The 46,615-nt window shown below is 67.7% G+C and carries 37 protein-coding genes and 1 pseudogene; 15 read left to right on the top strand and 23 right to left on the bottom strand.

Translation table 11 applies throughout. From position 1 onward, the window contains the following. Positions 1 to 294: 294 nt before the first annotated feature. Together nrdR and glyA are read right to left on the bottom strand one after the other, a co-directional pair. Positions 295 to 765: a transcriptional regulator NrdR gene (nrdR, locus tag CCS01_RS21085; protein ID WP_104520737.1), complete on the bottom strand. Its 471-nt coding sequence runs from the start codon at positions 763 to 765 to the stop codon at positions 295 to 297. 6 nt (positions 766 to 771) lie between these two features. Then, positions 772 to 2,076: a serine hydroxymethyltransferase gene (gene glyA / locus CCS01_RS21080; protein ID WP_104520736.1), complete on the bottom strand. Its 1,305-nt coding sequence runs from the start codon at positions 2,074 to 2,076 to the stop codon at positions 772 to 774. A gap of 112 nt (positions 2,077 to 2,188) precedes the next feature. On the opposite strand from glyA, the pseudogene tsaE reads away from it, so the two are divergent. The 6 genes and pseudogenes from tsaE to trxA form a co-directional block, all read left to right on the top strand. Beyond that, positions 2,189 to 2,632: pseudogene (gene tsaE / locus CCS01_RS35400) on the top strand (tRNA (adenosine(37)-N6)-threonylcarbamoyltransferase complex ATPase subunit type 1 TsaE); the annotation flags it as partial. Positions 2,633 to 2,913: 281 nt separating this feature from the next. Next, the gene (locus CCS01_RS21070; RefSeq protein ID WP_104520734.1) at positions 2,914 to 3,936 is read left to right on the top strand and encodes an aminoglycoside phosphotransferase family protein; all 1,023 of its coding nucleotides are present in this window, start codon (positions 2,914 to 2,916) and stop codon (positions 3,934 to 3,936) included. 2 nt (positions 3,937 to 3,938) lie between these two features. Then, the gene (locus CCS01_RS21065; RefSeq protein WP_104520733.1) at positions 3,939 to 4,682 is read left to right on the top strand and encodes a nucleotidyltransferase family protein; all 744 of its coding nucleotides are present in this window, start codon (positions 3,939 to 3,941) and stop codon (positions 4,680 to 4,682) included. Continuing rightward, positions 4,673 to 7,897 carry a double-strand break repair protein AddB gene (addB, locus tag CCS01_RS21060; RefSeq protein ID WP_146101877.1) on the top strand — a complete coding sequence of 1,075 codons (3,225 nt, stop codon included), beginning with the start codon at positions 4,673 to 4,675 and terminating at the stop codon, positions 7,895 to 7,897. Before CCS01_RS21065 ends, addB begins: the two co-directional genes overlap by 10 nt. Further along, entirely contained in the window at positions 7,890 to 11,360 is a 3,471-nt protein-coding gene (addA, locus tag CCS01_RS21055) for a double-strand break repair helicase AddA (RefSeq protein ID WP_104520731.1), read from the top strand. The genes addB and addA overlap by 8 nt, the downstream gene beginning before the upstream one ends. A gap of 55 nt (positions 11,361 to 11,415) precedes the next feature. Further along, complete coding sequence (gene trxA / locus CCS01_RS21050) at positions 11,416 to 11,748, top strand: thioredoxin TrxA (RefSeq protein ID WP_104520730.1); 333 nt, start codon at positions 11,416 to 11,418, stop codon at positions 11,746 to 11,748. 60 nt (positions 11,749 to 11,808) lie between these two features. Here trxA and CCS01_RS21045 read toward each other — a convergent pair whose 3' ends face one another. The 4 genes from CCS01_RS21045 to accD form a co-directional block, all read right to left on the bottom strand. Beyond that, positions 11,809 to 12,075 carry a GlsB/YeaQ/YmgE family stress response membrane protein gene (locus tag CCS01_RS21045; protein ID WP_104520729.1) on the bottom strand — a complete coding sequence of 89 codons (267 nt, stop codon included), beginning with the start codon at positions 12,073 to 12,075 and terminating at the stop codon, positions 11,809 to 11,811. 40 nt (positions 12,076 to 12,115) lie between these two features. Beyond that, positions 12,116 to 12,346 carry a hypothetical protein gene (locus CCS01_RS21040; protein ID WP_104520728.1) on the bottom strand — a complete coding sequence of 77 codons (231 nt, stop codon included), beginning with the start codon at positions 12,344 to 12,346 and terminating at the stop codon, positions 12,116 to 12,118. Between the two features lie 463 nt (positions 12,347 to 12,809). Further along, positions 12,810 to 14,066, bottom strand: a complete 1,257-nt coding sequence (locus CCS01_RS21035; RefSeq protein WP_104520727.1) for a bifunctional folylpolyglutamate synthase/dihydrofolate synthase — start codon at positions 14,064 to 14,066, stop codon at positions 12,810 to 12,812. Next, complete coding sequence (accD, locus tag CCS01_RS21030) at positions 14,063 to 14,929, bottom strand: acetyl-CoA carboxylase, carboxyltransferase subunit beta (protein ID WP_104520726.1); 867 nt, start codon at positions 14,927 to 14,929, stop codon at positions 14,063 to 14,065. Before accD ends, CCS01_RS21035 begins: the two co-directional genes overlap by 4 nt. A gap of 282 nt (positions 14,930 to 15,211) precedes the next feature. Between accD and CCS01_RS21025 the strand changes: the two genes are divergently transcribed. Next, positions 15,212 to 18,430: a bifunctional diguanylate cyclase/phosphodiesterase gene (locus CCS01_RS21025; protein ID WP_104520725.1), complete on the top strand. Its 3,219-nt coding sequence runs from the start codon at positions 15,212 to 15,214 to the stop codon at positions 18,428 to 18,430. Positions 18,431 to 18,769: 339 nt separating this feature from the next. Here CCS01_RS21025 and trpA read toward each other — a convergent pair whose 3' ends face one another. Together trpA and trpB are read right to left on the bottom strand one after the other, a co-directional pair. Further along, complete coding sequence (trpA, locus tag CCS01_RS21020) at positions 18,770 to 19,585, bottom strand: tryptophan synthase subunit alpha (protein ID WP_104520724.1); 816 nt, start codon at positions 19,583 to 19,585, stop codon at positions 18,770 to 18,772. Beyond that, complete coding sequence (gene trpB / locus CCS01_RS21015) at positions 19,582 to 20,802, bottom strand: tryptophan synthase subunit beta (protein WP_104520723.1); 1,221 nt, start codon at positions 20,800 to 20,802, stop codon at positions 19,582 to 19,584. Before trpB ends, trpA begins: the two co-directional genes overlap by 4 nt. Positions 20,803 to 21,352: 550 nt before the next feature. Here trpB and CCS01_RS21010 point away from each other — a divergent pair. Further along, the gene (locus CCS01_RS21010; RefSeq protein ID WP_239992339.1) at positions 21,353 to 21,544 is read left to right on the top strand and encodes a YgaP family membrane protein; all 192 of its coding nucleotides are present in this window, start codon (positions 21,353 to 21,355) and stop codon (positions 21,542 to 21,544) included. Positions 21,545 to 21,771: 227 nt separating this feature from the next. Beyond that, positions 21,772 to 22,653 (top strand): sulfurtransferase, encoded by an 882-nt coding sequence (locus tag CCS01_RS21005; protein ID WP_104520722.1) that lies wholly within the window; start codon positions 21,772 to 21,774, stop codon positions 22,651 to 22,653. Positions 22,654 to 22,725: 72 nt separating this feature from the next. Here CCS01_RS21005 and CCS01_RS21000 read toward each other — a convergent pair whose 3' ends face one another. The 3 genes from CCS01_RS21000 to CCS01_RS20985 all read right to left on the bottom strand — a co-directional run bounded on the left by CCS01_RS21000 (position 22,726) and on the right by CCS01_RS20985 (position 25,628). Further along, entirely contained in the window at positions 22,726 to 23,196 is a 471-nt protein-coding gene (locus CCS01_RS21000; protein ID WP_104520721.1) for a Spy/CpxP family protein refolding chaperone, read from the bottom strand. Positions 23,197 to 23,659: 463 nt separating this feature from the next. Beyond that, positions 23,660 to 24,547 (bottom strand): LysR family transcriptional regulator, encoded by an 888-nt coding sequence (locus CCS01_RS20990; RefSeq protein WP_104520719.1) that lies wholly within the window; start codon positions 24,545 to 24,547, stop codon positions 23,660 to 23,662. 7 nt (positions 24,548 to 24,554) lie between these two features. Then, positions 24,555 to 25,628, bottom strand: a complete 1,074-nt coding sequence (locus CCS01_RS20985; protein ID WP_104520718.1) for a YeiH family protein — start codon at positions 25,626 to 25,628, stop codon at positions 24,555 to 24,557. A gap of 175 nt (positions 25,629 to 25,803) precedes the next feature. On the opposite strand from CCS01_RS20985, the gene CCS01_RS20980 reads away from it, so the two are divergent. The 3 genes from CCS01_RS20980 to CCS01_RS20970 all read left to right on the top strand — a co-directional run bounded on the left by CCS01_RS20980 (position 25,804) and on the right by CCS01_RS20970 (position 28,621). After that, the gene (locus tag CCS01_RS20980; RefSeq protein ID WP_104520717.1) at positions 25,804 to 26,403 is read left to right on the top strand and encodes a phosphatase PAP2 family protein; all 600 of its coding nucleotides are present in this window, start codon (positions 25,804 to 25,806) and stop codon (positions 26,401 to 26,403) included. Between the two features lie 820 nt (positions 26,404 to 27,223). Beyond that, the gene (locus CCS01_RS34755; protein ID WP_239992338.1) at positions 27,224 to 27,763 is read left to right on the top strand and encodes an SH3 domain-containing protein; all 540 of its coding nucleotides are present in this window, start codon (positions 27,224 to 27,226) and stop codon (positions 27,761 to 27,763) included. A 387-nt stretch (positions 27,764 to 28,150) separates the two neighbouring features. Continuing rightward, positions 28,151 to 28,621 carry a DNA-binding transcriptional response regulator gene (locus CCS01_RS20970; RefSeq protein WP_104520716.1) on the top strand — a complete coding sequence of 157 codons (471 nt, stop codon included), beginning with the start codon at positions 28,151 to 28,153 and terminating at the stop codon, positions 28,619 to 28,621. A gap of 44 nt (positions 28,622 to 28,665) precedes the next feature. Here the strand turns inward: CCS01_RS20970 and nadC are convergent, their stop codons facing one another. The 4 genes from nadC to CCS01_RS20950 form a co-directional block, all read right to left on the bottom strand. After that, the gene (nadC, locus tag CCS01_RS20965) at positions 28,666 to 29,520 is read right to left on the bottom strand and encodes a carboxylating nicotinate-nucleotide diphosphorylase (RefSeq protein WP_204848380.1); all 855 of its coding nucleotides are present in this window, start codon (positions 29,518 to 29,520) and stop codon (positions 28,666 to 28,668) included. Further along, positions 29,520 to 30,503: a quinolinate synthase NadA gene (gene nadA, locus CCS01_RS20960; protein ID WP_104520714.1), complete on the bottom strand. Its 984-nt coding sequence runs from the start codon at positions 30,501 to 30,503 to the stop codon at positions 29,520 to 29,522. The genes nadC and nadA overlap by 1 nt, the downstream gene beginning before the upstream one ends. A 147-nt stretch (positions 30,504 to 30,650) precedes the next feature. Continuing rightward, the gene (locus CCS01_RS20955; protein ID WP_104520713.1) at positions 30,651 to 32,270 is read right to left on the bottom strand and encodes a DHA2 family efflux MFS transporter permease subunit; all 1,620 of its coding nucleotides are present in this window, start codon (positions 32,268 to 32,270) and stop codon (positions 30,651 to 30,653) included. Continuing rightward, entirely contained in the window at positions 32,267 to 33,676 is a 1,410-nt protein-coding gene (locus CCS01_RS20950) for an HlyD family secretion protein (RefSeq protein ID WP_204848379.1), read from the bottom strand. Before CCS01_RS20950 ends, CCS01_RS20955 begins: the two co-directional genes overlap by 4 nt. A 658-nt stretch (positions 33,677 to 34,334) precedes the next feature. Here CCS01_RS20950 and CCS01_RS20945 point away from each other — a divergent pair. Next, entirely contained in the window at positions 34,335 to 35,276 is a 942-nt protein-coding gene (locus tag CCS01_RS20945) for an aldo/keto reductase (RefSeq protein ID WP_104520740.1), read from the top strand. Between the two features lie 129 nt (positions 35,277 to 35,405). Here CCS01_RS20945 and CCS01_RS20940 read toward each other — a convergent pair whose 3' ends face one another. The 5 genes from CCS01_RS20940 to soxC form a co-directional block, all read right to left on the bottom strand. Then, positions 35,406 to 35,873 carry an acetyl-coenzyme A synthetase N-terminal domain-containing protein gene (locus CCS01_RS20940; RefSeq protein ID WP_104520711.1) on the bottom strand — a complete coding sequence of 156 codons (468 nt, stop codon included), beginning with the start codon at positions 35,871 to 35,873 and terminating at the stop codon, positions 35,406 to 35,408. Between the two features lie 365 nt (positions 35,874 to 36,238). Then, on the bottom strand, positions 36,239 to 37,879 hold the full coding sequence (locus CCS01_RS20935) for a flavin-containing monooxygenase (protein ID WP_204848378.1): 1,641 nt from the start codon (positions 37,877 to 37,879) through the stop codon (positions 36,239 to 36,241). A 134-nt stretch (positions 37,880 to 38,013) separates the two neighbouring features. Beyond that, entirely contained in the window at positions 38,014 to 39,291 is a 1,278-nt protein-coding gene (locus tag CCS01_RS20930; protein ID WP_104520710.1) for a CmcJ/NvfI family oxidoreductase, read from the bottom strand. Between the two features lie 120 nt (positions 39,292 to 39,411). Beyond that, entirely contained in the window at positions 39,412 to 39,969 is a 558-nt protein-coding gene (locus CCS01_RS20925; protein WP_104520709.1) for a c-type cytochrome, read from the bottom strand. Next, positions 39,956 to 41,200, bottom strand: a complete 1,245-nt coding sequence (gene soxC, locus CCS01_RS20920) for a sulfite dehydrogenase (RefSeq protein ID WP_104520708.1) — start codon at positions 41,198 to 41,200, stop codon at positions 39,956 to 39,958. Before soxC ends, CCS01_RS20925 begins: the two co-directional genes overlap by 14 nt. A gap of 236 nt (positions 41,201 to 41,436) precedes the next feature. Here soxC and CCS01_RS20915 point away from each other — a divergent pair, with 236 nt between their 5' ends. Both CCS01_RS20915 and CCS01_RS20910 read left to right on the top strand, forming a co-directional pair. Continuing rightward, positions 41,437 to 42,111, top strand: a complete 675-nt coding sequence (locus CCS01_RS20915; protein WP_104520738.1) for a cupin domain-containing protein — start codon at positions 41,437 to 41,439, stop codon at positions 42,109 to 42,111. Between the two features lie 52 nt (positions 42,112 to 42,163). After that, the gene (locus CCS01_RS20910) at positions 42,164 to 43,444 is read left to right on the top strand and encodes a tetratricopeptide repeat protein (RefSeq protein ID WP_104520707.1); all 1,281 of its coding nucleotides are present in this window, start codon (positions 42,164 to 42,166) and stop codon (positions 43,442 to 43,444) included. Here CCS01_RS20910 and CCS01_RS20905 read toward each other — a convergent pair. The 3 genes from CCS01_RS20905 to CCS01_RS20895 all read right to left on the bottom strand — a co-directional run bounded on the left by CCS01_RS20905 (position 43,425) and on the right by CCS01_RS20895 (position 46,419). After that, complete coding sequence (locus tag CCS01_RS20905) at positions 43,425 to 44,687, bottom strand: putative bifunctional diguanylate cyclase/phosphodiesterase (RefSeq protein WP_104520706.1); 1,263 nt, start codon at positions 44,685 to 44,687, stop codon at positions 43,425 to 43,427. The two genes, CCS01_RS20910 and CCS01_RS20905, sit on opposite strands and share 20 nt — an antisense overlap. A 111-nt stretch (positions 44,688 to 44,798) precedes the next feature. Continuing rightward, complete coding sequence (locus CCS01_RS20900; protein WP_104520705.1) at positions 44,799 to 45,230, bottom strand: PAS-domain containing protein; 432 nt, start codon at positions 45,228 to 45,230, stop codon at positions 44,799 to 44,801. A gap of 31 nt (positions 45,231 to 45,261) precedes the next feature. After that, a complete protein-coding gene (locus CCS01_RS20895) occupies positions 45,262 to 46,419 on the bottom strand; it encodes an IS4 family transposase (RefSeq protein ID WP_104520704.1) in 1,158 nt (385 codons plus the stop codon). Positions 46,420 to 46,615: the final 196 nt, after the last annotated feature.

The raw sequence follows: 46,615 nt of genomic DNA, 5'->3' as shown, positions 1-46,615 counted from the left end.
TGTGGGGCGGTTGGGCGGGTGGGGTCACCACGTTTCGTCATGGCCGGGCGTGTCCCGGCCATCCACCCCCCACCGTCGCAGCGCGGATGGCCGGGACAAGCCCGGCCATGACGGAGAAAGAACGGGCGTGCCGCTCACCGCACGGCTCCGGTATAGGACGGGCGGCGACAGGTGGTCGCCCTCTCATGCCAGGTCGTCGCCCCATCATCATGGCCATCCGCCCCCCGTCGTCGAAGCGCGGATGGCCGGGGCACGCCCGGCCATGACGGTGAGAGAACGGCCGCGGCGGCCACCCTACTGTTCCTCTGGCGCCTGGCCCTGGCCCAGCCCCCCGACAAATTCCTCAAAGTCCTTCGCCTCACGGAAATTCCGGTACACGCTGGCGAACCGGACATAGGCCACCTTATCCAGTTCCTTCAGCGTGTCCATCACCAGCTCCCCGATTTGCTTGCTGGGGATGTCGCTGTCGCCCGACGCCTCGAGCTGCCGCACCACCGAATTGACGATCCGCTCGATCCGCTCCTCCTGGATCGGCCGCTTGCGCAGCGAGATGCGGATCGACCGAGCCAGCTTGTCGCGGTCGAACGGCACCCGCCGGCCGTCCGACTTCACCACCGTCAGCTCGCGCAGCTGCACCCGCTCGATGGTGGTGAAGCGCTGTCCGCAATTGCCGCAGAACCGACGACGGCGGATGGCGCCGTTGTCCTCGGTGGGACGGCTGTCCTTCACCTGGGTGTCGTCGAAGCCGCAGAACGGGCAGCGCATGGAGCCTCAGAGCCCGGGATACAGCGGGAAGCGGGCGCAGAGTTCCTTCACCTTGGCGCCGACGGTTTCCTCCACTGTGGAGTTCGACCCGTCATTGGATCGGCTCAACCCCTCGATGACGTCGTCGATCATCATACCAATCTGCTTGAACTCCTCGGCGCCGAAGCCGCGCGTGGTGCCGGCCGGGGTGCCCAGGCGGATGCCGGAGGTGACCGCCGGCTTCTCGGGATCGAACGGGATGGCGTTCTTGTTGGCGGTCATGTGGGCACGCTCCAGGCTGGCCTCGGCCGCCTTGCCGGTGACGCGCTTCGGCCGCAGGTCGACCAGCATCAGGTGGCTGTCGGTGCCGCCGCTGACAATGTCCAGGCCGCGCTGCTTCAGGGTTTCCGCCAGCACGCGGGCGTTGTCCTGCACCGCCTTCTGGTAGTCGCGGAACTCCGGCTGCAGCGCCTCGCCGAACGCCGCCGCCTTGCCGGCGATGACGTGCATCAGCGGGCCGCCCTGCAGGCCGGGGAACACGGCGGAGTTGATCTTCTTGCCGATTTCCAGGTCGTTGCACAGCACCATGCCGCCGCGCGGGCCGCGCAGGGTCTTGTGCGTGGTGGTGGTGACGACATGCGCATGCGGCAGCGGGCTGGGGAACAGCTCGGCTGCGACCAGGCCGGCGAAGTGCGCCATGTCCACCATGAAGTACGCGCCGACTTCATCCGCCACCTTGCGGATGCGCGCGAAGTCGATGAAGCGCGGATAGGCCGAGCCGCCGGCGATGATCAGCTTCGGCTTCTCGGCGCGGGCGAGGCTTTCCAGTTCGTCGTAGTCCAGCAGGCCGTCTTCCCGGCGCACGCCATACTGGACGGCGTGGAACCACTTGCCGGACTGGTTCGGCGCGGCGCCGTGCGTCAGGTGGCCGCCGGCGGCGAGGCTCATGCCCAGGATGGTGTCGCCGGGCTGCAGCAGGGCGAAGAACACCGCCTGGTTGGCCTGCGAGCCGGAATTCGGCTGGACGTTGGCAAAGGCGCAGTTGAACAGCTGCTTCGCCCGCTCGATCGCCAGGGTTTCGGCGACATCGACATACATGCAGCCGCCGTAGTAGCGGCGGCCGGGGTAGCCTTCCGCGTACTTGTTGGTCAGCACCGAGCCCTGCGCCTCCAGCACGGCGGCGGAGGTGATGTTCTCGGACGCGATCAGCTCGATGCCGTCCTGCTGGCGGCGAAGCTCATGCCGGATGGCGGCATCCAGTTCCGGATCGGTTTCCGCCAGCGGGGCGGAAAAGAAACGTTGGATGCTGGCGGCGGTGCTGTGCTGGTTCATCGGTCTTCCAAAGTAGCGATGTGTGGCGTTCCTGTAGCATGGGCAAGGTGGTCAACAAACCCGAAGTCATCGCCCATTGTGCGCGACTCCGGCAGTGAGGCAAATAAGCACGATGTCCGCGCCGTCATCCCGCACCGTCGCCCTGGCCGATCTGTCGGCAACCGAGGCGCTGGCCGCGCGCCTGGCGGGATTGGCGAAGCCGGGAGACAGCATCCTGCTGGAGGGCGACCTGGGCGCGGGCAAGACGGCGTTCGCCCGGGCGTTCCTGCGCGCCGCGTCCGGTGATCCGGTGTTGGAGGTGCCGAGCCCGACCTTCACGCTGGTGCAGACCTACGAGACGAAGATTGGTCCGGTCTTTCACTATGATTTGTGGCGGCTGGATGGGTCCGATTCCCTGGCGGAACTGGACTGGGACGACGCCCGCGACGGGATCGTGCTGGTGGAATGGCCGGATCGACTCGGCCCGCTGCGGCCGGCGGATGCGCTGGTGATTGCATTCCGGCTGGGGGAAGGGGAGGCGCGGGAGGCGACGCTGACCGGGTGGGCGGAGCGGGTTGGTCCAGTCGTTGCCATGTCGCCTGGCCCATCGGGGCGGCCATCCCCGTCCTCACCATCGTGGCAGCCACCCGCGCTCTCACCGTCGGGGCAGTCGGCGCCGTCCTCACCGTTGGGGCGGTCAGCCCCGCCCTCACCGTTGGGGCGGTCAGCCCCGCCCTCACCGTCATGGCCGGGCGTGTCCCGGCCATCCACCCCCCGCCGTCGAAGCGCGGATGGCCGGGACACGCCCGGCCATGACGATAAAGACGAGGCCGGCCACGCCGATGGGCACCCGAACACATGACGCGCGACGAGCACATCGCCGTCTTCCTCACCCGCGCCGGCTACGCCCCGAGCGACGCCGGACCGCTCGCCCAGGATGCCAGCTTCCGCCGCTACCTGCGGATGCGCGGCAACCCGCCCGCTGTGCTGATGGACGCGCCGCCGCCCGAGGACGTCCGGCCGTTCCTGCGCATCGCCGCCCATCTGTGCGGCATCGGCCTGTCCGTCCCCCGCATCATCGCCGCCGACGAAACCGCCGGCCTGGTGCTGGAGGAGGATTTCGGCGACGACCTGCTGTCCACCCTGCTCGACGCCGGCCACCCGCCGGAGCCGCTGTTCGACGCCGCGGTCGATGCCCTGGTCGTGCTGCAGCGCGCCGCCCCGCCCGCCGGCCTGCCCGCCGGCCTGCCCGCCGGCCTGCCCCCTTGGGACGCCGCCGCCATGGCCACCACCGCGCTCGGCACGCTGTTCGACTGGTGGTGGCCGGCACGCTTTGGCATCCAACCGCCCGCGGCAGCCCGCGACGCGGTGGCGGCGGCGCTGGCGGCGATGCTGGAACCGCTGGGCGCCGAGTCGCCCTGCCTGGTGCATCGCGACTACTTCGCCGGCAACCTGCTCTGGCTGCCGCGGCGCAGCGGCGCCAACCGCGTCGGCATCATCGACTTCCAGGGCGCCGCCCTCGGCCATCCCGCCTATGACCTCGTCTCGCTGCTGCAGGACGCCCGCCGCGACATTCCCGCCGCCGTCCAGCAGCGCGCCATCGGCCGCTACCTGGCGGCGCGGCCCGAGCTGGATCCGGACCGGTTCCGCATCGCCTATGGCGTCTGTGCCGCACAACGGCATCTTCGTGTCGCCTGCCAGTGGGTGAGGCTTGCCCTGCGCGACAACCGGCCGCAATACCTCGCCTACGGGCCGAGGACATGGCGCCTGCTGGACGACGCGCTGCGCCAGCCGGCGGCGGAACCGCTGGCTCGCGCCCTGAACCATTGGATACCGGCCGCCGAGCGCGGCAACCCACCCGCCTTGAAGCCAGGACTTTGAGCATGACTATTTTCCCGCGCTCCGCCATGGTTCTGGCCGCCGGCCTCGGCACCCGGATGCGGCCGCTGACCGAAACCACCGCGAAACCGTTGCTGACGCTTGGCGGCCGCGCCCTGCTTGACCACGCGCTGGATCACCTGGTTGCCGCCGGGGTCGAGACCGCCGCGGTCAACGCCTACTGGCAGGCCGACCGGGTGGCCGCGCACCTGGCGCAGCGGCCGTTGCCGCCGCGCACCGTGCTGCTGCGCGAGGAAAACCTGCTGGAAACCGGCGGCGGGGTGCGCGCGGCGCTGAAAGTGCTGGGCCCGGACCCGTTCTTCGTCATCAACGGCGACGCGTTCTGGCTGAACGGGCCGATCATGGCGCTGCGTCGCCTGGCCGGGTCGTTCGACGAGTCGGTGGATGCCGTGCTGCTGCTGCATCGCACCTCGCATGTCCATGCGGATGTCGGCTACGGCGACTTCGCCCTGGACAAATGGGGCAGGCCGCGGCGGCGGCGGGAGCGCGAGGTCGTGCCCTACATCTTCGCCGGCGTGCAGGTGCTGCATCCGCGGCTGCTGGCCGGCATGCCCGAGGGTCCGTTCAGCATGAACCGCGCCTGGGACGTCGCGCTGGAGACCGGGCGGATCCGCGCCGTGGTGCATGACGGCATCTGGTTCCACCTGTCCACGCCCGCGGACCTGGCGGAAGCCGAGCAGATCCTGGAGGCGGGCGTCACCGGCGACGCCCGTTGGCCGTGGCGCTGAACCTCTTCACGGTTTCGCCGCACCTCCCTTTTCTCGAAGCCATCGCGCGCGGCTGGCTGGCGCGCGGTGATGATCCTTTAACCGTCAGCCGCGGGCTGATCCTGCTGCCGACGCGGCGCTCGGCCCGGGCGCTGGCGGACGCGTTCCTGCGCGTCGGCGACGGGCGGCCGATGCTGCTGCCGCGCATCGCCGCCCTGGGGGCGCTGGACGAGGCGCCGCTGGCGCTGGCCGGGACGCTCGATTTGCCGCCGCCGGTCGAGCCGATGCAGCGGCTGGCGGCGCTGACCCGGCTGATCCTGGCGCTGAACGGCCAGAGCGGCGCGCCGCGGTCCGCCGACAGGGCCTGGCTGCTGGCGCGCGAACTGGCGCTGCTGATGGACGAGGCCGAGCGTGTCGGCTGCCGCCTGCCGCAATGCCTGCCCGACGCGGCGGACCCGGAATATGCCGGGCACTGGTCGCAGATCCTGAAATTCCTGCACATCGTCACCGGCCTGTGGCCCGACTGGCTGGGCGACAACGGCGTGATGAACCCGGCCGCCCGGCAGGTGGCGCTGCTGGAGGCGCAGGCGCGGGCCTGGGAGGACAATCCGCCCGATTATCCGATCCTGATCGCCGGCACCACCGCGGGCATCCCGGCGGTGGCGCGGCTGCTGCGCGTGGTGGCGCGGCTGCCGATGGGGCAGGTGGTGCTGCCGCAGCTCGACATGGTGATGGACGACGAAGCCTGGGCGACGTTGGAACCGTGCCATGCCCAGGCCGGGCTGTCGCGGCTGCTGGCGGAGCTGGATGCCACCCGCGGCGACGTGCAACTCTGGCCTGGGGACGCGCCGCAGACCGTGCCGCGCTCGCGCTTCCCGCTGCTGTCGCGCGTGCTGCTGCCGTCGGATGCGCTGCATGACTGGCTCGACCCGGAGACGGTGTCGCTGGAGGGCCTGTCGCGGCTGGACGCGGCGGACCAGCAGCAGGAGGCGCAGGCGATCGCGCTGGTGCTGCGGGAGGCGCTGGAGACTCCCGGCGCGCAGGCGGCGCTGGTGACGCCGGACCGGGAGCTGGCGGCGCGGGTCTCGGCCGCGCTGCTGCGCTTCGGCATCGTCGCCGACGACAGCGCCGGAGAGAAGCTGGCCGACACGCCGCCCGCCGTGTTCCTGCGCCTGCTGGTGCATGCGGTGGCCACGGAGCTGGCGCCGGTGCCGCTGCTGGCGCTGCTGAAGCATCCGTTGGCGGCGGCGGGGATGTCCACGCTGGCCTGCCGCGAGGCGGCGCGCACGCTGGAGCGGCTGTGCCTGCGCGGACCCAAGCCGATGGGCGGCACGAAGGGGCTGCGCAAGGTGGTCGATCGCGAGGCGGGCGCAGGGTCGCAGACGGCTGCGTTCCTGGCGCGGCTGGAGCACAGCCTGGAACCGCTGCTGCGCTTCGAGACGGCGATGGAAATCCCGGCCGCAGAAGCGCTGGCCGCGATGATCGAGTCGGCGGAGCGCCTGGCGAAGACCCCGGATGCCGAGGGCCCCGCCCGGCTGTGGGCCAACGAGGAAGGCGAGGCGCTGGCGGCGCACCTGGCGGAGGTGCAGGCGGCGGTAGGGCTGCTGCCGGACCTGAAGCGCGGCGTGTTGCCCGGGCTGCTGGACGCGGTGCTGGAGGGCGAGGTGGTGCGCAGCCGCCGGGCGCTGCGCGGGCGCGGCGGGTTCGAGCATCCGCGCATCTTCATCTGGGGCCTGCTGGAGGCACGGCTGCAATCGGTCGATCTGGTGGTGCTGGGCGGCCTGACGGAATCGGTCTGGCCGCCGATGCCCGATCCCGGCCCCTGGCTGTCGCGCCCGATGCGCACCCGCATCGGCCTGCCGGCGCCGGAGGAGAGCGTGGGCCAGGCGGCGCATGATTTCCTGGCGGCGTGCTGCTCGGCGCGGCGGGTGGTGCTGTCCTGCCCGGTGCGCCGCGATAACGCTCCGGCGGTGCCGGCGCGCTGGCTGACGCGGCTGGATATGTTCCTGGCGGGGCGGAACAGCGTGGCGGGAGGTGTCCGTGCGGCTGTCTCGCCCGCCGCGGCATCGCGGCCGGAGGGTTCATTGTCGTGGCCGGATGGTACATCGTCATGGCCCGGCTTGTCCGGGCCATCGCCGCCGGCACGTGCCGCGACAGGTGGCCCGGACAAGCCGGGCCATGACGGGAAGGGGGCGACGCGGCGCGCCTCGTCCATCAGCCGGACGGCGGTGTTCAGCCACACGTCTGGATTAGCCGGCAACCCCAGCGTCGAACCCCCAACCACCCAACTGCCGATCCACCCGGCCGTCGCCTGGGCGCGCGCCCTCGATCTGCCCCCGGGGCCGCCGAACCCGGTCCGGCCGCCGCGGCCGTGCCCCCCGGTCCACCTTCGGCCGCGCACCCTCAGCGTCACCGCGATCGAGACCTGGCTGCGCGACCCGTACGCTATCTACGCCCGCCATATCCTCAAGTTGGAAGCCCTCCGCCCGCTGGAGGAAGCGACCGACGCCTTCGACTACGGAACGCTGGTGCATGACGGCCTGCACCGCTTCCTCAAGACGCATGGCACTGCCTGGCCGGCCGATGCCGCGCAGGAACTCCGCGCCGCCATGGAAAAGGCGCTGGCGGCGGCCGAACTGCGCCAGGCGTTGCAGGCCTGGTGGACGCCGCGGCTGGAGCGCATCGCCGGCTGGGTCGTGGAAACCGAGACCACGCGCCGCGCCACCCGCCAGCCGGCCGCCATCGCCACCGAAGTCTCCGGCGCCATCGACCTTGCGCGTCCCGGCGGCGTGTTCCGCCTGACCTGCCGCGCCGACAGGATCGAGCGCCATGCCGACGGCACGCTGTCGATCCTCGACTACAAGACCGGCACGCCGCCGTCGCAGAAAGAGGTGGAGCTGGGCCTGGCGCCGCAGCTGCTGCTGGAGGCGGTGATCGCCGCCGAGCACGGCTTCGGCGCCGATCTGGGTGGCGAGACGGGGGAATTGATCTACTGGCACCTGACCGGCGGCCTCGATCCCGGGGACGAGACGGCGCTGTTCAAGAAAACCCCCGCCAACCTCGCCCTCGCCGTGCGCGACGCCAGGGATCGGCTGTGCGACCTGATCGACGCGTTCGACCAGCCGGACCGCGCCTACCTGTCCTGCCCGAACCCCGGCCTGGCGCCGCGCTTCTCGGACTACGCGCAACTGGCCCGGGTGGCGGAATGGTCCGCCGCGGGGGACGCCGATGACTGACGCCCTGCCGGAAACCGCGCGCGAGCGGGCCAACCGGGCGCAGATCCTGGCCTCGGACCCGGCGGTGTCGGCGTTCGTCGCCGCTTCGGCCGGGTCGGGCAAGACCAAGCTGCTGACCGACCGCCTGCTGCGGCTGATGCTGGCCGGGACGGAACCGTCGCGCATCCAGTGCCTGACCTTCACCAAGGCGGCGGCAGCGGAAATGGCGCTGCGCCTGCAGCGGACGCTCGGCCGCTGGGTGACGATGACGCCGGCGGACCTGTCCGAGGCGCTGCGCCGCCTGCATGTCGAGCCGACGGAGGACGCCTGCCGGGCGGCGCGGGCGCTGTTCACCAAGGTGCTGGACCTGCCGGGCGGCATGCGCATCGGCACCATCCACGCCTTCAGCCAGTCGCTGCTGCGCCGCTTCCCGCTGGAGGCGGCGATTTCTCCGCATTTCCAACTGGTGGACGACCGCGACGCCGACGACGCGCTGACCGCCGCGCGCGAGGACATGCTGGGGGCCGCAACTACCCCGGCGATGCTGCTGGCCCTGCGGACCCTGGCCGGGCTGTCGTCGGCGGACCAGTTCGGCCGGCACGTGCGGACGTTACAGACCGACCGCCTGCGGCTGCAACAGGCGCTGCTGCTGGGCGAGGACCTGCAGCGGGCGCAGTGCCGGGTGCTGGGCGTCTCGGTCACCGATGAGGAGGCGCTGATCGCGGACTCCGTCACGTGGCTGGGCGAGGCGGCGCTGCGGGATGCGGCCCGGCAGGTGCTGGGGAACTGCCCGAAAACGGTGAGGGAACGCGCCGAGGGCATCCTGGATTGGCTCGGCCAGACGGCCGACAGGCGCTGTCAGAGCTGGACCAATTGGTCTGGGTTTTTCCTGAAGAAGGATGGCGAATGCTGTGCCGCCTCGACGCTCGTCGGCAAGGCGTTCTCCACTGTCCCCGACGTGCTGGACCGCTATCTGGAGGAAGCCGAGCGCATTATCCGGATCGACGACTCCCGCCGCGCGCTGCGCCTCGCCGCGGTGTCGAGCGCGCTGGCGACGCTGGCCGGCCCGGTCGCCGGCGGTTATGCCCAGCGGAAGGAAGAGGCGGGGCTGCTGGACTACGACGACCTGATCGACCGCACCCGCACGCTGCTGTATGACCCTGGCGCCGCCTGGGTACTTTATAAACTGGACGGCGGCCTGGACCACCTGCTGCTGGACGAGGTGCAGGACACCGCGCCGCAGCAATGGCGCATCGCCCACGCCCTGACCGACGAATTCTTCGCCGGCTTCGGCACCCGCGACTGCGTCCGCACGGTGTTCGCGGTGGGCGACCGCAAGCAGTCGATCTACTCCTTCCAGGGCGCCGACGCGGCGGAGTTCGACCGCTCCCACCAGCAGCTGGCCGATCGGGTGACGCTGTCGGGCCATGTGTTCCGCGATGTCGGGCTGGACGTGTCGTTCCGCTCCACCGCGCCGGTGCTGGCGCTGGTGGATGCGGTGTTCACCCATGATCTGGCCCGCCCGGGCGTGGTGGGGAAGGACGAAACCCTGGCGCACTTCGCCGATCGCGCCGGGCACGCCGGCCTGGTGGAGTTCTGGCCACTGGCGCCGTGCCCCGAGCCGGCATCGCACACGCCGTGGACGGTGCCGGCGCAGAACCAGGGGCAGACCTCTGCCCGGCAGCTTCTGGCGGATGCGCTGGCAACCTGGATCGCGCAGCAGACCGACGGCTCGGTGCCGCTGGAGAGCAAGGGGCGTCCGCTGACTGCCGGCGACGTGCTGATCCTGGTGCGCCGCCGCGACGCGTTTGCCCGCGCGCTGGTGCGGGCGCTGAAGGCGCGCGGCGTGGCAGTGGCGGGGCTGGACCGGATGGTGCTGACCGACCAGCCGGCGGTGCAGGACCTGATGGCGCTGGGCGACGCGCTGCTGCTGCCCTCGGACGATTTGAGCTTCGCCTGCCTGCTGACCAGCCCGCTGGGCGGCCTGACGGACGACGAACTTGGCGAACTGGCCATCGGCCGGCGCGGCCCCTTGTGGGACGCGCTGCGCGAGCGGGCGGGGGAAAGCCCGGTTTTCGGCCGGGCGGCGCGATTCTTTGCCCAGTTGCTCGGCCGCGCCGACTATGTGTCCCCGTATGCGCTGTTCTCCGAGGCGCTGGGGCCGCTGGGCGGCCGGGCACGGCTGTTCGCCCGGCTGGGGGCGGAGGCGGCGGAACCGGTGGACGAATTCCTCAACGCCGCGCTGACCTATGCCGGGCGGCACCCGCCGTCGTTGCAGGGCTTCCTGCACTGGCTGCGCCAGTCCGGCGCCGAGGTGAAGCGGGAGCCGGAAACCGCCGGCAACCAGGTGCGGATCATGACCGTGCATGGCGCCAAGGGCTTGCAGGCGCCGCTGGTCGTGTTGCCGGACACCGCGGCGCTGCCGGTGGACGATGCCGCGATCGTCTGGGCCGACGACACGGCGACCGGCCGCAGCGTGCCGCTGTGGGCGCCGCGGCGGGAGTTCCGCTGTAAGGAACTGGAAAAGCTTCGCCTCGCCGGGCGGCGGCGGCAGATGGAGGAGCACAACCGACTGCTGTATGTCGCCCTGACCCGCGCCGAGGACCGCCTGCTGGTCTGCGGCTGGCAGGGCCGCAACGCGCCGAAGGATGAGTGCTGGCACAGCCTGGTGCGGCACGGCTTCGAGACGCTGAACGCCGAGCGCGCGCCGTTCGGCCCGTGGGAGGGCGAGCGGATGTGGCTGCGCTCGCCGCAAACTCTTCCCCCCGAAACGCTGTCCGCCGCGGTGCGCGCCGATGCGGCCGTGGCGCTGCCGCACTGGGTTGGCGCCGCGCCCGCCTGGTTGCCGTCACCGCCGCCGCCCGAGCCGCCGCGCCCGCTGCCGCTGGCGCCCAGCCGCCCGGAGGGGGCGGAGCTGGGCTCGATCCCGGCGGCGGAGTCGCCGTTCCCGAAGCGCGATCCCGGCGGCAACCGGTTCCGCCGCGGGCAGCTGATCCATACGCTGCTGCAGCACCTGCCGGCGCTGCCGGCCGAGGACTGGCACGCGGCGGCGCTGCGCTTCCTCGACAAGCCCGCCCACAGCCTGCCGGAGGGCGAGGCGGCGCGGATCGCCGATGAGATCGTCGCGGTGATGACGCACCCCGGCCTGTCGCCGCTGTTCGGGCCGGAAGGGCGGGCGGAGGTGCCGCTGACCGGCGTCGTGGCGGACGTCGTCGTCTCCGGCGTGGTCGATCGCCTGGTGGTGCTGGACGACCAGGTGCTGGTGGCGGATTTCAAGACCAACCGCCGCCCGCCCGCGCGGGTGGAGGACACGCCGGTGATGTACCTGCGGCAGATGGCCTCCTACCGGGCGCTGCTGCGGCCGATTTTCCCTGGCCAGACAGTGCGCTGCGCACTGGTCTGGACGCACGGCGTCACGGTGGCCGTGCTACCGGACGGCCTGCTCGATCGGCATGACCCCGGCCATGCGCGCGATGATGCTTGACCGCCGTGGCCGGCAATCCCAACTTTCCCGTAACTGAAACCTGGAAGGCCTGAGAATGAGCGAGAACACGGTTGCTGTGACGGACCAGAGCTTCGACACCGATGTGGTCGAGGCGAGCAAGACCGGCCCGGTGCTGGTGGATTTCTGGGCCGAGTGGTGCGGCCCGTGCAAGATGATCGCTCCGGCGATCGAGGAACTCGCGGGTGAATTCGCCGGCAAGCTGACCGTGGCGAAGGTCGATATCGACAACAACCCGGCCTCGCCGAACCAGTTCGCGGTGCGGGGCATCCCGACGCTGATCCTGTTCAAGGACGGCAAGCCGGCGGCGACCCAGGTGGGCGCGCTGCCGAAGGGCAAGCTGAAGGAATGGATCGCCGGCAACCTGTAACGGTTGGCCGCAGGCATGAAAAACCCCGGCGCCGGGCGACCGGTGCCGGGGTTCGTCTGTTCAGTAGGTCGTCGTGCCGGAGCGGCCGGCGATCGCGTGGTAGATCACCAGCACCACGATGGAGCCGATGACTGCAACAATGATGCTGTAGATGTTGAATCCCGTGACCGGCGCGGCACCGAAGAACGAGAACAGGAAGCCGCCCACGAAGGCGCCGACGATGCCGAGCACGATGTCGAGGATAATGCCTTCCCCGGTCTTGTTGACGATCTTGCTGGCGATGAAGCCGGCGATCAGGCCGAGAATGAGCCAGGCGATGATGGACATGCCGTTTGTTCCCTCTGTTTAATGTGACGTTGCGTCTGGTCTAGCCGCGCGCCGGGATCACCGACGCCAGGGCATAGGCGATGCCGCCGGCCACCAGCATCGAGATCAACGGCTGCTGCTCGACCTGCTGGACCAGGGTTTTCCTGGCTTCCCGCGCCTGCGCGGCAACCTCGCCATAGGCTTCATGCGCATCGCCCGCCACTTGGCGGGCTTTCTCTTCAAGCATCAATGCGGTCAACGCCAGCGTGACCAGAGTGAGGAGAGACTTCATGCGTGGCTCCTTGTCTCGGCTGCCACCGGACTTGCACCGGCCGGCATCGACCTGTGCGCATAACGCGCGTGGGAGGCTTCGGATGCAGGGCGGCAGATCGGAACTGGATCAAAAATTTATCATGGGGTGTGGCAATAATTTCCCGGGCCGGTGTCTGCCGGGTCGAGGCGGGGGCGTGGCGGCGCGTACGGGGATAGCGGACCGGCGGATCAGGGTCGTCTCCCCATCGCCATGGGTGGGAGCGTTCCCTCACCATCATGACCGTTCCCGCACCGGCATGGCCCGGCGTGTCCCGGCCATCCGCCCCCCGTCGTTGAAGCGCAGATGGCCGGGACACGCCCGGCCATGACGATAGGGAGAAGCCCTTGCTCCACTGGTTCGCTTATCCTGTAAGCATAGGGACTCGGCCAGGACGAGAGAGCACGACCATGGCGGACAGCGCACGGCCGCGGTCGCCTTGCCCCTACCGGTCCAGCTTCAGGACCTCGCCCGCCAGGTACAGGCTGCCGCAGATCAGCACCCGTGCGGCGCCGCCGGTGCGTGGACTGTTCGCCAGCGCATCCGCCACGCGCGGCCCGGGGCGGGCGATGCCATTCGAGGCGGCGACGATCGCCTCCACCGGCAGCGCGGCGTGCTGGTCCGGCTCCCGCACCGCCCAAACGGACGCCACCAGCGGCAGCAGCGGCCGCAGGAACTCCGCCGAATCCTTCGCCTGCTTCATCCCCACCACCAGATGCACCGGCCGATCGGCCCAGGCGCGGAGATGCTCGGCGAGGACGAGGCCGGCGCCGGGATTGTGGCCGCCGTCGAGCCAGAGTTCCCAGTCCGGCGGCAGCAGATGCGCCAGCCGGCCGTGCAGGCGCTGCAGCCGGGCCGGCCATTCGGCGTGCGCCAGGCCCTCCGGCCGGTGCGGCAGCCGCGCCGCCCGCAGCGCGGCGATGGCGATGCCGGCGTTGTCGTGCTGGAACAGCCCGGGCAGCGACGGCGCCGGAGTCTCGAAGTTTCCCGCCGGGTCGCTGTAGGCCAGGCCAGAGCGCGTGGCGGCGATGTCCCAATCGCGGCCGCGCATCCGCACCGGCGCCCCCAGCGCGACCGCGTGGTCCAGCAGGACGCGCCGGACCTCGGGCGGCTGCGCGCCGACGATCACCGGCACGCCCGGCTTGATGATGCCGGCCTTCTCGCCGGCGATGATCTCGACCGTCGGGCCCAGCAACTCGCGGTGATCCAGCGAGATCGAGGTGATCGCGCAGGCGGCCGGCGCCTCGATGACGTTGGTGGCGTCGCCGCGGCCGCCCAGGCCGACCTCCAGGACGCAGATGTCGGCGGGCGTGGCGGCGAACAGGTCGAAGGCGGTGGCGGTGATGACCTCGAAGACGGTTATCGGCGCGCCGGCGTTGACCTGCTCGATCCGTTCCATCGCGGCGACCAGGCGGTCGTCCTCGACCAGCCTCCCGGCGATGCGGATGCGTTCGCTGAAGCTGACGAGATGCGGCGAGGTGTAGACATGCGCGCGCTGCCCCGCGGCCTCGGCCATGGCGCGGAGGAAGGCGCAGGTGCTGCCCTTGCCGTTGGTGCCGGCGACGTGGACCACCGGCGGCAGGCGCTGTTCCGGATGGCCGAGCTTCGCCAGCAGGTCGCGCAGGCGGTCCAGGCTGAGGTCGATCAGCCGCGGATGCAGTTTCTCGAGGCGGGCGGCGATCCGGTCGATGGCGTCGGTCACGCGGCCGCCGCCACCTCCGGCGGGCGCAGCAGGCCGATGACGCGGGCGAGGGTGGCTTTCATCTCGGACCGCTTGACCACCATATCGATGATGCCGTGCTGCAGCAGGTATTCGGCGCGCTGGAAGCCTTCCGGCAGGATCTCGCGCACCGTCTGCTCGATGACGCGGGCGCCGGCGAAGCCGATCATGGCGCCGGGCTCGGCGATCTGGATGTCGCCGAGCATGGCGAAGCTGGCGGTGACGCCGCCGGTGGTGGGGTCGGTCAGCACGACGATGAACGGCAGGCCGGCGTCCTTGACCAGACGGGTGGCGATGACGGTGCGCGGCATCTGCATCAGCGAGATCGCACCCTCCTGCATGCGCGCGCCGCCCGAGGCAGTGAAGACGATCAGCGGCGCCTGCTGCAGCACCGCGAGCCGGGCGGCGGCGACGATGGCATCGCCGACGGCGGCGCCCATGGAGCCGCCGATGAAGCCGAACTCCATGACCGCGACGACGGCCTTCTCGCCGCCGATGGTGCCGTGGGCGACGACGATGGCGTCATCGAGGTGGGTCTTCTCCCGCGCTTCCTTCAGGCGATCCTGGTAGCGTTTGGAATCGCGGAAGCGCAGCGGATCGGCCACCGGCTTGGGCAGTTCGATGCGGGTGTAGGAGTCCTCGTCGAAGGTCCACAGCAGGCGCTCCTCGGAGTCGGCCCGCATGTGGTGGCCGCACTGGCTGCACACCTTCAGGCTGGCTTCCAGGTCGCGGTGGAAGATCATCTGCTGACAGGCCGGGCACTGGTGCCACAGGTTGTCGGGCACCGACGACCGGGTGAACAGGGTGCGGATCTTCGGACGGACGTATTCGGTGAGCCAGCTCATGCGCGGGGAGATAGCCGGGTCGGGGCAGGGGGGCAAGGAGGGTTTGTTTCCAGCAACGAACGGCAGATATGTTTCAGGTTGCGGGGCAGATGGGCGCTGCCCGACCGGGAGTGAGCCTGACAGCAAACCGCAGGCAGGGTGGGACAGGCCGACGGCCGCGAGTCCCAACCTGTCTGCGGTCTGCTGTACCCTGGTCGGCAGCGCCGGGCCGCGGTTCTGGTTTTAATTGTCTATTAATACCTTAATGGCATTAAATAAGGTGATGTTCGTGGGGTGTGGGCGATGCCAGGGATCAACACCACAGGCGCTGACATGAGCGACCAGGCATGGCGAACCGTCCCGTCCGTCACGGCGGCCGCGGGGCCGCCATCTACGTCTTGCGGTGCCGATACAGGCGAGTGCGCGGATTGCCGGCCTGCGCCGGCCAAGCCACGGGAGGAACGAGAGTGCTGCCAGCCCATTGTGTCAGTGCTCATGGGACTCAGCCCCAGGGCACCAGCCCGGCTTCAGCCAGGGCCTCGGCGCTTCTGTTCCTTCATCGACGCCGTCGAGGAGGGGGTCCTGGTGCGGTCACCCGTCACGGGGGCTATCATCGATGCGAACCGCATTCTGTGCCGGATGTTCGGTTATACGCTGGCGGAGTTCCAGGCTCTCGACCTGGCGGACCTGATGGTGGCAGGCGTGCGGGCGGCGGAAATCCCGCTCGCGGATGCGGCGGACCCGCAAGGCGGCCCGCCTGCCCACGTCGAGTGGCTGTGCCGGGCGAAGGACGGCCGGACCTTCTTCTGCGACGTCTCGCCCTGCGTCATTACGGTGTGCGGCAAGCACGTCGAGGTCCTGACGATGCGGGACCTGACAGAGCGCAAACAACTGGACGAGGCGCTGCTACAAAGCCGGGAGCGTCTTGAACTCGCCACCGCCTCGGCCCGCATCGGCATCTGGGACTGGGATATTCCGGCAGACAGGCTGGTCTGGGACGACCGCATGTACGAGCTGTATGGGATCCGCGCGAAGGATTTCGGCGGCGCCTACGCTGACTGGCTGGCCGGCCTGCACCCGAACGACCGGGCGCAAGGCGATGCGGCGATCAAGGCGGCGATCGATGGTCCCGGGGGGTTCAACACCGAGTTCTGGGTGGTATGGCCCAACGGCGAGGTGCATGGGATCGAGGCGCATGCCCTGGTGCAGCGCGACGCCGCTGGCCGCGCCGTGCGCATGATCGGCGTCAACTGGGACATCACCGAGCGCAGCCGGGCCACCGAAACGATCCGGCTTCAGGCCGAGCAGTATGCGGCCATGGTGGCCACCACCGCCGACGGCTTCTGGCTGCACGACCAGGAGGGAAGGTTCCATACCATCAATGATGCGCTTTGCCGCATGCTCGGCTACACGCGCGGCGAACTCCTGGCACGTGGCATCCAGGATATCGAAGCCGAGGAGACGCCCGAGATGGCAAGGCGCCACATGGCGCTGATCGCTGACCTTGGCTTCGAGCGCTTCGAAAGCCGGCACCGGTGCAAGGACGGCAGCATCATCGATGTCGAGATCAGCGCGTCGTTTTGGCCGGCGCAGGGCCTGTTCCTGAGCTTCGCCCGCGACATCACCGATCGCAAGCGGGCGGAACAGGCGCTGGCGGACTCCGAGGCCCGGCTGAAGACGGTGCTGCAGGCCAATGTCGACGGCATCAGCGTCGTGGAGACGGCAACGAAGACGGTTACGTTCACCAACCAGGCGTTCTGCGACATGTTGGGCTATGGCGCGGATGAGGTGATCGGCATCTTCGTCCCGAACCTGCATCCGGCCGAGACGCTGCCTCTGCTTGAGAGCAACTTCACACGCCTGGTGCGGGGCGAGACGGTGGTGTCCGCCAACGTGCCGGCCAGGCGCAAGGACGGCTCGATCCTGTTCGCCGACATCAGCGCCGCGCCGATGACAGTGCGGGAGAAGACCTACATCGTCGCCTGCTTCCACGACGTCACCGCCCGCAAGGTGGCGGAGGAGCAGGTCGCGCGCATGGCGTGCTACGACATGCTGACGGACCTGGCGAACCGCCGCGGCTTCGTCGACGTGCTCGAGCATACGATCGTCCGGGCGCGGCGGAGCGGTTCGAGCTTTGCCGTGCTGTACCTGGATCTCGATCATTTCAAGGATGTGAACGATTCGCTTGGCCACCCGGTCGGCGATATCCTGCTGAAGGCGGTGGCCGAACGGCTGCGCGCCAGCGTACGCGCGGTGGACACGGTGGCCCGGTTCGGCGGCGACGAATTCGCCATCATCCTGAACGACATCGGCGAGCCGGCCAACGCCGCGCTGGTTTCGGATCGCATCCTTGCTGCGATCGGCGAATCGCCGCCGATGCCGAACGGCCTGGCGGCGGTCGCCGCCGGTGTCGCGGAAAAGATCGTCCAGGCGGTGACCGAGCCGATTATCATCGGCGGCAACCGGGTCTATTCGGGGGCATCGATCGGCATTGCGGTCTATGGCCGGGATGCGCCGGATGCCGAAACCATATTGTCGCAGGCGGACGTCGCGCTGTACCGCGCCAAAGCCGAGCAGCGGGGAACGTACCGGTTCTTCACCGACGGCATGGACGCCGAGGTCCATTCCCGGGTCTGCATGGGCACCGAACTGCGCGAGGCCATCGCCTCGAACCAGCTTTTCCTGGAATACCAGCCGCAGGTCGATATCGACAGCGGCCGGATCGTCGGGCTGGAGGCGCTGGTGCGCTGGCATCATCCCGTGCTGGGCCGGATTGGCCCCGACAGGTTCATCCAGGAGTCTGAGCGGAACGGCCTGATCGTGCCGCTGGGACGCTGGGTGATCCGGGAAGCCTGCCGCCAGGGCCAGGAATGGCAGGATGCCGGCATCGCGCCGCCGCTGGTCGCGGTGAACCTGTCGGGCATCCAGTTCAAGATGCCGCTGCAACTTGAGCGGGACATCGCCACGGTGGTGGCGGAGCACGGCCTGCCGCCACGGTTCCTGGAGCTGGAACTGACCGAAAGCGTACTGATGGAGGCGTCGCGGGACTACAACGACGTCCTGCTCCGCCTGCGCCAGAGCGGCCACCGCATCGCGATCGACGACTTCGGCAGCGGCTTCTCGTCGCTGGATTACCTGCGGCGCTACCCGGTGGACCGGATCAAGATCGCCCAGACGTTCATTGCGGATATCGGCATCGAGCCAGGCAACGACGCGATCGTCCGGGCGGCCCTGGGGCTGGCGCGCGAGCTTGGCATCGAGGTGGTGGTCGAGGGGGTGGAAACCGCTGCGCAGATTGCGCTGCTGAAGTCCTGGGGCGGGCGGATCGTGCAGGGGTACTATTTCGCCCGGCCGATGGGAGGGGTTGACATCGCGATCCTGTTGCGCGCCGGGAAGATTGTCCCGGGACGCATCGACCCGGTCGGAGAAGGGCTTCTGGCGACCGGCGGATTGCGGGGTGGCCGGATCGCTTCGGGCGCAAGGGGCGGCGCGGCAGGCTTGTTGTTCGGCCAGGAACCATAAGCCCGATGCGGAGCCGCTGGCTGTGCGCGGCTCTCTCGCCACCATGGGCGGGCGTGTCCTCATGCGTATCGGGATAAGCGAATTGGCGGAGGAAGGGCCTCTCCCTCACCGTCATGGCCGGGCGTGTCCCGGCCATCTGCCCTCCCACCATTGAAGCGCAGATGGCCGGGACACGCCCGGCCATGACAGTGAGAGAAAGGCCGCGGCGACAAATCCTTCTCCGCCCGCCCGCTTATCCTGATAGCGATGGGGACTGCCGCCCGGCCATGACGATCAATACATGAACCGTTCCATCTGTCCGTTCAGACGATGGCACGGTCCTCGTCTGAATCCCCCCCGCTACTTCCGTACCGCCGCCGCCAGCGCCCGGATCTGGTCCAGCACCACCTCGACCGCCCCTGGCCGCGCCTTGCCGTCCGCGTCCAGCTGCGTCGCCAGCGTCTCGATCAACGCCGAGGCTACCACCGCTGCATCGGCGATCTTCGCCGCCGTCGCCGCCTGGTCCGGAGTCCGCACGCCGAAGCCGATGGCAATCGGCAGGTCGGTCACCCGCCGGATGCGCGGGATTGCCACCTCCAGCTGCTCGGCCGTGGCCGTGCGCGTACCGGTGATGCCGGCGATGCTGACGTAATAGACGAAGCCGGAACTGCCGTTCAGCACGTGCGGCAGCCGTTCGTTGTCCGTCGTCGGCGCGATCAGGCGGATGAAGTCCAGGCCGTTCGCGCTGCTGTAGGGCAGCAGCAGATCGGCCTCCTCGGTCGGCAGATCGACGATGATCAGCCCGTCCACGCCGGCTTCGGCGGCGTCCTTGCAGAACCGCTCGGTGCCATAGGACAGGATCGGGTTCAGGTAGCCCATCAGCACAACCGGCGTCGCCGCGTCAGTGGTGCGGAAGTCCCGCACCATCTCCAGCACCTTGGCCACCTTCACCCCGGCCGCCAGCCCGCGCTTGCCGGCCGCCTGGATGATCGGCCCGTCCGCCATCGGGTCGGTGAACGGCATGCCGATCTCGATCAGGTCGGCGCCGGCTTCCGGCATGCCGCGCAGCAGCGCCATGGAGGTCGCCTCGTCGGGGTCCCACGCTTCCAGGAACGGGATCAGCGCCCCGCGCGCCTGGCGTTTCAGCTCGGCGAACCGAGCGGCGATACGGCTCACAGCTTGACCCCCAGGTGTTGGGCGACGGCGAAGATGTCCTTGTCACCCCGGCCGCAGAGGTTCATCAGAATGATCTGGTCCGGCTTCATCGTCGGCGCCAGCCTTGTGACGTAGGCTAGGGCATGCGCCGGCTCCAGCGCCGGGATGATGCCTTCGGTGCGAGTACACAGCTGGAACGCCGCCAGCGCCTCCTGGTCGGTGGCGGAGACGTATTCCACGCGCTTGATGTCGTGCAGCCAGGCGTGCTCCGGGCCGATGCCGGGGTAGTCCAGGCCGGCGCTGATGCTGTGCGCCTCCAGGATCTGGCCGTCGTCGTCCTGCAGCAGGTAGGTGCGGTTGCCGTGCAGCACGCCTGGGCGGCCGCCGGTCAGGCTGGCGGCGTGCTCGCCGGTTTCGATGCCGTGCCCGCCGGCCTCGACGCCAATCAGGCGGACCGAGGCGTCGTCCAGGAACGGATGGAACAGGCCCATGGCGTTCGAGCCGCCGCCGATGCAGGCGACCGCGGCGTCGGGCAGGCGGCCCTCGGCTTCCTGCATCTGCACCTTGGCTTCCTCGCCGATGACCGACTGGAAGTCGCGCACCATCATCGGGTACGGGTGCGGGCCGGCGACGGTGCCGATAAGATAATAAGTGTCCGCGACGTTGGCGACCCAGTCGCGCATCGCCTCGTTCATCGCGTCCTTCAGCGTGCCGGCGCCGGAGGTCACGGGCTTCACCTCGGCGCCCAGCAGCTTCATGCGGAACACGTTGGGCGCCTGCCGCTCGACGTCGACGGCGCCCATGTAGACGGTGCAGGGCAGGCCGAACAGCGCGCACATGGTGGCGGTGGCGACGCCGTGCTGGCCGGCGCCGGTCTCGGCGATGATGCGGGTCTTGCCCATGCGGCGGGCCAGCAGGATCTGGCCCATGCAGTTGTTCGCCTTGTGGCTGCCGGTGTGGTTCAACTCGTCGCGCTTGAAGTAGATCTTCGCGCCGCCGAGGTGGCGGGTCAGGCGCTCGGCGTGCCACAGCGGGCTGGGGCGGCCGACATAATGCGTCATGTAGTGCCGCAGCTCGGCGTCGAACGCCGCATCGGCCTTGGCGGCGGTGTAGGCGCGCTCGACCTCCAGGATCAGCGGCATCAGCGTTTCCGCGACGAAGCGGCCGCCGTAGTCGCCGAAGCGTCCCCGGTCGTTCGGGCCGGTGCGCAGGCTGTTGACTCCGATGGGCGTGTTCAAAACTGGCTCTCCTTGCGGATTGCGCTTCTAGAGCATGCCGGGGTTTGGTCAAGCGAGCGTGACGCGGCGCGCCGGCTTTGCCGCTGGGGTATGCCCCTGGGACGTGCCGCCGGGACGTGCCCGTTGGGACGTGCCCGTTGGGACGTGCCCGCTTGGGGGCGGCTGGCGGGCCAGCGGCAGGATCGGGAAAACGGCTGTGGAACGCGGACGGGAGCCGCGTCCGGTGCCGTTCTCTCTCCGTCGTGGCCGGGCGTGTCCCGGCCATCCACCCCCCTCCGTCGAAGCGCAGATGGCCGGGACACGCCCCGCCATGACGGGAAGGAAACGGCCATGCCTTCGGCCAGGCGAACCGGTGCCCGCGGCACCAACGCCATCGCCGGCTACACGCGGCCGCACCCGACCGAAAAGTCTGTTTGACAACAGAAATAATTGACCTCCGACAATGCGACGATACGTTTCGCAGGTACGGTCATCCTGGTCGGGCTGATGCCCGGCTGCGCCTTCAACTGATCCGGCCTACGCGCCGCGCAGGTCAAACAGGAGAACTGCGATGAATATCATGGACATCAAGGAAAAGAACATCGGCCAGACCGACCGCATGATCCGTGCCGTCGTCGGCGCCCTGCTGATCCTCTGGGCACTGGCCGGCGGCCCGCACTGGGCCTGGATCGGCATCCTGCCGCTGGTCACCGCGGGTATCTCGTTCTGCCCGGCCTACAAGCTGCTCGGCATGCACACCTGACCGGTGTCCGCCTCCGGGCGGACATCAATCAACTCTGTCCTGCGACCAATTCCAGGCAGGCCGCCGCTGTTTCAGGAGCGACTTATGCTGCATGACCGGAGCGCGATGACGCGCGAGGCGACTCTCGGGACCGGTGGTCTCGCCATCTGTACGGGCGCCGGGCCGGGCGTGATGCCTGCGGCCAAGGCGCCGGAAACCCGCCATCCGTTCGTGCCGAGGGCAGCGTGATGCGCGGCTGGCGTGACTGCGCCCGGGGCCTCCTCGCCCCGGCCGCCTTCCTGCTGGGCGCCAGCGCCGCGCATGCCGCGGAGCCGCTGGTGGAGCCGGCCTGGCTGGCGGCCCACCTGAACGATCCGCATGTCGTGGTGCTGGACCTGCGCCCGGTCGAGGCGTATCGCGCCGGGCACATCCCCGGGGCGGTATCGGCCGCCTTCGGCACGACCGCGTGGGCGGTTTCCGAGCCCAACGGCGCCGCCCGCGCCCTGCCGCCGGTGCCGCGGATTGCCGCGACCGTCGGCGCGCTCGGCGTGGGCGATGCCGACAACGTGGTGATCGTCGCCGACGGCCTCCCCGGCGCGGCCCGGGCGTACTGGACGTTCAAGGTGCTTGGCCACAACGCGGTGTCGATCCTCGACGGTGGCGAGCGGGCCTGGCACGGCGCGCCGGACACGAGGCCGGCCGCGCGGCCGGCGGCGGTGTTCACCCCACACTATACGCCGGCGGTGCGGGCGGACACGGCCGAGGTCAGCCGCGCGTCCCGCGATGGCAGTGCGGTGCTGGTGGACGCGCGGCCGTTGTCGCAATGGAACGGCAGCGTCACGCCGCCGACGCCGTTCGCGCATGGCGAGGCCGGGCATATCCCGGGGGCGGTGTCGGTGGACCAGAGCCAGGCGGTGATGCCGGACGGGCGGCTGAAGCCGCGCGAGGCATTGGCGCAGATGTTCGCCCCCGTCGGCGACAAGCCGGCGATCGCCTACTGCAACGCCGGCATCCTGAGTGCCGCCGACTGGTTCGTGATGTCGGAGATCCTGCACAAGCCCGGCACGAAGCTGTACGACGGGTCGATGTCCGCATGGTCGGCTGATCCGAGCCGGCCGGTGGTGCGGTAACACCAGTGGCCGGAAGGGCCGGCCGATAGGTGCGCGGCCCGGTCGTCCGGACCGCGCCCCGTCGTGATGACGTTACTGCGTCGATCCCTGGCCGATGGCCGGCGCCGCGCCAGGCCCCATTCCGGCACCTGGCCCCATTCCCTGGCCCATCCCCGATCCCATGCCGCGGCCCATCCCCGGGCCACGTCCCATTCCCTGGCCACGGCCCATGCCGCGTCCCGGGCCACCGAACGGCATCAGCCCGGGCAGGCTGGTGGCGGCGAGCGTCTGCTGCTCGGAGGTCAGTTGCGGCTTCAGCTTCTGGGCGGCCTCCTGCACCATGCGATGGGCCTCGTCGCGGGACTGGAACATGCTGTTCATCATCTCCTGGCGTTCCTGCCAGGTGGCGGCCTGCATCGACTCGAACATGTTGGCGTGCATGGCGCGCATCTGGTTGCCGACGGTCTCCACCACGTCGGCATAGTCCTTCCAGGCGGGCTCCTGGGCCGGCGTGATCTGCAGCCGGGTCTTCAGGGCCGCGAGGTAGCTGGCCGGATCGTTCATGCCGCGGCCAAAGCCAGGCCCACCGCCCGGACCACCGCCCAGACCACCGCCCGGACCACCGCCCGGACCACCGCCCGGACCACCGCCCGGACCACCGCCCGGACCACCGCCGGGGCCGCCCCCGGGACCACCCCGCATGCCCATCGGCTGGGCCAGGGCCGTGCCGGCCGCTATCGCACCTGTCCATCCCAGAACCAGGCGCCGATTGATCTGACGCATCATCCGTCTCCTTCGTTACGCGCTTCCATACAGGCGTGGTGACCGGCGTCCATCGGGACGGGCGCCGAAGCGCGATGCGCCATCCCTGGTTCCTGCACCTCGTTACTGGCTCGTCCGTTCCGCTGTCGATGATTGGCCCGTTGGAGGCAGCCGGGCACGCCTGATACGATCTATCAAGATATATCGCACATATAGAACAGTTCGCGGCGCCCCGTCATGCAGTGTTTGCGCGGCAGGCCTACCGTCAGCCGGGCGGCTGGCGGGCCAGGTCCAGCAGGGCGGCCGCGGCGCGCGAGCGATGCCGGTCGCCATGGCGCAGCGCGGTGAAGTGCCGTTGCGGGAAAGTAAACGGCAGTTGCACCAGGGAGCCGGACTCAAGATTCGTGCGTGCGACCAGCGCCGAAATGACGGTGGCGCCCGCCCCGGCCTCGACCGCCGCGCGCACCGCCTCGTTCGACGGCAGTTCCATCCGCACGTCCAGCGCGGCGGGATCGATGCCCTGGGCGCGCAGCGTGTCCTCGAACACCTGCCGCGTGCCAGAGCCACGCTCCCGCAGGACCCACGGCATGGCGGCCAGGTCAGCCGCGTCCAGCGCGGTGCGTCGGGCCAGGTCGTGCCCCCGTCCTGTCACCAACACCAGCGCGTCGCTGGCGACCGGAATGGGAACCAGCAGGAGGTCGCTGACGTCGCCCTCGACGAAGCCGATGTCGGCCTCGCCGTCCAGCACCGCGCGCGCCACCTGCGCGGTGTTGCCGATGACCAGCGACAGCGTCACCAGCGGCCAGGCTTCACGGAAACGGTGCATCAGCGGCGGCAGCCAGTAGCCGGCGATGGTCTGGCTGGCATGCAGCGCCAAGTGGCCGCGCCGCAGCCCCTGCAGGTCGTCCAGCACCTGCGCCGCCTGAACCAGCCGCGCCATCACCGCCCGGGCCTCCGGCAGCAGCGCCTCACCGGCCTCGGTCAGGGCGATGCCGCGGCCGACGCGGTCGAACAGCCGGGTGCCCAGGCTGGCCTCCAGCGCCGCGATCGCCGCGCTGGCCGCCGATTGCGTGACGTTCAGCGCCGCCGCGGCGCGAGTGACGTGCAGGCGCTCGGCCACGGCGACGAAGATGCGGAGTTGGTCCAGGGTCATGCCCCCGTCAATACACCAGTTTCACCAGTCCCAGGCTGAAGCCGGCGATGAAAATCCACGACGCCGCGCCCAGCGCCAACGGCCGCAGCCCGCGGGCGCGCAGCTTGCGGATGTCGGTCTCCAGCCCCATCGCCGCCAGCGCCATGGTCAACATGAAAGTGGTCGCCGGCACCAGCACGTGCTTCGCCTCCAGCGGCACCACGTGCAGGCTGTTGACGCCGATCAGGGCGATGAAGCCGAACACGAACCAGGGCAGCGGCGCCTTGGCCTGCACGCGGTCCTCGCCGCGCCGCGCCGCGCGGGCGGTGACGATCAGGCCCAGCGTCAGCACCAGCGGCGCCAGCAGCATCACCCGCGACAGCTTGGCGATGGTGCCGAACTCGCCGGCCTGCTGCCCGTCCTGGAACGCGGCGGCCACCACCTGGGCGATCTCGTGGATCGAGGCGCCGCTCCACAGCCCGAAATGCTGCGGATCGAGGTGCAGCAGCCCGGGCAGCGCCGGATAGATGAACATGGACAGCGAGCCGAACACGGTGACGCAGGCGACGGCGTAAGCGACGTCCTCGTCATGCGCGCGGGTGACGGTGTTGGTGGCGATCACCGCCGAGGCGCCGCAGATCGAGGTGCCGGCGGCGATCAACTCCGCCAGGCCGCGGTCGACGCCAATCAGCCGCCCGAGCGCCTTGGTGGCGACGAAGGTGGTCAGCAGGGTGGCGATGATGATGCCCATGCCGGTGGCGCCCACCTCCCCCACCTGCTGCGCGGTCAGTTGCAGCCCGAGCAGGATGATGGCCAGCCGCAGCACCCGCCGCATGCTGAACACCACGCCGGCATAGGCGCGCCGCGGCGTGCCGATGGTGTTGTGCAGCGTGATGCCGAGCAGGATGGCGATGATCATCGGGCTGAAATTGTTCATCCCCGGGATTCGCCGGACGCCATAGGCCGTGATGCCGACGGCGGAGGTCAACAGCAGGCCGGGCAGCAGGCCGATCAGCAGGCTCCAGAAGCGTGCCGCCCAGTGGGGATGGTGGGTGGCGTGATGCGTGGGATGGGTGGTGACGACGATCGAGGGCTGCGACATGCGGGGACTCCGGATGAGAAGGGCGCACCATCGGCCGCTCGCTTCCATTCATCCAACGCATGTATTGAGTGAATTCAATCGATATCGCTTATGATTCACGGCGGACCGGAAATCGCGGCCACGGATAAGCTCGATTTCAATTGCATTGAAGACGCGAAGTGCCTGTGATCGCACCGTGCACTTCCTGACCAATCTGGCTGATCTGGCGGTGGTTCTCCCGGCCGCCTGCGTCATTGCCGTGATGCTGGCCTTGACCGGATGGACGCGTGGCGCGTTGATCTGGCTGGTGGTGGTGATCGGCACGCTCGCCACCGTCGCCGCCCTCAAGATCGGCTTCGCTGCCTGCGGGCCGATACGAATTGGCGATGCGGTGAACAGCCCGAGCGGGCACGTCGCCGGCGGGACCGTTGTCTATGGCGGTCTGGCGGCGCTGCTGATCCGGTATGCCGGCGCCGGCCGCGGTTGGGCGTTGCTGCCGGCGCCTCTGGTCGCGGCGCTCATCGGCCTCACCCGGATCGCACTGGGCGCGCACACCGTGCCGGAGGTGGTGATCGGCGGCGTTGTCGGCTGTGCCGGCGTATTTGCCATGCTGGCGTTGGCTGACCTGCGGCCAGGCCGGTTGCGGCCGCCGCGGCTGCTCGGACCGGCTGTGCTGGTCGTCGCGGTGATGCATGGCCACCACGTGAACGGCGAGGCGCTGGTCAGGCAGGCAAGCCAACACTGGACATGGCTGACTGCTGCCTGCGGCGACCACCGCCCCGTCGCCCGGGACTGACCTGCGCCGCACCATGGTCGCGCCCCCGGTTGCTCCCGAGGTCGCGGAACCGATGGTGGAAGCGTCGGACGGTTGCCGGGCCTGTCCGATGGCTGCGTGACACGGGCATGCGATGGCCCGAAGCTCTGCCCTGGCACGGGTGGCCTGAACCGGGACAGCGTCGCGCCCCCCGGTTCTGCCGCATAAGCGCTAACTTAGGCGGCCGGGCGCGGTCACCGCCCCGTCGTCATGGCGGCCGCAGGGTCACCATCCACGCCTTGCGGTGCCGATGCCAGCAGAAGGCGTGGATGGTGGATCTTCTCGCCCACCATGACGTGGTGGAACGACCGTGCCACACGCCGCTCTAAGTTATACCAACCCGCCGAAAAATGGCTCCATCCATCGCACAGTAAGCCTCTGATATTGGCTACATCTTCGCAGTCGGGATGGGTGATTCTTTAGGCGGGTTGGTATTAGCGCTTATGCGGTTCTGCCGGGGCAGGCCCGCTTCCAGATGCGTTTCCCCCGGAAACAAGGCGGCATCCACTTGACCCGATTCGTGGCATTTGGGCACAGATAGGGAATGCGGAGCACGGGTCATAAATTGATGTCGGCGGCGGCGGCGATCGCCGGGGCGGTGGCGTTCGGTTGCGTACCTCTTATTGGTTGGCCGTCCGCCTGGGCTCAGACCGGCGCGCTTCCCGGGACCGTGCATCCGGCGCCGGAGCATCCGTCGAGGTCAGCCTCCCGGCAACCGGGGCACCACGAGGAGCATGCCGGCAGGGCGACGCCGGTCGTATCGGCGCACGGTTCGAGCCACCCGCACAAGCCGCATACCGCCGTGGCACCCCCCGCGCCAGCCAGGCCGGCCCCGGTCGAGGCGCCGCCTGCGGCTTCGCCCAGTGCCCCCTCGCCGGAGGCGGAGAAACCGCAGGATGTCGAGAAGCCCGACGGCAGCGAGGCGAAGAAGCTGCCGCGCTTCGCCTCGCTGCGTGCCGATGAAGTGAACATGCGGGCCGGGCCGGGGCGGCGCTACCGCATCAACTGGGTCTACAAGCGCCGCGACCTGCCGGTCGAGATCATGCGTGAGTATGACGTGTGGCGCTGGGTGCGCGATCCCGACGGCATCGAGGGATGGATGCAGCAGGCGACGCTGATGGGGCGCCGCACCTTCATCGTGCAGAAGGCGGACGCGACGCTGCGGGCGGAGGCCAGCGACGCCGCCGCCGCGGTGGCGATCCTCAAGCCCGGGGTCATCGGCCGGATCCGGTCCTGCGAGGCGGCCTCGGACTGGTGCAACGTGCAGGCCGGATCCTATCGCGGCTACCTGCGGCGCGAACAGTTCTGGGGTGTTTTCCCCGGCGAGGCGATCAACCCCTGATTGTGGCACCTGCGGCCGGACGGCCGAGTGGAATGGGCGCAGGGTTGGTGGAGCGGCCGAACACGAAATCAAATGGATGCCAGCGGTACGCCCGAACGAAGACGGCCAGCGGACAGGGTCGGTGGCATAACCTGGGCGTCCGCGGGCACCGGCTGGCCATGTCGGCTGCCGCTTGAGCGCACTTCACGGTTGTTCACGTAGTTTCACGGCGAAATGCCGGATCATCACGCAAAACTGCGCCTTCCGTGACTATTCTTCTATGCGCTGAGTCACCACACTGTGAGGGCTTCGCTCGAAAAATGCCGGTTCATTATCGTTCTATACTGACTATACTGTGATGGCTCGCCCTGCTCTGAGCCGGCCTCGTCCGCAGAAGGCAGAATACGCATGAACATGATCAAGTCCTCGGCCGTGCTTCGCGATCAGGGGTTCCTGAGCGTCATGACAGGTGTCAGACAGGGTGTCGTGATCGTCGTCAGCGATGATCCGGCCCTGGTTGAGGCTTTGGAACCCGTGTGCACCTTCCTGGAACTGCAGCCAGCCTGCGTCACCTCCGGGATGGACCTGCTGAGCACGCTGCGGCAACAGAAGCCAATTGCGGTGATCAGCGACCTCGACAATGAGGAACAGGATGGGTTCCACACCATGAAGGTCGTCGCCGACTACCATCGCGAACTGCCGCTGTTCATGCTGAGCGACGGCGACCCGATCCTGATGGGCGCCACCGACGCCATGCAGGAGGTCTGCGGCCTGACGAAGGTGACACAATCCACCGGGGCGCCGCTGGCGGGCGAACTTGTCTCGTTCCTGTTCAGTGCCGGCCGCCGCGCCGGATGCATGCGGTTGGTGCCGATCTGAGCCGCACTGGATCATAACAGGATACAAATGTGTTCACGTTATCGTTACTCAAGGTAATCGAGGCCGATATCCAGCACTGTCGCGCTATGGGTCAGCCAGCCGACGGATAGCAGGTCCACGCCGCTGGCGGCGATTGCCGGCGCCGTCTCCGGACGGATGCGGCCCGAGGCTTCGGTGATCGCCCGGCCGTCCACCATGCCGACGGCCTGGCGCAGCATCTCGGGACCCATGTTGTCGAGCAGCACGGCATCGACCTTCAGGGCCAGCGCCTGCTGCAACTGCTCCAGCGTATCGACCTCGAGTTCGATCTTCACCAGGTGGCCGGCGCCGGCGCGAGCCCGTTCCACGGCGGTGCGGACCCCGCCGGCGATGGCGACGTGGTTGTCCTTGATCAGCACCGCGTCATCCAGCCCGAACCGGTGGTTCGAGCCACCCCCCACGCGCACCGCGTATTTCTGCGCGAACCGCAGCCCCGGCATGGTCTTGCGGGTGCAGCAGACCTGCGCCTTGTGGCCGGCAATGGCGTCGGCGATGCCGCGTGTCGCCGACGCCACGCCACTGAGATGGCAGAGGAAGTTCAGCGCCGTCCGCTCGGCGGTCAGGATGCCGCGGGCCGGGCCGCTGATCGTCGCGATCCGGTCGCCCGGCGCCAGCCGGCTGCCGTCGGGACGCTCGACCGCGACCGAGATGGACGGGTCGATCAGCCGGAACGCCGTGGCCGCGAAGTCCAGCCCGGCGACCACGCCCGCCTGCCGCGCCACCAGCGCGGTGCTGGCCCGGGCTTCGGCCGGGACGATCGAGTCCGTCGTCAGGTCGCCGGCGCGGCCGAGATCCTCCAGCAGCGTGGCGCGCACCGCCGGTTCGATCATCACCGTAGGCAGAGGCGGGACGGCCGTCATCATCGGACCGCCAGCATGCGCGCGACAGGGCGGCGGGCCCGCTCGGCCAAGGCCGGGTCGATGGTGACTTCTTCCTGCATCGTCTCCAGCGCGCGGCGGATTTTCGGCAAGGTGATGCGCTTCATGTGCGGGCACAGGTTGCACGGGCGCACGAACGACACGTCGGGATGGTGCACCGCGACGTTGTCGGACATCGAGCACTCGGTCAGCAGGACGACCCGCGCCGGCTTCTCCCGTTCCACGTAGGCGGACATGTCGGCGGTGGAGCCGGCGTAGTCGGCCTCGGCGACCACCGCCGGCGGGCACTCCGGGTGCGCCAGGATGGTGATGCCGGGGTAGTCGGCGCGCAGGGCACGCACCTCGGCGGCGGTGAAGCGCTCGTGCACCTCGCAGTGGCCGGCCCAGGTGATGATCTTCACCCGGGTCCGGGCAGCGGTGTTCTGGGCCAGGTACTCGTCGGGCAGCATGATGACGCAGTCGGTGCCGAGGGACTCGACGACCTTCAGCGCATTGCCGGATGTGCAGCAGATGTCCGACTCCGCCTTCACCGCCGCCGACGTGTTGACATAGCTGACGATCGGCACACCAGGGTGTGTCTTGCGCATCAGGCGCACATCGGCGGCGGTAATCGATTCCGCCAGCGAGCAGCCGGCGCGGCTGTCCGGGATCAGCACCGTCTTGTCAGGGTTCAGCAGCTTGGCGGTCTCCGCCATGAAATGCACGCCTGCCAGGACGATGACGTCGGCGTCGGTCTTGGTGGCCTCCCGCGCCAGTGCCAGACTGTCGCCGACGATGTCGGAGACGCAGTGGAAGATCTCCGGGGCCATGTAGTTATGCGCCAGGATGACGGCGTTGCGCCGGCGCTTGAGGTCCAGGATGGCATCGATGTCGTCGGCGAAGACCGGCCATTCAATGGCGGGGATCACCGTCCTGACGCGATCATAGAGCGCGGCGGTGCGGTCGAGGGCTACGGTTACAGACATCGGGATCCTCCCTGGTAATGCTCCGACTGAGCATTAAGGGGTTATGCTAGTGATGAGTATAAGGATGTCAAGCGGGCAGGGTGCGTGCCCTGGCCTGCGCGTGTGCGATTATCCGACAGGGTCCCGGAGGGCCGGCGCGAGCCTGCCCTACTCCGATCCGAACCGGGCGCCTTTCTCCGCGACGGATCGCTTCATCAGCAACACAACGAACACGAGCGCCAGCATGACCACGGCCAGCACCCAGAACACGTCGAAGTAGGCGAGCGCCGATGCCTGTTGCTGGCGCAGGTTGGCCAACGCCTGCAAGGCCAGTTCCCGCGCGGCAACCGGGTCGCCGGTCTGCTGCAGGAACGGCCCGGAAGCCTGGTGAAGGAACGAACCCGCCGCCGCGTTGAACGGATCGAGCCATTCGCCAAGACGGAGCGTGTGGAACTGGTCACGCCGCTCCTGCATCGTTTGCGCCAGCGAGGTGCCGACGCTGCCCCCCTCGTTGCGCAGCAGGCTCAAAAGGCCGACTGCCGCCCCGCGCAGCGCGAGCGGCGTGTAGAGGTAGGCCGCCACGTTCGCCGGGGCGAAGCACAGTGCCAAGCCGACGATCAGCACCACCCGCGGCCAGACGGCCTGCCCGGGGCTGATGTCCAGGTTCATCTGCGACATCCAGTAGTTCCCCGCGGCCATGGTCAGCAGGCCCGCGGCGATCACCCACCGCGCATCGGTGCCACGGCCGAGCGTGCGCCCCACGAACGGCATGGCGACGACGGCGAAGAAGCCGGCCGGCGACATGACCAGCCCAGCGCTCAGCGCATCATAGCCGAACAGCGACTGGAGCAACGCGGGCAACGAGGTGCTGGCCGCATACAGCACGGCGTAGGCGCAGAAGATGATGACGCAGCAGGCGGTGAAATTCCGTTCACGCAATGGCCGGAAATTGACCACCGGGCTTGGATGGCGCAGTTCCCAGACGATCAGCGCGGCCAGGCCCACCGCAAACAGGATCGCCAGCGTCTGCACGCGCCAGAACGGGTCGCCCAGCCAGTCCCATTCCTGGCCTTTGCTGAGCATCACCTCCCAGCAGACCATGACGACGATCAGCAGCGACAGGCCGACGCCGTCGAAGCTGAACGGCCGCTTCCGCAATTCCATGCGCTGTGCCGTGAGGTAGTCGGGGTCCCGCAGCGTGATGGCGCACGCGCCCAGGGCCAGCAGGCCGACGGGAACGTTGATCCAGAACACCCACCGCCAGGAGTAGCTGTCGGTGATCCAGCCGCCAAGCGTCGGACCGACGACGGGCGCGATCAGCGCGGCCAGGCCGAACAGCGTCATGGCCATGCCTTGCCGCTCGACCGGGAAGGCGTCCAGCAGCACGCCCTGGCTCGACGGCTGCAGGCCGCCGCCGGCAAGGCCCTGGATCACGCGGAACAGGATCAGTTGCCCGAGCGACGTGGCCATGCCGCACAGCCCGGAGGCGAGGGTGAACACGGCGATGGACAGCAGGAAATAGGTGCGGCGCCCGAGATGCGCGATCAGCCAGCCGGTGATGGGCAGGATGATGGCGTTGGCGGCCAGGTAGCTGGTGATGACCCATTCGCCGTCATCGACCGTGGCCGACAGCCCGCCCGCGATATAGCGCAGCGCCACCACGGCGATCGTGGTGTCGAGCACCTCCATGAACGTCGGCACCACGACGACGGCGGCGACGATCCAGGGGTTTGTCGCCGTGCCGGACTGGGCGTTCAGGGGCGGCGACGACGCGACCGCGCCGCTCATGGCCTGGTGCCCGGCGCGCCGGCGGCCGGAGACTGCGGCACGTAGGCCTGGAGGAACCTCCCGGCATTTGGTCCGGTTGGCGGCTTATGGATATAGACATAGGGAACCACCGAGGTGCCGATGAACAGCGGCGTCCGATCGGGGTTGTAATCAACGAGATCGATCCGGACCGGCAACCGCTGCACCACCTTGACGAAATTGCCCGTGGCGTTCTCGGGCGGCAACAGGGCCAGGGTCGATCCGGTCCCCTCGGTGAAGCCGGCGATGCGGCCCTTGAAGGTGTGCGTGCCGCCGTACATGTCGATGCGCAGATCGACCGGTTGCCCGATGCGCAGGTCGCGCAACTGCGTTTCCTTGAAGTTGGCGTCAACCCAGATTTCGTTAAGCGAACGAATCGCCATCAGGTTCTGGCCGATCTGAACGTAGTTGCCGGGATTGACGTTGCGCCGCGTGACGACGCCGTCGATCGCCGCGACGATGTCGCAGTAACGAAGATTCAGGTCCGCCTGTGCGAGATCGCGCCTGGCGGCTTCGAGCTTCGCCTCGGCCTGCTTCACGGCCGGGGCATTGGCCGTGAAGCGGGCGAACGTCGTGTTGATGTCGCCCAGTTCCTCGAACTGCTCGAGCATCGCCTTCGGCCCCTGGTCGAACGAATGCACGACGCCGAGCTGGGCAGCGCTTTGAATGAGCTCCGCCTGCGCCTGCAGGACGGACGCAAAGGTCTCGTCGAGATCGGACGGCACCTGGTCCAGATCGCCGCCGGCAGGTTGGATCGGCAGCCCCAGCGAGACGCGGATCTGGTGGACCTCGGCCAGGGTCTGGGCGAGGTCCGCGGCCGCCGTCGTCAACTGCGCCTGCCGCCGGTCGTACTCCTCACGCGGCACGTCGGACCGGGCGACGAGTTGCCGCGCCCGGTCGAATTCAACCTGCGCCAGTGCCAAAGCGGCCTTGCTCTTGACGACCTCGGCGGCCCGGGCGTGCAGGAGAGCGACCTGGTTGTCCACGTCCTCCACGGCGCGTTGCAGGTTCCAGCGCCGGCTTCTTGCCTGCGCCTCGACCGCGCGCGCCGCCGCGGTGGCGGCTTGCAGGTCTGCTTCCGCGAGGTCCACTGCCGCCTGCTTCTCGGAGACCACAACCCGGAACGGTTCCTTGTCCAATGTGACGAGCAGGTCGCCCTTGCGCACGCGGTTGTTGTCATCCACCAGAACGCGGGAGATTTGTCCCGCCACGCGGGGCGCGACGAACGTCACGTGGCCGTTCACGTAGGCGTCGTCCGTGGAGACGGTATTGAGCATCTGCTCGACCCAGGGGACGCCGACCACCAGGAGCACTGCCAGGACAGCAACGCCGAGCACGCCGGCCAGAAGCTTGCGTGTCCGCGTCGCCTTTCGGGGCTTTTGCGGCACGGGGCGGGACTCCGGCGGTTCCTGCGCGGACTTTGTGTCGTTGGCAACCGAAGCGTCTCCATTCGCTGCCGGTGGCGCATTGCGTGAATCTGGCTTGTTGCTTTGCTCGGTCATGTCGGGCACCCGTTGCAAGCGGGACGAAACGGACGGCGTCGAAGGCCAGCATTCATCCTGACCGGAAGGATATCTCGGCTGCCGGCCGGAGGCAGGGCAATCCGGCGGGCATCCTGGAACGAGCAATTCATCCGCGGCGCGCCCGGGGGCCCAGGCGACCGGTCACAAGCAGGCCTTGAGCGCCGTCACGGCGGTCGAGAACAGGAATGCGCGATTTGGTATCGGCACGGCGCGATTACGGCTTCAGCCTGGATTGCGCTGAACTTGACAAGAAAGCGGCGCAGGATCAATGCCTCGATCAGGCACAGATTGCTTGAGTGTCGCACTTTGCGAAAATCCGGTGCGACGCCAATCCTGCGAAATCGCTGATGGTGATGGGGTTTTTTGTTGTGTCCGACCGCGGTTTCCGGTTTCGGCGGAGGTTCCGATCGTAATGAACGGGCCGAGGCCGCTGTATCCGTCCCCGCGCGCCCGGTCAACCAATGGGCCCTAACGCGGGCGCTGCATCGAACAGATCCGCGGCTGTCGGCAAAGGAGCATGAGCATGGCGACCTCCGATGCGCTTCGTTACACCAGGATTCCGCTGACCCACGGATCCGGTGCGATCCCCGCCGTCGGGTTTGGCACGCTGATCCCTGACCCGGTCGCGACCAGGCAGGCTACGAAGACTGCACTTGAAGTGGGGTTCCGGCATCTCGATTGCGCGGAACGGTACCGCAATGAGGACGCGGTTGGCGATGCGATGCAGTCAGCATTCAAGGCGGGAGCGATTCGGCGGGGGGACATCTTCGTTACGACAAAGCTGTGGAATACCAATCATCGTCCTGAACGGGTCAGACCCGCCTTCGACGCGAGTTGCCGGCGGCTGCAGGTCGATTATGTGGATTGCTATCTCATCCATACCCCGTTCGCCTTTCAACCAGGCGACGAGCAGGACCCGAGGGACGAGCGCGGCAAGGTCATCTATGATTCCGGGGTGACGTTGGCTGAGACGTGGCAGGCGCTCGAGCGCCTTGTTGACGACGGCCGGTGCAGGTCCATCGGCCTGTCGGATGTCACTCTGGAAAAGGTGCGGGAGATCGTTGCGGTTGCGCGGATCAAGCCCGCTGCGGTGCAGGTCGAATCCCATCCGTACCTTCCCGAATGGGACCTGCTCGAGTTCTGCCGGGAGCATGGGATCGTGCTGCTGGCGTTCGCGGCGCTGGGACATGGTTTGGATCCGAAGTTGGTGGATGATCCCGTGATCACAGACATTGCGGGGCGCGTCCACAAAACGCCTGCTCAGGTTGCGCTGGCCTGGGCCGTACAACGTGGCACCGCCTTCCTGACCACCTCAACCAAACCCGAGTATATCCGGCAGAACTTTGCGATATCGACCCTGCCTGAAGACGCCATGCGGGAGATTCGGGAGGACATCAGGACGAACGTCCGGTTCAACGCAGTGGTGGCAAGCGGCGTGCCCGGCTTTATCCCCCGCGCCGGTTGACCTGAAGCCAGATGCGCCGCCGTCGGTTCCGCGGCGGACCTGGTCGTTTCGGGTAACGTCGGACTCCCCGGGGCGTCGCAATGGCCAAAGCCGAGCCGCGGATGATCGTCGGCGCCAGGCCGAGGATCGTTACGCCGTTTTGTTCCACCAGGCGCCAGTAGCGTCCGGCGTCGGGGTAGTCGGGCGCTCCCTCGGCGCTGCGGCGGCCTCGGGGACCATTGGCATGTAGAGGCCGATGACGTCGTCGCGGCCAAACCCGAGCTGCCGCAGCGCCGAGGCCACCCGGCTTGTCTCGGCTGCCAGTTCGCGATAGCGCCAGTGGCGCCGCGTGCCGTCCTCGCCTTCCCAGGCAAGCGCCGGTTTCTCCCAGTCGGGGCCGTCCCGGTGCTTGTCGAGGCAGTTGAGGACGAGGTTGGTGGTGCCGCCGACGCACCAATGCGCCCACGCAATGCCGCGCGACTTGTCGAGGATTGCCTCGTACGGCCTGTGGAAGCGGATGTCGCTGAATTCCACCAGGCTGTTCCAGAACCTTTCGGGTTCTGCGTCGGCGAGGCGCAGCAGGTCCGCATTCGGACTCGTTATGTCAAGGTGCCGCATGAAACGCGCGAGGTTGGTCCCGCGCGAACGCTCTTCATCGGGCCGCCAGACGACTCACCATTCGATCAATGGTTGTTCCACTTGCTTTCCCCCGATGAATGGCTCCTGGAACGAGAGGCGCGGCCACGGAGGGCGGTCGCCTCCCTCTGCGTCAACGATAATGCAGGACCATGAATTTATCGAGTTCGATCCACTCGCCGGGTGGAACCACGATGAGCGTCATCGGGCGGCTGCCTATGTTGTTGCTTATTCATAACATGCCGTAGGTAGGTTGAGACAGGGTGACGGCGCACCCTCACCATCATGGCCTGGCTTGTCCGTCCCAACCCGCCCGCGGTTTGCCGTAGGCCGGATCGCCATGACCGCTACGCCATCGACAGTTCCCGATAACCGCCCGCCGAAATCGCCTCGCAGTGCTGGCGAAACGCGGGATGGCCGCCGCTGTAGCGCATGACCCGGCGGACCTGCTTGCCCTCCAGGTTGCGGTTGATCCCGGTCATCCAGGAATCGACCTCGGTGAACAGCAATCCCTCGTTTGTTTCGATAACGTGATCGGTCCAGGCTTTCGCGGCCTCGGGCGTCGCATCCACGCGGGTGATGCCGTTGTCGCGCGCGTGGCGGATCAATGCGGTGACCCAGTCGGATGTGTATTCCACTGCCCGCGGGAAGTTGCCAAGGCCGGCGTGCGGGCCCATCACCATCAGGAAGTTCGGGAACCCGTCAACCAGAATGCCCAGCAGCGTCACCGGCCCGTCGGCCCATTTGTCCTTCAGCGACGTGCCGCCCACGCCCCTGAAGTCGATGCGGTCGAACGCGCCAGTGATGGCGTCGAAACCGGTCGCGTAGACGATCATGTCGAACTCGTAATCGGCGTCCGAGGTGCGGATACCCGCCGGCGTAATGCGCTCGATCGGTGTTTCGGCCAGATCGACCAGTTTGACGTTCGGCTGGTTGTAGACTTCGAAATAGCCGCTTTCCAACGGCACCCGTCGCGTGCCGAAGCCGTGCGTCCTGGGAACCAGCTTTTCCGCGACCGCCGGATCCTTGACGCGCTGGCGGATCTTCCGCGCCAGGTAGTCGGACATCAGCCTGTTGGCCTCGCGGTCGACCAGGACGTCGCGGAAATTGCCCATCCAGATGCCGAAGCCCGGTTCGCCGTAGCGCTGTTCCCAGAACGCCTCCCGCTCTTCTTCCGTCACCTCGAACACCGAGCGGGGGTCGGCGGTGTGGATGAAGCAGCCGAGGGTTTCCTGGCAGCGGGCGAAGATCTCGGCGTAGTTCCTGCGGATTTCGCGCATTTCCTCGGGTGTGACCCGGGCGTTGTGCAGCGGCGCCGACCATTGCGCGGTGCGCTGGAACACGGTCAGGTGGCCCGCGGTTTTGGCGATTTCCGTGATGGCCTGGATGCCGGTGGCGCCGGTGCCGATCACCGCGACCCGCTTGCCGTCAAAACTGACCGGTTCCTTGGGCCAGTTGTGCGTGTGGCAGGACTGGCCCTGGAAGCTTTCGATGCCGGGGATGCGCGGCAGGACGGACGCCGACAGCACGCCGATTGCGGTGACCAGGAACCGCGCGGTGCAGGACGTGCCGTCGTCCAGCATGATTTTCCAGCTTCGGCTGTCTTCCTGGTAATGCGCCGCGGTGACCGTGGTCCTGAACCGGATGTCGCGCCGGAGGTCGAACTTGTCGGCGACGTAGTTCAGGTACCGCTCGGTTTCCGGTTGGCCGGCGAAATGTTCCTCCCAGTCCCATTCGTCGAGCAGTTCCTGGGAAAAGGAATATCCATAGGTCCAGCTTTCGGAATCGAACCGGGCACCGGGATAGCGGTTCCAGTACCAGGTGCCGCCGACGTTGGAGCCGGACTCGAACACCCGCGTCGCCAGGCCGAGTTCGCGCAGGCGGTAGAGTTGATAGAGGCCGGAAACCCCGGCGCCGATGATGATGGCGTCGAAATCGGTGGCCACCCGCGGGGACGGCTCGCGCATGGTTTCCACTCTGTCGTTCATATCCACCTCTCTACCCTTACGGGCCTTTTGGACGTTTGAGTTGGTCTGCCGTGGCACGCCGGAGGTTCCTGGGCCTGGGGGCAGGATAACCCGGATCGCCGCCGGTCCGCCAGCCACGGCGTCCTCCTGTTTCCCTAAAAGAAAACGAAGGACCGGACTACGACATTCTTGCGGCATCTGGCGCCGGCGGGCGCGGTCGGATCGATGCAGGCAGTATGAAATGACCAGCGTGAGACCGAACCATCCGTCAGCGAATCATAGCACTTGAGCATCGAAACTTCGTTAGGCTGCTGCTGGGGAATCCAGTACCACTCGTGGTTGGGCCGGTAGGTGAAGCGGGTCGTCTCGCCGACGCGGTCGTCATAGATGCGGTAGTTGTTGATGTACGGCTGATCGGCGAAGGAGGGCCAGGCGCACAGCACGAAGGGAAACTGCTCGATGGTTTCTATAGGCTTCGCGAGATTGATCGACATGAACCGCCGCGACATCTTCGCGTCGGCCTCTTCCTCGGTGCAGGTCTGCGTGCGACCGAAGTTGCGCAGGTTCCTGGTGAGCAGCTCGCGGCAGCGCACACGGCCACTGTTGTCGTTCAGGTCGTTGTGAACGAGCATGGCGTAATTCGCGTTCACGCCAGGGTTTTTGGCGTCCTGGTCTTCCGTGCGATCGCCCGCGTAATCCTTGTCGAAGACGTCTTGGTTGTAGACCAGCGCATCCGTTGCATCCGGGAAGAATTCGAGCAGCAGCTTCTCGATCTCGGGGTAGAACACCCGCTCCACCTCCGCCGGATCATAGATATTCGTGCACCTGGACTCGAGATGCGCCAGGGAGAGACCGAGCCGATCCATGCATTCCGGACTGTTGGGCGACAGGCCCGGGTAGTATTCGCCGATGCGCCGCGCGTCGCGCAGCACCTGCGGGAAAAACAGGTTCCGCCGCCGGTTGTCCTGCTCGTTCTGGCGCAGGATCGCTGCGGCGTCGGCGCGCGCCGGATCGCGCCAGATGGCGTTGGACGGGACGACGGAGTAGGTCGGCCGCTCATACACCGTATAGGGCAGGGGCAGCGCCACGCCGCCTGCGGGAGCCTTGATGCTGTTCGAGCTTCGGATGTAGGCGACGCACTCGTCGTAGTCGCGGAACGCGAGCCCCCATTGGGTCTTGATCGGCCCCGGCGGCGCCTGGTCGATCATGTCGATAACGCGCTGCCCTTCGCCGTCAGCGATCTCGGCCAGCGCGTCCCCGATCGCCTTGGCGGTTCCTGCGTCGCCGTCCTGGTCAAAGGCCATGTAGGACAGGCCGCCGTTCGCGGCGATGGGCGGCGGCTGCCCTTCCGTGCGCTGAAGCGGCGGCACGTAGGCTGGCGAAGCTCTCTTCGTTTCCGCCGTAACCTTGTCGGCGACGTCAATCTGGTTCATGGCTTTCCTCCGACTGTCTGCGCCTCACGGTGGCACAGGGAACCCGGAATGGCCAGATGACGACCTTCCGGCCCTGGACGCGGGACGGGCGCGCTACCCTCGACTTGTCCGGAGAATCCATCACTTCCCAGTCACGACGGAGGCACCGATCATGGAGACAAAACCGTTCCGGTTAGGCATCTCCACCATCGGCAAGGTCCTGCGATCCATGACGGCATCATCCGGGATGATGCCGTTCATCTTCAGGATATAGGCCGAGACGGCGTAAACCTGATCGTTCGTCAGCGATTGCGGGTTGGAAAACGGCATCGCCCGTCGGATGTAGTCGAACAGGGTCGTGGCATAAGGCCAGTAGCTGCCGACGTCCTTGATGGGCTTGGCGGTTGCCAGGCTGCCGATGCCGCCGACCAGCCGCGGTCCGGTTCCACCCTGGCCGGCATCGCCATGGCAGGCGGCGCATTGCTGGTCATAGATCGCCTTGCCCGCGACCGGCGTGCCGCTGCCATCCGGCAGGTTCCGGCCTTCAGGCCCGACGATGATGTCCCATGCCTTCATTTGCGCGTCCGTTGCCGGCGTCCCGACGTCGTAGTCCCTCGCCGGGATCTGCGGCGTTGCCGCCAGGCCGAGACCCGGGGCCAGGCAAAACGCTGCAAAGACGAACCATTTAGGCGTGCACATTGATGACGTCCCCGGATGTTTCCACCTGCCAGCTTTGGATGGCGTTGTTGTGGTAGTGGGCGTGCAGGCCATACTGGCCGACGAGGGATTTCAGCGTGGGCTGGACATAGCCTGTCTCGTCCACCGCGCGGCTTTGCAGAACGGCACTGCCGCCGTTCCACCGCCATGGCAGGCGGAAGCGCGTCAGGCAGATCGGCTCGATCGGCCCTTGCAGCGTGGCAGGCTGCCAGGTCTTGCCGCCATCGACCGACACGTCGACCGCTTTGATGCGCCCCGAGCCGGACCATGCCAGGCCGGAAATCTCATAGAATCCCGTACCATCAAGCTTCTGGCTGCCGGACGGATATGTAATGACTGATTTCGCTCGCATGACAAAGTTGAACTGTTCGGCCTTCCCGTCCGGCAACAGCTCCGTGTAGTAGGCCGTCTCCTCCTTGCTCATGGCCGGGCCGCGGCGGAGTTCGAGGTGCCGCAGCCACTTTATGTTCGTGTTGCCTTCGAAACCGGGCAGCACCAGGCGCACCGGGTAGCCTTGTTCCGGCCGCAACGCCTCGCCGTTCTGGGCGTAGGCCAGCATGGCGCCAATCTTCAGTGCGTGCTCCAGGGGAATGCTGCGGTCGAGTGCGGCCGCATCGCCGCCTTCCGCGACACACCAGCCCGCGCCTGGTTTTACGCCGGCAATTCCCAGCACGATTTCCAGCTTCGTGCCGGTCCATTCCGAGCAGCTCAGCAAACCATGCGTTTCCTGCACCGTACGGCCGGTCGGCTTTGTCCATTCCGTGCCGCTGTTGCCGGAACATTCCATGAAGTGGCGCGCGGAAACCGCGGGGAGGCGCTTCAGATCGCTCAAGGTGAAAATCATCGGCCTGTCGACCATGCCATCCACCAGAAGACGGTACGCCGCCGGACCGATCGTGGGCACGCCGCCATGATCACGCTCGTAAAACAACCCGTTCGGCGTGATGGTGCCGTGAAGATGCTGCAGCGGGGTAAAGGAAGCGCCTGCAGTCAGGGTCCGCGACTTCATCCGTTCGCGCACGACCTCGGCCTCGAAAGCGGCGGGCTGGCCGTAGGGATGCGCGTTCACGTCGGCGCCCTGGGCCTGCATCCAGCTGGGGATCGCCGGCGGTGCCTCGGTGGCGCGCGCCGAGGGGACAAGCACCGCGCCGGCTGCCAGCCCTTCCAATACGTGGCGTCGCCGTGGTCCGCGCCGCGGGTTGATGACCGTCATGCCTTCCGTCCTCCAGGTCCCTCGATCGGCAGGAAGCTTGCCCGGCCGGTCATGCGGGTCAATTCCTTGCCCAGGCCACGGTGTCAGTGAACAACGTCGGCGGAGCGGGCGGCGACCGGAGATTGAGAAGGTGCCGCACAGGATTTTCTTCGCATATCTTCGTGAGTTTGAAGACTGGCATCTGGGATCGATGAGGCGGAAGGGCTTCTCTTTTCCGGGTGCCTGGGAGGATGGCCATGTTGATCAACGCGGATTTCTCGAAGCGGGCTGTCGTGCTCGCCGATGAGTACCGATGGGTGCCCTCGCCACAAGGCGGGGTTGAGCGCGTGATGCTGGATCGCATCGGCGGCGAAAAGGCGAGAGCCACCAGCATCGTGCGCTATGCCAAAGGCTCGTATTTCCCGGCGCATTCGCATCCGGGCGGCGAAGAGATCCTTGTTCTGTCAGGAACTTTTTCCGAGGACGGGAAGGACTTCCCGGCGGGATGGTATATGCGCAGTCCGCCCGGTTCGGCGCATCGGCCGTCGAGCGACGAGGGCGCCGTGATTTTCGTGAAGCTCCGACAGATGCCATCCAGCGAAAGCAAATTCGTTCGTATCGACACGAACGACCCCACGAACTGGATCAGGCGTGACCAGGGGGCATGCTGCGCGCTTTTCTCGGGCGACGCCGAACGGGTTACCCTTGAGCGTGTGCAGGCTGACGGACGGCTGTTTCCCGCCCCGGTCGGCGGGGCGGAACTGCTGGTGCTGGAGGGCGAGGTGCGAGAAGGCGGATATCGTTACGGCAAAGGAAGCTGGATACGGCTGCCGGCAGGCGACTACCCGGCATTTGTCGCGGGCGTTGCTGGCGCAACCTTCTACCTGAAGATCGGTGCCCCGATCGTCGATCCCGCTTTGAGCGAATGCTGACGGCCCGGGCCACCATGCGCATGCAGAGGAGCGGCAAGAAAGGAGCAAAGCAATGCTCGAGGATCGATACGGAAACGTCGTGACAACCAACGCGGCGGCGCGCGACGCTTATGTGCGAGGCGTGGACGAGCTTTTGTCGGCCGGTCCTGGCGTTGAACAGGCATTTCGGCAAGCCCTTGCCGCCGACGAAGGCTTCGCTCTGGGGCATATGGCGCTGGCACGGACGCTGCAGGTGCTGGGGCGCGGCAGCGAGGTCAAGGCGCCTCTCCAGCAGGCGCTTGCGCTTGCGGCGGGCACGACGGCACGCGAGCAAAGCCATATCGCGATTTTTGAAAAGATCCTGACTGGTCGAGGGGCGGCAGCCGTTCCGCTTATTCTGGAGCACCTGAAGACGTGGCCGCGCGATGCCATGGTGCTGGCGCCCATCACCGGCGTGTTTGGCCTGATAGGCTTTTCCGGCAAGGCCGGACGGGAGGTGGAGCAGCTCGCGGTGCTCGAGCCGTATGCCGCGGCTTATGGCGACGACTGGTGGTTTCGTATGGTACTTGCCTTCGCCGAGATCGAACTGCATCAATTCGACCGGGGTCTCCGCGATATTGAAACCGCCTTGCGCGGATTCGGGCGCAACGCGCATGCCGCCCATATCCGCAGCCACCTCTTCTACGAACTGGGGGAGAGCCAGGAGGGGCTTGCCTATCTTCAGGACTGGAACCGGGACTATGCGCGGGAGGGCGCACTGCATTGTCATATCAGCTGGCATCTTGCGCTCTGGTCGCTGGAAGCCGGCCGCCGCGAGGAAGCCTGGGCTATCTACAGGGATGCCCTGCAACCGGGGGCGGCATGGGGCCCACCGCTGAACGTCCTCACCGACTGCGCATCGTTCCTTGCTCGTGCCGACATGGCGGGTGAAACCGTCGAGCCGGATCTATGGCGTGACATCAGCCAATATGCCGCCAAGTGGTTTCCGAACTCAGGAATCGTTTTCGCCGACATGCACAGCGCGCTCGCCTTTGCCATGAGCGGCGATCAGGAGGCACTGCGCCGAATCATCGACAATCCCAAGGGGCCAGCGGCCGATCTGCTCGTTCTGATCGCGCGTGGTTTTGATGCCTTCGCGCGGGGTGACTGGGCTGCCGTCGTCAGGGAAATCGAGCCGGTTCTTCAACAGCACGAACGTGTTGGCGGCAGCCGCGCGCAGCGTGACCTGCTGGAATACACGGTGGTCTGCGCGCTTCTGCGCAACGGGCAGGATGAGAAAGCACGCCAACTCATTTCAACCCGCCGTCCGCACATCGGCGACGGCGGATTTTCGCCTATGCGGCCGTTGCCATGACGCGCTCGGGGGCTGACAGCATGGCTTTGATCGTCGATGGCGGGATCGCCCTGCTGAACAGGAAGCCCTGGACCTCGTCGCATCCTTCCGCCGCCACACGGCGGAATTGCGCTTCGGATTCAACGCCCTCGACAACGGTGCGGACGGATAGGCTTTCCGCAATGCCGGTGACCGCGCGGATGATGGCAAGGCTGGTCGGCTGGTCGATGTCGCGAACGAAAGCCTTGTCCAGTTTCACCTTGTCGAACGGGAACGTTTTGAGATAGGCGAGCGACGAGTACCCGGTGCCGAAGTCGTCCATAAGGACGCGCACGCCCAGCGCCTTGAGCCTGACCAGGATCGCCAGGGTTTCGTCCGGATCGCGCATCATTGCGCTTTCAGTGATCTCGAGCTCCAGCCGGTTCGATTCCGGCCCGGATGCTGCCAGAGCGTCCGCGACCATCGCGACGAGGCCGAAACCGCGGAACAGGACGGGCGAAAGATTGACCGCGACCTTGAGGCCGTCCGGCCACCGCCTTGCGTCTTGGCACGCCATCAGCAAAGCCCATTCGGTCAACTGGGCAATCATGCCGCCATCTTCGGCGGTCGGAATGAATTCATCAGGTGGAACCATGCCGCGGTCCGGATGGCGCCAGCGCATCAGCGCCTCGAAGCCAAGGATGCGGCGCGTCACAACCTCGATGACCGGCTGGTACCGAAGCTCGAAATGGCCCGCTTCCACGGCTGTGCGCATTTCAGTCTCCATGCGCCGGCGCTCGCTCAGGCCGTCCTGCAGGCTGGGGTCGAAGAACGCGAAGCGGCCGCGGCCATCGTTCTTTGCCCGATACAGCGCCAGATCGGCGTTCTGCATCAGCGTGTCGACGTCATCGCCATGATCGGGCGACATCGTGATGCCGATGCTCGTGCCAACGAACACCATCTGGCCGTCGATGACAAAAGGTTCGCGAATCGCATCGACAATGCGGCAGGCCATTGCGGCCAGTTCGGCCTTGCTGTCGAGTGGCCTGGCCAGAATGGCGAACTCGTCTCCGCCAAGCCGGGCGACCACATCGGAGCGCCGGACGACGGACTGCAAGCGCCGGGACACCTCGCAAAGCAGCTTGTCGCCAGCCGGGTGACCCAGGGTATCATTCACGTTTTTGAAACGGTCGAGGTCGAGGCACATCACGGCGCAGGCTTCCGGCGCGCCCCCGAGCGGTAGTGCTTCCTCGGCCCGCAGGCGTAGCATGACCCGGTTCGGCAACCCCGGTCAGGGCGTCGTGATGGGCCATGTGGGCGATGCGCTCATCGGCTCTGCGAAGGTCGGTGACGTCCTCGAAGGTCAGGATCCATCCGTTCTCGACCGGCGTGCAGTTCACCGCCATGGTTCGTACGTCAGCGCACTTGCGGTTGAACTTGGTGGGCCGCTCCGGCGGCCAAGCTCGAAATAAAAGGCGAGAATGTCGTCGATGTGGCTTTTGGAGACGGCGCCGATCGACATCAACGCGCTGAGTATGTCGTCTGGCATCATTCCGGCCCTGAAGGTTCCAGCCGGCAGGCCGAACACAACATCAGCGGCCGCATTGCAAACGACGAGACGGAAGTCGCGGTCGAACATCATCAGCCCTTGGGAGATGCTGTCCATGATGTGCTCGAGAACCTGGAACTGGCGCGTCTTCTCCTGCTCCGCCAGGCGTTCGCGCTGCTTGCAGGAGCACCGCTCGGCTTCAACCAGCAGCGCGACGTTGATGGCTTCCAGGCGGCTTTGGTTTCGTGAGCGCCGTATTGCCAGAATCGAGACAAGCACCAGGGCGAGACCTCAGGACTCCCCTCATATTTCAGATCGCCCCAAATACTTTCGAGAACAGCGGCTGAGCATCGAGCATGGCGGTGAAGGTTTCCATCAACGGGCGCAGACGGCTTTCCGGCATGTTGGGGATCAGGTCGTAGAGCATGCACCCCTGGCGGAACAAGGAATGGGTGCGGTGTTTGGCGGTGTTGGATTTCAGATGCCGGTCGTAGCCAAGCGCCTCCCCGGCCGCCCCCAACAAGGTGAGCAGCACGACGGCAAAGGCGTTGAGCAGCCACAGTCGGTCGCGGCGCTCGGGTGAATTCACCCGCATGGCGCCCATCCCCATGCCGAAGCGTAGGTCCTTGGTATCGCGGAACTGCGGCTCGATGCCCCAGCGGCTGCCATAGAACCAGGTCAGATCCCTGGCCGTCTCATCCGTGCTGCTGGCCGCCAGGCACCAAGACTGCTTCATGTCCTTCTCGCGCACACAGACCACGGTGCCGACCTCATAGCCTTCGGCGGTGACGGTGGCGCCGCGCAGGGTGCGCGCCCGCCCGTCCGGGCGAACCCAGGCCGCGGCGGTGCGCGTCTCGCCATCGGCCGCGGTGACCGTGATGTTGCCGCGAAAGCGGATGACGTAGTCGAAGTGGAGTTGCTCGGTCAGCAGCCGGTAGAGCTTGTGATCGCCGAAGCCGCGGTCGGCGATGATGCGCACCTTGACGTGCGGCGGCAGGATCTCGGCCAACCGCATCAACAGACGGTCCTCATAGGAATTGCGGCGATCCTTCAGGGTCTTCTTGTCCACCGTCAGCCAGAGCAGCGGGGTGGCGCGACCGTGCTCGGTGATCAGCGACAGCATCAGGGTGGCGTGGTTGTCGGCGTCGAAGTCGGTCCAGTCCATGGCGACCGCGATCGCGGTGCGGGCGCCGACGACATAGGGCACCCACAGGGCCTGGATGTCGTCGATCTTGATGCCGGGGTTGGATAACAGGCGGTCAACCTGTTTGATGGCATGCTTGGTCAGGCACCCGCGAGCGGCGGCCAGTCCGTGGCCGATCGCGGCCACCGCGAGCGAGCCGCTGCGCAGCACGCCGAGCGTGGCGTCGCACAGGCTGTCGATGCGTTTGGCATGCAGGTCTGGGCCGAGCACGCTGCCGAGAACCTGACGGACCTCGTCGAACGAGACGTGGTGGGTGAGGGTCATGACGCGCGCTCCGCAGGACCGTGTTGATGGTTGCAGAGCAGATTCGGCCAGATCGCCGCGCCGAACAGTGGCTCGGCGCAAAACGCAAGAACCTTACATCAGCGCCGGGACCGTGATTCTTTTCAGAATCCCCGGCCGCGCTGCCGATTCTTTTGTGTCGATGCCATGCTATGGCTAAAATGAGGGGATACCTGAG

The organism is Rhodopila globiformis, from assembly GCF_002937115.1.
GTDB classification, from domain to species: domain Bacteria; phylum Pseudomonadota; class Alphaproteobacteria; order Acetobacterales; family Acetobacteraceae; genus Rhodopila; species Rhodopila globiformis.
The sequence above is the reverse complement of the archived record's forward strand: the minus strand, read 5'-3'. Positions and strand labels throughout refer to the sequence as shown.

What these genes read in the sequence shown, in the direction of transcription:
- CCS01_RS20895 (WP_104520704.1), bottom strand. Translation starts at nt 46,419, where the DNA reads ATGACCCTCACCCACCACGTCTCGTTCGACGAGGTCCGTCAGGTTCTC.
- CCS01_RS20930 (WP_104520710.1), bottom strand. Translation starts at nt 39,291, where the DNA reads ATGAACCAGATTGACGTCGCCGACAAGGTTACGGCGGAAACGAAGAGA.
- CCS01_RS20990 (WP_104520719.1), bottom strand. Translation starts at nt 24,547, where the DNA reads ATGACCCTGGACCAACTCCGCATCTTCGTCGCCGTGGCCGAGCGCCTG.
- CCS01_RS20935 (WP_204848378.1), bottom strand. Translation starts at nt 37,879, where the DNA reads ATGAACGACAGAGTGGAAACCATGCGCGAGCCGTCCCCGCGGGTGGCC.
- nadC (WP_204848380.1), bottom strand. Translation starts at nt 29,520, where the DNA reads ATGACGGCCGTCCCGCCTCTGCCTACGGTGATGATCGAACCGGCGGTG.
- CCS01_RS20910 (WP_104520707.1), top strand. Translation starts at nt 42,164, where the DNA reads ATGCTCGAGGATCGATACGGAAACGTCGTGACAACCAACGCGGCGGCG.
- accD (WP_104520726.1), bottom strand. Translation starts at nt 14,929, where the DNA reads ATGAGCTGGCTCACCGAATACGTCCGTCCGAAGATCCGCACCCTGTTC.
- nrdR (WP_104520737.1), bottom strand. Translation starts at nt 765, where the DNA reads ATGCGCTGCCCGTTCTGCGGCTTCGACGACACCCAGGTGAAGGACAGC.
- CCS01_RS21005 (WP_104520722.1), top strand. Translation starts at nt 21,772, where the DNA reads ATGCGCGGCTGGCGTGACTGCGCCCGGGGCCTCCTCGCCCCGGCCGCC.
- CCS01_RS21045 (WP_104520729.1), bottom strand. Translation starts at nt 12,075, where the DNA reads ATGTCCATCATCGCCTGGCTCATTCTCGGCCTGATCGCCGGCTTCATC.
- CCS01_RS21040 (WP_104520728.1), bottom strand. Translation starts at nt 12,346, where the DNA reads ATGAAGTCTCTCCTCACTCTGGTCACGCTGGCGTTGACCGCATTGATG.
- CCS01_RS21010 (WP_239992339.1), top strand. Translation starts at nt 21,353, where the DNA reads ATGAATATCATGGACATCAAGGAAAAGAACATCGGCCAGACCGACCGC.
- addA (WP_104520731.1), top strand. Translation starts at nt 7,890, where the DNA reads ATGACTGACGCCCTGCCGGAAACCGCGCGCGAGCGGGCCAACCGGGCG.
- CCS01_RS20985 (WP_104520718.1), bottom strand. Translation starts at nt 25,628, where the DNA reads ATGTCGCAGCCCTCGATCGTCGTCACCACCCATCCCACGCATCACGCC.
- CCS01_RS20940 (WP_104520711.1), bottom strand. Translation starts at nt 35,873, where the DNA reads ATGCGGCACCTTGACATAACGAGTCCGAATGCGGACCTGCTGCGCCTC.
- CCS01_RS21070 (WP_104520734.1), top strand. Translation starts at nt 2,914, where the DNA reads ATGACGCGCGACGAGCACATCGCCGTCTTCCTCACCCGCGCCGGCTAC.
- trxA (WP_104520730.1), top strand. Translation starts at nt 11,416, where the DNA reads ATGAGCGAGAACACGGTTGCTGTGACGGACCAGAGCTTCGACACCGAT.
- CCS01_RS20970 (WP_104520716.1), top strand. Translation starts at nt 28,151, where the DNA reads ATGAACATGATCAAGTCCTCGGCCGTGCTTCGCGATCAGGGGTTCCTG.
- CCS01_RS20945 (WP_104520740.1), top strand. Translation starts at nt 34,335, where the DNA reads ATGGCGACCTCCGATGCGCTTCGTTACACCAGGATTCCGCTGACCCAC.
- CCS01_RS21025 (WP_104520725.1), top strand. Translation starts at nt 15,212, where the DNA reads ATGCCAGGGATCAACACCACAGGCGCTGACATGAGCGACCAGGCATGG.
- nadA (WP_104520714.1), bottom strand. Translation starts at nt 30,503, where the DNA reads ATGTCTGTAACCGTAGCCCTCGACCGCACCGCCGCGCTCTATGATCGC.
- soxC (WP_104520708.1), bottom strand. Translation starts at nt 41,200, where the DNA reads ATGACGGTCATCAACCCGCGGCGCGGACCACGGCGACGCCACGTATTG.
- CCS01_RS20915 (WP_104520738.1), top strand. Translation starts at nt 41,437, where the DNA reads ATGTTGATCAACGCGGATTTCTCGAAGCGGGCTGTCGTGCTCGCCGAT.
- CCS01_RS21065 (WP_104520733.1), top strand. Translation starts at nt 3,939, where the DNA reads ATGACTATTTTCCCGCGCTCCGCCATGGTTCTGGCCGCCGGCCTCGGC.
- glyA (WP_104520736.1), bottom strand. Translation starts at nt 2,076, where the DNA reads ATGAACCAGCACAGCACCGCCGCCAGCATCCAACGTTTCTTTTCCGCC.
- CCS01_RS20925 (WP_104520709.1), bottom strand. Translation starts at nt 39,969, where the DNA reads ATGTGCACGCCTAAATGGTTCGTCTTTGCAGCGTTTTGCCTGGCCCCG.
- CCS01_RS21000 (WP_104520721.1), bottom strand. Translation starts at nt 23,196, where the DNA reads ATGAACGATCCGGCCAGCTACCTCGCGGCCCTGAAGACCCGGCTGCAG.
- CCS01_RS20955 (WP_104520713.1), bottom strand. Translation starts at nt 32,270, where the DNA reads ATGAGCGGCGCGGTCGCGTCGTCGCCGCCCCTGAACGCCCAGTCCGGC.